This window comes from Kitasatospora sp. NPDC098652 (assembly GCF_044760155.1).
Taxonomy (GTDB): domain Bacteria; phylum Actinomycetota; class Actinomycetes; order Streptomycetales; family Streptomycetaceae; genus Kitasatospora.
Window position 1 is genome coordinate 56,788 of the sequence record NZ_JBIWAQ010000012.1, and the last position, 54,699, is coordinate 111,486.

Here is a 54,699-nt window from a genome sequence, read left to right on the forward strand (position 1 = left end):
CTGCCGGCCGCGGCGCCGGTGAACTGGCTGAAGTAGGCGAGGGCGTTGTCACCGAAGTTGTCGGCGGCGTTCTGGTAGACCTTCCAGCTGACTCCGGCGGCCTCCAGCGCCTCGGCGTAGGTCTGCCAGCGCAGGTTGGACTCGGAGCCGCCGTCGTAGGCGGGGCCCCCGGCGGTGCCGGCCGGGTCGATCGTGCCGCTCCAGTGGTAGGTGCGGTTGGGGCCGGTCGCGCTCAGCACCGAGCAGTGGTAGGCGTCGCAGATGGTCCAGTTGTCGGCCAGCGCGTAGTGGAACGGGATGTCGCCGCGCCGCAGGTGGCCGAGGGTGCGGACGGTGCCCTTGGCGGACACCCAGGAGTCCATCTTGCCGCCGTTCCAGGCCTTGTGCTGGTCGGACCAGGCGTGCGAGAGGTCTCCGTTGCACTGCGCCTGGGTCTCCGGGGAGCCGCTGGCGCCCGAGGGGTTGAAGGCCCACGGGTACTGGCGGGCGAACAGCCCGTTCGGCTGGTTGAAGACGCTGTAGCCGCCGGAGATCTGGATGGCGGCCCGGTCGGCGAAGCCGCGGACGCCCTTGAGGGTGCCGAAGTAGTGGTCGAAGCTGCGGTTCTCCTGCATCAGGATCACCACGTGCTGCACGTCGGTGATGGTGCCGGTGGTGCTGAGCGTGGTGCTGGAGGCGGCCGCGGCGTCCTCGGCTCCGGCGCCGGCGCCGGCCACCGCGAGGCCGGCCGCGGCGGCGCCGGACAGCGTGACGAACTTTCTACGACTCAACTCGGCCATCAGTCCGGTCCGTCCCTTCACTGGCGATGTTGTGTACACAACTCGGGGCCTTCGATCGCGGAGCAGTCTCCACCGCCACCGGAGCGGGCCACCAGATGCGCGCAGCAGGTTTGTCGGACTGTTCGCCCGGGGGTCACCGAGCGACACCGGGCTGAACGTCAGGCTGATCCGACAGGGAGGATTCGAGTCCGGTCAGCGGTCCTTCACCTCGATGCCCAGCGCCTGGGCGAACTGCGGCGCCAGCTCCAGCAGTTGGGGCGAGCTGATGACCGCCCCGCGCAGCCCCTGGTGGCCGTCCGCCAGCCCGAGCCGGGCGGCTCCGCGCAGGTCCACCTTGCTCAGCACGGCCCCGCGCAGCCGCACCTCCTCCAGCGTCGAGCCGGGGAAGGACACCCCGGTCAGCTTCGCGTCGCCGAAGTCCACGTCGCGCAGCAGGCAGTCCTCGAACACCACGTCCCGCAGCACGGCCGCGCGCAGGTTGACCGCCTCCAGCTTGCAGCCGCGGAACACCACCCGGCGCAGCGCCGAGCCGTGCCCGGCGATCCCGGCCAGCACACCGCCGACGAAGGAGCTGTCCTGCCACTCGGTGTCGCTCAGGTCGCAGGCCACCCAGCGGCCGGCCTGCACCCAGACCTCGTTGAACCGGGCCTGGCGCAGCTTGACCCCGCTGAGCGCGACCCCGGTGAAGGCGCACTCCAGGAAGGCCGCCCCGGCGCCCGACTCGTCGGTGCGCTGACCGCCGTCGAAGTGCGCGGTGTCGTACCGCTCGTCGCGGCGCAGCGGGCCGGTGTGCGGGCGCAGCAGCTCGGCGTACGGGAGGTCGGCGAGCTGCTCGGGGACGGAACGGGGCATGGCGGTGGCGCCTCTCGGATCGCGGGCGGACGGGTCTCGCCCGCATGCTCGCACGCCGTACCGACAGTGCGGCCGCACCCGCCCGCGGCGACGCCCCGGCCGGGCCGCTGCGGACGCGGCCGGGCCGGGGCGCTCACGGGTGGCGTCAGCCGCGCGCCCAGAGCGAGTTGACCCGGCTGCGCTCGGTGCCGTTCGGGTACGGGTTGGTGCAGGAGGTGCCGGGGCCGCCGCCCGACATCAGCTCGCTGCACGGGCCGGAGTAGTGGTCCGGCAGACCGAGCACGTGCCCGGTCTCGTGCGCCGTCACCCGGACCGAGTTGTACTGCCGGTTCTGCTGGTAGTCGAGGAAGACGTAGCCGCGCCCGTGCCCGTCGGTGCTGGCGTAGGAGCCGCGGCTGTCGTTGCCCTCGTAGTAGCTGAAGTCGGCGGCCGAGCCGGCCCGCAGCTGGACGTTGCTGACCGAGCTGTTCCAGATCTGCGCGGCGCTGGCGATCTGGTTGCGGAAGGACGGCGCGGAGCTGGCGTCGTAGGTGACCACGACGGTGGCCAGGCCCGGGTTCGCGGCCTGCTTGGCCTTGGCGGAGGCCATCACGGCCTGGAAGAACGCCTGGTTGTCGGCCGCTTCCTGGGCCGAACCGGCGTACGTCGACGCGGTGTAGCCCTGGACGGCCGGGGCGGCCGGGGCGGCGGCGGCCGCGGTGGTGGGCAGCACGGCGAGACCCGCCGCGAGGGCGAGGCCGAGGGTCGCGGACAGCACGGATCGCTTCATGTGGGGGCTCCTGAAGGGGTCCTGGACGTGGGGGTCCGGTCCCGGGTGCCGCAGCCGGGTTGGGGGCCGGCTCGGGGGGCACCTGGCGACCGGGTGTCCCCAGAGCTTCGGGCAGCCCGGCGGCCCGGCGGATGATGTCAACCACCGATAGCCCGGTCCAATACCCCCGGCCCCCACCGGATTCCGGCCGTCTTTTCCTCGTCTTGACCTAGCCATGCCCCTGGCATTCCGTTCCGGGGGCGGCTAGGCTCCGGGGCGGGGAAGTACCCATGCGGCGGGCCGCCCGTTTCCGGCCGGGCGGGCCGCCGCACCCGATTCACTTGCTGGGCAGGTCAGTTGGCCGCCGCCACGCCGTCCGCCCAGAGCGAGTCGACCTGGGCGCTCTCGTTGGCGTCGGGGTGCGCGTTGGTGCAGGACGTACCGGGGCCGTGGCCCGACATCAGCTCACTGCACGGGCCGGAGTAGTCGTCGGGCAGGCCGAGCACGTGTCCCGTCTCGTGGGCGACGATCCGGAGCGAGTAGTACTGCTGGGCCTGCTGGTGGTCGATGAAGATGTAGCCGTGCCCGTGTCCGTCGGTGCTGGCGTACGAGCCGTTCGGGTCGTCGCCCTCGTTGTACGAGAAGTCGCCGGTGCCGCCGCTCGCCTCCTGGAGCCGGACGTTGTGCACCGAGCTGTTCCAGATCTGCGCGGCGTTGGCGATGTCGCCGGCGAAGGAGGGTGCGTTGGAGGCGTCGTAGGTGACGGTGACGGTGGTCAGGCCGGGGTCGGCGGCCCGCTTGGCCTGCACCGAGGCCAGCACGGCCCGGAAGAAGGCCTGGTTGTTCGCGGCCTCCTGGGCCGAACCGGCGTACCTCGACGAGCTGTGGCCGTGGACGGCCGGGGCGGCGGGCGCGGCGGTGGCGGGCGCGGCGACGGCGGTGGCGGGCAGCGCCAGGGCACCGGCGAGGGCCAGGCCCAGGGTCGCGGACAGCAGGGATCGCTTCATGCGGGACTCCGGATTCGCGCGGCGCGCCGGCCCGCCGGGGCCGGTGGGGGCCGGCCGTGCGGCGGCGGCGCGCGGTGGGGGCCGTCCCGGTCGGCGCCGGGGCGGTGCGGTGTCCCCGAGCTTCGACCCGCCCGGGCCTGTCGCGGATGATGTCAACCGGCGATAGTCCGGCCGCATACCGGTGCGCCGCACCGCGGGGATCCGCCGTGCGGTCCGTCGATGTGCGCTTGATTCCCTGTCATGTCCTTGGCGATGTGGCTCGGTGACGTCTATGCTCCCGTCGTGGAGCTCGACGTGAGACACCTCCGGGTGCTGTGCGCGATCGCCGACACCGGCAGCCTCCGCAAGGCCGCGCTCCAGCTCGGCATGACCCAGCCCTCCCTCACCACCCAGCTGCACCGCATCGAACGGGCCATCGGCGGAACCCTGTTCACCCGCGAGCAGACCGGCAGCCGGCCCACCGCACTCGGCCACTCGGTGCTGTCCCGGGCCCGGCCGGTGATCAGCGAGATGGCCGCCCTGGTCGCCGCCGCCCGGCAGGAGGCCCGCGACACCGCGGGGCCCGGCCGGCAGCGCCGGCTGCGGATCGGCAGCGTCGGCAGCCGGGCCGTCGCCGCCTGGCTGCGCCGGGTGCACGAGCGGCTGCCGGACACCGACACCACCATCCACGTCGACATCTCCGCCAGCGCGCTGCTGCGGATGGTCGCCTCCGACCAACTGGACGTGGCCTTCGTGTACGAGAGCGAGGGCTTCCCGCTGCGGGTCCCGCCGGACGCCGAGCACCGGGTGCTGATGGCCCGCGAGCCGCAGTTCGTCGCGCTCGCCGCCGGGCACCCGGCCGCCGCCCGGCCGGTGGTCCACCTCGCCGACCTCGCCGAGGACACCTGGATGGTCGACCCGACCGCCGACCACGAGTACGCCGCGATGCGGCGGGTGTTCAGCGAGGCCGGGCTCAACCCCCGGGTGGTGCAGGTGCGGGACAACACCACCGCCGCCGAATTGGTCGCCTCCGGCGAGGCCGTCCGCCCCTGCCAGCCGACCTCGCTGCCCGGGCCCGGCACGGTGGTCCGCCCGGTGCACGGGGACCCACTGGCCGTCCGGCTGCTGTTCACCTGGCGCCCCCGGGTGCTCAGCCAGCCCGCCCTGGACGCGCTCTACGGCGAACTGCGCGCCGCCTACCTGGATCTGGCCAAGGTCAACCCGGCCTACCTGGACTGGCTGGCCCGGCACGAGCCGGTACTGCTGGAACGCGTCTAGCGCGCCCTCCACCCGGCTCTCCCGGTTCTACCGGCTCTCCCGACTGTGGATCAGCACCCCCACCGCGACCATCAGCGCGCACACCAGGCCCGCCGCCAGCACCCCCGAGCCGCCGAACGCGGTGCAGGCCAGCACCAGCGCGGCCCCGAGCGGCGCCATCGACTGGGCGACCAGCCCGCGCTTGGTGTGCCGGGAGTGCAGGTACCAGACGGTGACCAGGTAGACGGCGGTCGGCACGGTGACCGTCGCGGTGGCGGCCGTCTCGGAGATCTCCGCCTTGTGCGCGGCCGACTCCACCGCCACCTCCAGTCCCGCACCGATCGCCGCCGCCGAGCCGAACACCAGGTAGTGCCCGTAACCCCAGGCGAAGGCCTGCCGGTTGGAGCGCAGGTGGTCGTGGACCGGCCGGGCGAAGTAGATCCACCAGGCCGCGAAGCAGATCAGCAGCCCGCCGACCGCCACCGGCACCAGCCGGCCCAGCCCCTCGTGCTCGTCCACCGCCGACTGCACCGCCACGGTCGCGGCGGCCACCGTCTCGCCGAGCACGATCAGGGTGAACAGTCCGTACCGCTCGGCGATGTGGTGCGGGTGCCAGGAGGTCTGCGCCCGCCGTTCGGCGACCACCGGCACGGCGAGCTCGCACAGCACGCCGATCGGGATGATCACCGGCCGGGCGGCGTCCGGCAGGAACAGCACCACCACCCAGGCGGCCTGGCAGAGCGCGATCCCCGCCGCGTAGCGCAGCGCGACCGTGCGCGCCTCGCCCTGCTCCCCGGCCGCCGCGCGCAGCCACTGGCTGACCATGGCCAGGCGCATCACCACGTAGCCGGTGATCCCCAGCGTCAGGTCCTGGGTCTCGAAGATCCGCGGCACCCCGGCGGCCAGGATCAGCACGCCGGCGATCTGCACCAGGGTGGTGACCCGGTACGGCACGTCGTCGCAGTCGTAGGCGGAGGCGAACCAGGTGAAGTTCATCCAGGCCCACCAGATCGCGAAGAAGGCGATCACGTAGCCGCGCAGGCCCTCGCCGTAGTGCCCGGCGGCGAGGGAGTGGGCGAGTTCGCGACCGGCCTGGCCGACCGCGACCACGAAGCAGAGGTCGAAGAAGAGTTCCAGCGGGGTGGCGACCCGGTGCGGCTCGGCGCGGTCGCGCGGGACCATCCGGCGAACCGGGGGCGGGTCGACGTGCGGGGCTCGGGGTGCCTCGGCGGCGTGGTCACTGGCCATCGGTGCTGCTCCGGGGGTCGGGGCTGGGCGGAGGCGGCCCGGCTGGGCCCGCCGTCCCGCGCATCCTGGCAGTGGCCGGGGTCCGACGCACGCACCGGCGCGGGCGCGTGCGCCGGTGCGGCAACTCCGTTCGAACCCGGGCGCGATGCCCCGGTATACCCCTTTTCTCCTTGCCGTCAGCGAGAGTTGACGCTCCGGTGCGCGAACTGGGTGACAGCACGGCGGGTTTCCGGGCGCGCCCCGCGCGCTGCGCCGCGACCGGCCCGGCGGCCCCGCTAGATTCGTCCCCGGTTGGAAGCGAGCACGGGCCCCTCGCGGGGCCCCACGACACGGGTGGCCTGCGGGCAACGCGGAAGGTCAAGGCCGGTGGCAGGACAGCGGGGGCGGCGAAGCCGACCCACCCGTGTCCGCACCACCGGCCTCGTGATCACCGCGCTGCTCGCCAGCGCCTGCCGTGCGGTCGCCCTCGCCGCCGCGGCGGCCGGGGTCACTTCTCCCAGCCGACCTTGGTGTAGTCCTCCTGGGCGAGGCCGAAGGCCCCGTAGTTGGCGAGTCCCTTGCGGGTCGCCACCACGGCGGGCCGCTGGTAGAGCTCGACGGTGTGGCCGAGCTCCCAGATCTTCGCGTCCGCCTGGTTGTAGAGCTTCGCGGCCTCCACCGGGTCGACCGTCCCGGCCGCCTTCTTCAGCAGGTCGTCGATCTCCTGGCTGCCCAGGCGGGACGGGTTCTGGAAGGAGTTGTCGCCCACCGGCAGGCGGAAGTTGGTCAGGCTCTTGGAGTTCGGGAAGGAGTCGGTGTTGCGCCAGCTCGCCAGGTCGAACTTGCCCGGGGTCACGTACTTGGAGAAGAAGTCGTTGGCGGCCACCTTGTCCAGGTCGACCTTGACCCCGGCCGCCTGCCACATCGCCGCCGCCGCGGTGGCGAGGTCGAGCTGTGCCTGCGCGGTGCCGTCGCTGAGCACCCAGTGCAGTTCCAGCGGCTTCCCGTCCTTCGTCCGCGGTTGACCGCTGCCGGTCTCCTTCCAACCGGCCTCGTCCAGCCCCTTCTTCGCGGCGGCCAGGTCGAACTTGGCCCAGTCGCCGGAGTTGTCCTGGTAGCCGGCCTGGTTGGGCATGATGATGTGGTTGCCGAGCGGCTTGAACTCGACCGGCACCCCGTTGTTGGCGATCTTGATCAGCGCCGAGCGGTCGAGCGCCCTGCCGAGCGCCTGCCGGACCTTCTGGTCCGCCAGGGCGCCGTTGCCGCCGAAGGAGATGTGCACCTCGTCCCACGGGCTGGCGGAGCGGATCACGGTGTCCTTGGCGTTCTTGAGCTGCCCGTACGCGGCGGCGGTGCTGGCCGAGGCTAGGTCGATCTCGTTGTTGAGGTAGGCCTGGATGCTCGCCGACTTGTCCATCACCCGGAAGGTGATCTTGTCCAGCTTGGGCTTGGTCCCCCACCAGGCCGGGTCCGGGACCAGGCTGAGGGTCTGCGCGGTCTTGTCCGCCGTCCCGATCTTGAACGCGCCCGCGGTGACCGGGATCTTCTCCACCCAGCCCTTGTTGAAGTCGTCCGGGGTCGAGATGGCGGCCGCCGGGATGAGCGGGCGGAACAGGTTCTGCCAGTCCGCGTACGGCTGGGCGAAGGTGACCTTCACCTCGGTCGGGTCCGCGCCCTGCTCGACCGCGGAGATCAGCTCGTAGCCGGACGGGTCGGCGATGTTGTACGCCGGGTCCTTGCCGTTGCTGGTCTGCCAGTCCGCCTTGAAGTCCAGGTAGCTGAGCGGCTTGCCGTCCGACCACTTGGCCTTGGGGTTCAGCTTGTAGGTCACCACCTGCGGCGAGGTCGAGGTGACCTTGGCCTCCACCAGGTAGTTCGGGTTCGGCTGGAAGGTGCCGGAGGCGTCGGTGCCGAACAGGGTCGGCTCCACGGCGCGGATGAGGTTCACCGTGTCGGTGTACGCACCACCGTCCACCTGGAGCGGGTTCCACTGGGTGATCCACTGGTCCAGCTGGAAGCGCACCTCGCCGCCGTCCTTGATCTGGTCCAGCGGCTTGGCGTTGATGTCCTGGGAGTCCTGTCTCGGCGGCTCGCTCTTGGCCACGTTGTCGGCCGAGCCGCCCCCGCCCGAGGTGCACGCGGTGACCGCCAGCGCGACGGCGACGGCGAGAACGGCCGTCCGGCCGAGGCGACGGGCCGTGCTGGAAGCGTCCATGAGGGTCCCCCTGGGGTCGATGGCAGGCGTCGGGCGCGCGCCACGGGTCCGGTTCGTGACACGAGTTGGGCCGTACGAGGCATGACCGGGCTTGAGCATGGGCACTCAATCCGGCACCGAGCCAGAGGAACGTAACAGCGGATCAGATCCGCCACCAGGGGGAGGAGCGGACGCCTGATCAAAAAGTCACACCGCGCAATCCCGCCGCAACATCACGGCCGTACCCCGGTGCAACACTGCGACCTGCGCGTTCGCCAACGGCCGTGCTCCCCCTGCCAGCTGAGGCCCTGACCGGGCCCCGACCGAAGGCCACCCGCCGATGCCCACCAGACGCGTCGCCCCCGCCCCCACCCCGGGCGGCCGCTGATGCTCCGCTACCTGTCGAAGCGGCTGAGCTACTACGCGGCGCTGCTGATCGCCGCCGTGTTCCTCGCCTACGCGATATCCGCGAGCGCCCTGCAGCCGCGCACCTACTTCGACGCCAAGGTGCCGCGCCCGTCCGCCGCCTCGGTCGAACGCCAGCTCACCGCGCTCAACCTGAACGACCACACCCCGGTCGTCGAACGCTTCGGCCACTGGGCCGGCGGGCTGCTCCACGGCGACCTCGGCCGGACCATCCACGACACCCCGGTCACCGACGACTTCGGCCGCCGGGTCTGGGTCTCGCTGCGACTGCTGCTGCTCGGCAGCCTGCTCGGCACCGTCCTCGGCGTCGCCGCCGGAGCGTGGAGCGCCGTACGCCAGTACCGGATCTCCGACCGGCTGCTCACCGTGGTGTCCTTCGTGCTGCTCTCCACCCCGGTCTTCCTGGTCGCGCTGTTCCTCAAGAACGGCGCGATCGCCGCCAAGGACGCGGCCGGCCACGAGGTCGTCCCGTTCACCGGCTACGAGACCCCCGGACTGGCCGGCGGGCTCGGCGCCCACCTCGCCGACTGGGCCCTGCACCTGCTGCTGCCCACCGTCTCGCTCGCCCTCGGCGGCCTCGCCACCTACAGCCGCTACCAGCGCGGCACCATGCTCGACGTGCTCGGCTCCGACTACCTGCGCACCGCCGAGGCCAAGGGCCTCACCCGACGCCGGGCCCTGCTCAAGCACGGGCTGCGCACCGCCGTGATCCCGATGTCGACGATGTTCGCCTACAGCTTCCTGGGCATCTTCACCGGCGCGATCTTCACCGAGACCATCTTCGGCTGGCACGGCATGGGCGAGTGGCTGATCCAGTCGATCAACGAACAGGACGTCAACTCCGTGGTGGCGATCAACCTGTTCACCGCCGTCGTCGTGCTCGCCTCCGGCTTCCTGGCCGACACCCTGCACGCCGCCCTCGACCCGCGCGTGCGGTCCTGACCGGAGGGAGACCGAGATGACCGCCCTCTCCGTGGAACCCGTCGAGCCTTCCGGACCCGCCGGCCCCGCCGGCCCCGTCCAGCCGCCCGGGCCCGTCCCCGCCCGGGGGACCGGCCGCGGCCGCCTCGTCCTCGCCCGGCTGCTCGCCGCCCGCAGCGCCGTGGCCGGAGCCGTCGTCGTCCTGCTGCTGTTCGCGCTCGCCTTCGGCGGCCCGTACCTGACGCCCTGGGACTACGCCGCCCCCGACTTCACCGCGCTGCACCAACCCCCCTCCGCCGAGCACTGGTTCGGCACCAACGGGGTCGGCCAGGACGTGTTCGCCCAGACCGTCCGCGGCCTGCAGAAGTCACTGATCATCGGCCTGCTGGTGGCCCTGTTCTCCACCGTGCTGGCCTCGCTGGTCGGCGCCTGCGCCGGCTACTTCGGCGGCTGGACCGACCGGGCCCTGATGTTCCTGGTCGACCTCCTGCTGGTCTTCCCCAGCTTCCTGATCATCACCATCGTCTCGTCCCGGCTGAAGAGCGCCGGCTGGATCGCCTTCGTGCTGCTGCTCGCCCTGTTCAACTGGATGATCACCGCCCGGGTGGTCCGCTCGATGACCCTCTCCCTGCGCGAGCGCGAATTCGTGCGCGCCGCACGGTTCATGGGAGTGCGGCCGCTGCGGATCATCAGCCGGCACATCCTGCCGAACGTCGCCTCCTTCCTCATCATCGACGCCACCATCGCCGTCGGCGGCGCGGTGATGAGCGAGACCGCGCTCTCCTACTTCGGCTTCGGGGTCAAGGCGCCGGACGTCTCGCTCGGCACCCTGCTCGCCGCCGGAACCAGCGAGGCCCCGGTGTTCCCGTGGATGTTCTACTTCGCGGCCGGGCTGCTGGTGCTGTTCGTGCTCGCCGTCAACCTGGTCGGGGACGGGCTGCGCGACGCCCTCGACCCCACCGCCGGGGGCGCACCGCGCCGCACCCGCCGCCTTCGGAGGAAGCAGAAGTGAGCACCGCCGTCGAGACCCCGCTGCTCGCCGTCCGGGACCTGCGGGTGGACTTCGCCGGACCGCACGGACCGGTGCCCGCCGTGCGCGGGGTGGACCTCACCCTGCACCGCGGCGAGACCCTCGGCATCGTCGGCGAGTCCGGCTCCGGGAAGTCCGTCACCGCGCTGTCCGTGCTCGGGCTGCTGCCGGGCACCGCCCGGATCGACGGCTCGGTGCGGCTGGACGGCCGGGAACTGGTCGGCCTGCCCGGCAGGGAACTCGCCGCGATCCGCGGCCGCCGGGTCGCCATGGTGTTCCAGGACCCGCTGTCCGCCTTCACCCCGGTCTACCGGATCGGCGACCAGATCGCCGAGGCCGTCCGGATCCACCAGCCGGTCGACCGGGCCACCGCCCGCCGCCGGGCCGCCGAACTCCTCGACCTGGTCGGCATCCCGGCGCCCGACCGGGCCCTGGACAGCTTCCCCCACGAGTTCTCCGGCGGCATGCGCCAGCGCGCCATGATCGCCATGGCCATCGCCAACCAGCCCGACATCCTGCTCGCCGACGAACCCACCACCGCACTGGACGTCACCATCCAGGCCCAGGTGCTCGACGTGCTGCGCACCGCCCGGGAGGAGACCGGCGCGGCGCTCGTACTGGTCAGCCACGACCTCGGCGTGATCGCGGGGGCGGCCGACAGGGTCGCCGTGATGTACGCGGGCCGGGTGGTCGAGACCGCCGGGGTGGACGAGCTGTTCGCGGCCCCGCGCCACCCGTACACCCTCGGGCTGATCGGCGCGCTGCCCCGGCTGGACGGGCGCGGCGGCCCACTGGTGCCGATCCCCGGCGCCCCGGCGCCGATGGCCGAACTGCCGCCCGGCTGCCCGTTCGCCGCGCGCTGCCCGCTCGCGGAGGAGCGCTGCTCGACGGCGGAGCCCGCGTTGAGCGGGGACGACGGGCACCGGGCGGCCTGCGTGCGCTCGGCGGAGCTGGCCGAACGGCGACCCGCGCCGAGCGAGGTGTACCCGGTGCCGGAGCTGCCCCCGGGGCCCGCCGCCGGGGACCGCGCGGACCGGCCGCAGGTGCTCTCGGTGAGCGGGCTGGGGAAGACCTTCCCGCTGCTCAAGGGCACGGTGTTCAAGCGGAAGGTCGGCGAGGTCTACGCGGTGGACGGCGTCGACCTGGACCTGCGCCAGGGCGAGACGCTCGGCCTGGTCGGGGAGTCCGGATCGGGCAAGTCCACCACGCTGTTCGAACTGCTGAGCCTGAGTGCCCCGGAGACCGGCCGGATCGAACTGCTCGGCCACGACACCGCCCGGCTCACCCGGGCCGAGGCCCAGCGGCTCCGCTCCGAACTGCAGATCGTCTTCCAGGACCCGATGGCCAGCCTCGACCCCCGGATGCCGGTCGGCGACATCGTCGCCGAGCCGCTGCGCGCCCAGCACGCCCCGCGCGAGGAGATCGCCCGCCGGGTGCCCGAGCTGCTCCGCCAGGTCGGGCTCGACCCGGAGCACGCGGTCCGCTACCCGCACCAGTTCTCCGGCGGGCAGCGCCAGCGGATCTCCATCGCCCGGGCCCTCTCCGTCCGGCCCAAGCTGCTGGTGCTGGACGAACCGGTCTCCGCCCTGGACGTCTCGATCCAGGCCGGGGTGCTCAACCTGCTCCAGTCGCTCAGGGCCGAACTCGGGCTGTCCTACCTGTTCGTCTCGCACGACCTCTCGGTGATCCGGCACCTCGCCGACCGGGTCAGCGTGATGTACCTCGGCCGGACGGTCGAGCAGGGCCCGGTCTCCGCCGTCTTCGAACGGCCCCGGCACCCGTACACCCGGGCGCTGCTCTCCGCCGTGCCGCTGCCCGACCCCGCCGCCGAACGCGCCCGCGACCGCATCCTGCTGGCCGGCGACCCGCCCTCCCCCACCGAGCGCCGCGCCGGCTGCCCGTTCCGCACCCGCTGCCCGCTCTACGCCGGACTCGCGGACGCCACGGCCCGGGCGCGCTGCGAGCAGGAGCGGCCGACCCTGGACGGCGACCGGGCGGGGACCGGGCCCGAGGCGGCGGGCGACCACCGGGCCGCCTGCCACCACCCGGGGTGACGGCGAAGGTCTCACTCCCGGTGGCCACGCGATTACGATTCGGCGGAACGGGCTGCCGACGTGTACTGTCTTCCACGTCAGCAGGCGCCGCTAGCTCAGTTGGTTAGAGCAGCTGACTCTTAATCAGCGGGTCCGGGGTTCGAGTCCCTGGCGGCGCACAGACAGCCGGAAGGCCCTTCGCGAGAGCGAAGGGCCTTCCGGCGTTTTCGGCGTTTCCGGCGTTTCCGGCCCTCGGGACACCTTCCGTCCGGGGCCGTCCGGGGCCGTCAGCCGGTGTCGAGGACGGCGGAGGCCACCGCGTCCGGACGGTCGAACATCACCAGGTGCCCGGCCGGCGCCGTGGTCCGGAAGTCCGCCCCGAGCAGCGTCGCGAGCTCCCGCTGGTCGGCCAGCCAGGACTCGGTCCGGCTGGTCCGGCAGCCGTCGTCGGCGGCCAGCACGGTGATCGGCAGGTCCTCGGGCAGCGGCCGGGCCCGGCGCAGCGCGTCCAGCTCGGCGGCCATGTCGAGGTAGCGCCCGTTCTCCCGGAGCAGCGCGCGCAGGGCCCGTCCGGTGCGGTAGCAGTGCCGGACCAGCAGGGGCGGGGCCAGGTCCTCCCGGCGGACGGTGGACAGCCGGGCGGTCACCCGGCGGGCGGTCGGGCCGAGCAGGTACGGCACCGCGAGGGCGGTCGCCGCGCCCGCCACCGCCCGGGCCGCGAGGTCCCGTACCGCCGGTGCCGGGTAGGGGCGGGCCGCCGCTTCGACGCTGCCGTCGACCAGGACCAGCCCGGCGGTCCGCTCGGGGTGCAGCCGGGCGAAGGCCTCCACGTGGAAGCCCGCGAGCGAGTGGCCGACCACCGTGCAGGGCCCGCCCAGCCCCAGGCCGTCCAGCACCGCGCGGATCCGCTCGGCCTCGCCGGCCACCGTCGGGGCGGGCCGCCGCCCGGTGGCGGGCTCGGCGGCGCTGAGCCCGTAACCGGGCCGGTCGAAGCGGACGACCGTGCGGTACGGGGTGAGGAACGGGACGACGAGGTCCCAGTCGAACCAGCTGCTGCCGAGACCGCCGGTGAGCAGGCAGAGCGGGCCGCTGCCCTCGGTGCGCACGTGCAGCGGGACGCCGTCGACGCGCAGGAAGCGGGCATTGGCGGCGGGCGTGCTCACGCCGGCCTCCGGTCGGCGGCCTCCGGTGCCGCCGGGCCGGCCTGCGCGCCCGGAGTGTCCTGGGCGTCCTCCGGAGCGGGCAGCGCCTGCGGGGCGGACGAGCGGGCGACGGCCACGGCCAGGACGGCCAGCCAGAGCGCGACCAGCAGCACCTGCAACCGCTGCCCGGCACCGAGCGCCCAGGTGCCGCGACCGGCCTGGAAGGCGGCGATCGCGCCGAGGCTCCAGCCGGTGGCCAGCAGTTCGGCTCCGAGCAGCCAGGGGCCGAACCGGCGCACCGCCGGCCAGCGGTGGTGGCGACGGGCGAGGACGGTGAGCGCGACCAGTCCGGTGAGCGCGCCCAACATGGCGAGGCTGCTGGTGACGGCGTGGGCGGTGTGGGTGGCGGGAACCAGTCCGGCGGTCTCCCGGGCCGCGCACATCTCGTCGCTGGTGGGGGCGCAGCTGAGCGGCAGCCGGGAGTCGGCGGCGGTGGCCGCGCCGAACAGGGCCAGGGCGGACCAGCCGACCAGGGCCCAGCGGTTCCGGCCGGGGTCCGCAGAGTGCCGACCAGGGCCCGCGAGGTCCTGACCAGGGGCCGAGGCACGTCGACCGGGCGTCACGGCGTTCCGGGCCTGCCCGGTGGCGAGGGCAGTGACGGCGGCGGCGAGCACGCAGAGCCCGGCGGCGAGGTCGGTGGCCCGGAAGAGGCCGCCCAGCGGCTGGTCCTCGGCGGCGAGCTCGCTGAGGTACGCCTGCACCGGGTCGAGCCCGGTGCTGAGCACCACCTCCAGCACCCACGCGGTGTACGCCACCGCGCTGAGCAGCAGCAGCGCGGCGACCGCGGTCCGTGCGCGCCGGTCCGACGGCCGGCGGCGTCGGGAAGGGGGCCGCGGGCAGGTTCGGGGGTGGGGGTGTCCGGGCTGGGGGCTGGGCACGTTTCCACCCTAACCGGGCACGAACTCCGCCCCAACCGGGAGGAAACGGTCACCCGCGGCGCCCGGCGGACCCACCGTGGTGCAGGGCACCCCCGGGGACCGTGTATTGTTTTCCAGGTCAGCAGGCGCCGCTAGCTCAGTTGGTTAGAGCAGCTGACTCTTAATCAGCGGGTCCGGGGTTCGAGTCCCTGGCGGCGCACAGACAGTTGGGGAGCCTCTCGCAGCAGCGAGGGGCTCCCCGATTTTTTGGCCCTCGATGTCCGTTTTATGTGTGATGTCGGTCTCGATTGCCGCTCCGGTGGAGCCATGGGGCCCGCCCGGCTCGTCCAGGGCAGTAAACCGGAATCGGGACAAAGGTCCCTAACCGCCGATGTCCCCGTCTGTGCAGGCTGGCCCGGTCCGCCCGCAGGAAAGGCCGCGCCTTGTTCCGAAACGCCCAGAGCGGCCGGTCGCCGATCGACCTCCGGCCGGTCAAGCGACTCAAGCGCTCCACCACCACCCCGGGCGGCAAGAAGCCGCGCCGCCCCAAGCGCACCGGCTGGCGCCGGCTGATACCCACCTGGCGGATGACGCTGCTCGGCCTCGCCTCGGCGCTGCTGCTCGGCGTCGGCCTGTTCGCGCTGGGGATCGCGCTGGTGAAGGTGCCCGACGCGCACGCCGCAGCGACCGCGCAGAGCAACACCTGGCTCTACTCCGACGGCTCGGTGATCACCCGCACCGGCCAGACCAACCGGCAGAACGTCGGCCTGGACAAGGTCTCCCCCGCCGCCCAGCACGCGGCGCTGGCCGCCGAGGACCGCAACTTCTACAACGAGGGCGCCGTCAACGTGCAGGGCCTGGTCCGGGCCGCCCTCAACACCGCCAAGGGCGAGGGCACCCAGGGCGGCTCCACCATCACCCAGCAGTACGTGAAGAACACGTACCTGGACCAGAAGCAGTCCATCACCCGCAAGGTGAAGGAGCTCTTCATCGCCATCAAGGTGGACGCCACCATGAGCAAGGACGACGTCCTCTCCGGCTACCTGAACACCTCCTACTACGGCCGCGGCGCCTACGGCATCCAGGCCGCCGCCCAGGCGTACTTCGGCGTCGACGCCTCCGCGCTCAACGCGGCCCAGGGCGCCTACCTGGCCACCCTGCTGAACGCCCCGAGCGCCTACGACGTGGCCACCGCGACCCCGGCGGGCAAGCAGAACGCCGTCAACCGCTGGAACTACGTCATGGACGGCATGGTCAAGAAGGGCTGGCTCGGCGCCGACGAGCGGGCGAAGACCACCTTCCCGGACGTCAAGGACCCGCAGCCCAACCCGGGCCTGTCCGGCCAGTCCGGCTACCTGGTGGACGCGGCGACCCAGTACCTGACCTCGAACAACATCATCAGCGAGACCGAGCTGGCCAAGGGCGGCTACACGATCAAGCTGAGCATCGACCCGGCCCGCCAGCAGGCCCTCCAGGACTCCGTCCAGGCGCAGCTGCACGACACCCTGAACCCGGACAAGCGGAAGAAGGACGCGGCCGCCCAGGCCGGCGCCGCCTCCGTCGACCCGAAGACCGGCGCGGTGGTCGCCCTGTACGGCGGCGTCGACTACGTGAAGCACTACGTGGACAACGCGACCCGGCGCGACTACCAGGCCGGTTCGACCTTCAAGGCGATCGCGCTGGCCGCCGCCTTCGAGAACAACGCCAAGACCCAGGACGGCCGGACCGTCACCCCGCGCACGATCTACGACGGCACCAGCGGCCGCAAGGTCCGCGGCGGCAAGGGCACCCCGTACGCGCCGCCGAACGAGGGCGACGTCAGCTACGGCCAGATCTCCCTGCAGCAGGCCATCGACAAGTCGGTGAACTCGGTGTTCGCCCAGCTCGCGCAGGACACCGGGCTGCAGAAGGTCAAGGACACCGGCATCGCGCTGGGCCTGCCCGCCAACACCCCGGGCCTGGACCCGGTGCCCTCCATCCCGCTGGGTGCGGCCACCCCGAGCGTGCTCGACATGGCCGGCGTGTACGCCACCCTGGACAACGGCGGCAAGCAGATCACCCCGTGGCTGGTGCAGTCGGTGGACCGCGCCGGCGAGGCCGTGCAGCTGCCGGCGCACAAGACCACCCAGGCGATCAGCGCGGACACCGCCAACCAGGTCACCTCGATGCTCCAGGGCGTGGTGAGCGACCCGGGCGGCACCGGCTTCCGGGCCCAGGCGCTGGGCCGCCCGGCGGCGGGCAAGACCGGCACCACCGACGACCAGAAGTCCGTCTGGTTCGTCGGCTACACCCCCGAGCTGGTCACCTCGGTGGCGCTGTTCGGCCAGGACCCGGGCACCGGCGCCCAGGTCAGCCTGAGCGGCGTCGGCGGCATCAACGGCGCGGCGGGCGGCCAGTTCCCGGCCCAGATCTGGACCGCCTACATGAAGGCCGCGCTCAAGGGCCAGCCGGTCAGCGACTTCCCGACCCCGGCGGACGGCGGCGACTCCGGCGCCACCGACGTCCCGACGGCCCCGAGCACGCCGAGCGGCACCCCGTCGACCGGCAGCGCCACGCCGAGCACCGGCGCGGGCAGCCAGCAGGGCGACAGCTCGGGCACCGGCTCCACCGGCTCCGGCTCGGGTGGCGACTCCGGTTCCGGCGGTTCGGGCACCGGCCCGACCACCGCCCCGACCGGTCAGCCGACCACCCAGCCGACCTCGCGGCCCACCGTTCGGCCGACCCCCAAGCCGACGCCGACCAGCAAGCCGACCACCGACCCCACCGGTCAGCCGACCACCCAGCCCACCGGCGGGACGGACGTGTCCAACGGGGCGGCGGCAGGGTCCGGGGGCTGATCGCCTCCCCGCACCACCCGCTCCGCCCGCACCACCCGCTCCGTCCGCTCGCCTCGGCCGGACCACCGACCTCGGGTCGGTGGTCCGGCCGACGTTCGTCACCGCGCCTCTACGGACAGTTCAGACCAGGATCAAATGCCGATATGGCGCCTTACCGAGACATCGGTAGGACTGTCACAATGCGCCAGTGCACAGATCAACGGCCTCGCCCACCCTCCCTTCGGGCAGAACCCTCGGCCTCGGCCTCGCGCTGGTCTCCGCCTTCGCCTTCGGCGGCTCCGGCACCGCGGCCAAGCCACTGATCGAAGCCGGCCTCTCCCCCCTGCACGTGGTGTGGCTCCGGGTCACCGGGGCGGCCGTCGCCCTCCTCCCGATCGCCTACCGGCACCGCGACGCCGTCCTGCGCCGCCCCGGCCTGCTGATCGGCTTCGGCCTGCTCGCCGTGGCCGGCGTCCAGGCCTGCTACTTCGCCGCGATCTCCCGCATCCCGGTCGGCGTCGCCCTGCTCATCGAGTACCTCGGGCCGCCGCTGCTGATCGGCTACGTCAGGTTCGTGCAGCGCAAGCCGATCAGCCGGGGCGCGGCCGTCGGCGCCGGCGTCGCGGTGGCCGGGCTGGCCTGCGTGGTGGAGGTCTGGAACGGCCTGAGCTTCGACGCGCTGGGCGTGCTGTTCGCCCTCGGCGCGGCCTGCTGCCAGGTCGGCTACTTCCTGCTCGCCGACGCCGGCCGCCGGGGCGAGCGCCCGGTCGACCCGCTGGCCGTCAGCGCGTACGGGCTGCTGATCGGCGCCGTCCTGCTCACCGTCCTCACCCGGCCCTGGCAGGCCGACTGGGGCCTGCTGGGTGGATCCGTGGTGATGAACGGGCACAGCCTGCCCGCGCTGATCCCGGCCGCCTGGATGGTGTTGGTCGCGACCGTGCTCGCCTACCTGACCGGCGTGATCTCCGTCGGGTACCTCTCGCCGCCGATCGCCGGGGTGGTGGCCAACCTGGAGGCGGTGGTCGCCACCGTGCTGGCCTGGGTCCTGCTCGGCGAGCACCTGGGGCTGCCGCAGGTCGCGGGCGGTCTGCTGGTCCTGGCGGGCGCCTTCGTCGCGCAGACGAGCCGGCCGGCGACGGCGGAGGCGGAGCCGCTGGAGGCGGCGACGGTGGGAGTGCCGACGGTGGGAGTGCCGACGGTGGAGGCGGGGGCCGCCGGTACGGCCGGTGCGACGGCGTCCCGGGTCAGCGGCCGGTCCAGCCGAACCAGTCGAGGTGACTGACCGGCCACACCACGGCCGCCACCGGGCCCACCACGTTGCCCACCGGCACGGCGCCGCCACCCGGCCCCTGCCGGTGCCAGCGCGAGTCCGCCGAGTCACTGCGGTGGTCACCCTCGACCCAGATGTAGCCCGAGGGCACCTTCACCGGGCCGAAGTCCAGCCCCGCGCAGGAGTCGTCGCCCGGGTGGAGGTACGGCTCGTCGACCTTCCTGCCGTCCACGGTCAGCGTGCTGCCCGTGCACTGCACGGTCTGGCCGCCGGTCGCAATGACCCGCTTGACCAGGTAGTTGTCGTCCTTCGGCGGCACCAGCCCGGCGAAGCTCAGCACCGAGCTCACGGCGTTCGTGAACGGGTTGGTGTCGACCGGCTGCGGCGGCAGCCAGTTCCCCGGGTCCTTGAACACCACCGGCTGCCCCGGCTCCGGCGTCCAACCGGTCAGCGGCGCGAGCTTGTTCACGCCGACCCGGTCGCCGACCCGCAGGGTGTTCTCCATCGAACCGGACGGGATGGTGAAGACCTGGAACAGGCAGGTCTTGATCAGCAGCGCGACCACCAGGCCGACCGCCACCATCGCCGGGATCTCGATCCACCACGGCCGGGGACGGCGCCCCGCCCGGCGGGCCTTGCGACCGCGCGAACCCCCGGCCCGGCGGCGGGCCTCGGCGCGCCCACCGGACGCGGGTGGGACGGGCTGCGCCTGCGGCCCGTCCGGAGCGGGCGGCCCGTCCTGGGCGTCCCAGGCGGCTGGTACCGCGGATCCGCTGGGAGCTCCGCTCGGCGTTTCGGGCAGGTTCACCGCCATCGTCGCTGCTCCACCTCTCCGGCTGGGGAAACCTGCACGCTACGCCAACCGGGGAGCCGTACGAAATCCGGGACTTAGCCGCCTCCGACATCGCGGCGGCAGCTCGGAGCACGGCCGGAGCCGCCGCAGCGCCGTCCCGGAGGTCAGGCGCGGGCGATGGCCTCGTGGTGGCGGATGACCTCGGCGATGATGAAGTTCAGGAACTTCTCCGCGAAGACCGGGTCGAGCTTGGCCCCGGCGGCCAGCTCCCGCAGCCGCTTGATCTGGTCCCGCTCCCGGGCCGGGTCGGCCGGCGGCAGCTTGTGCTCGGCCTTGAGGCGGCCGACCCGCTGGGTCGCCTTGAAGCGCTCGGCCAGCATGTGGACCACCGCGGCATCGATGTTGTCGATGCTCTCGCGCAGGCTGGTCAGCTCGGCCCGCACCGCGTCGTCGATCCCCGCGGGCACGCCGGCGTCGGGGGTCGTGGGCTGGTCCGTCATCGGGGCGGCTCCCGGTGTCTTGGGTGGTCACCCGACCGTACGGCGGCCGGGCTCGGACCCCGGCAAATCTAACAGGGCTCCCGCGCCGGACCGGCACCGTCCGGGGAACCGTCCAGCATCCGGACGGCAGGAGGGGGCACCGGCGGGAACACGGGAGGACCGCGGCCCTGCCGCCCGGCGCCCGGCTCCGCGGCGGGACTGCCCGTAGTCTGGTGCGTGCATGACCGGAAGTGACGACTCAGCAGTCCCTCAGCACTGGAGGAACCGATCGTGGCAACCACCCGCACCGCCCGCACGGCCTGGGAGGGCGACCTCCTGCACGGCAAGGGGCAGGTGACCTTCGCCTCCTCCGGGATCGGCGAGTACCCCGTCTCCTGGCCGGCCCGCGCCGAGGAGCCCAACGGCAAGACCAGCCCCGAGGAACTCATCGCGGCCGCCCACTCCGCCTGCTTCTCGATGGCCCTCTCCAACGGCCTCACCAAGGCCGGCAACCCGCCCACCACGCTGGACACCCAGGCCGACGTCACCTTCCAGCCCGGCACCGGCATCACCGGGATCCACCTGACCGTCACCGGTGCGGTCCCCGGACTGGACGAGGCCGGCTTCGTGAAGGCCGCCGAGGACGCCAAGGCCAACTGCCCGGTCAGCCAGGCCCTGACCGGCACCACCATCACCCTCACCGCCAAGCTGGCCTGACCGCACCCCCGGCCCGTCCGGGGCGCACTCCGGCCCCGCCCCCGGCGCGCAACCGGCGTCCGGGGGCGCGCCAGCGGCGCACGCGCTCCCGGCACACCTCAGGTGATGTGTACCGGGGGCGTCCGAACGTTCCACCACGCTTGATGGCAAACGGGGCGAATCACCCTGCCGGCGGTCACCGCGCGTTGCCGTCGCGGCCTATGATCGGCCGCAGCGCCCTGTTCTCCACCCGGGTCCCCGCGCGGCAGCGCCCCACGGCGGACGCACCGCAGCGGACCGGCCCCGAGGCCCCGACAGAGTGCGGAGCCGGCCGCCGGGATCCCGACCGGCCAGGCAGACCATCGTCAAGCGTCAGCAGCGGACGGGAGCATGCCGTGCCGGGCCAGAACGAGGGGGGCGACGCACACCACCCAGGCGTGCGACACGAGGAATCGTCACATCACCGCGCGTCCCACCACCGCCTCCTCGCCCCGCCGGTCCTCGATCCGGTCGGGCTCGCCGCCGGCACCTCCGGCGTCCCCGTTCCCCCGGCCGTGGCCACCACCGCGACCACGACCACGACCACGGGCCGCGTCACCCTGGAGGACCCGGAGGGTCCGGAGGTGCGGCTCTGCCCCACCTGCTCGGCCCCCCTGGCCGACGGTGCGCACCCGGGCGACCCGGACGGCACCGACCACACGGGCGGCGGGACCGACCGACTTCTGGCGGCCCTGCAGGCCAGCGAGTCCCGCTTCCGGGCGGCCTTCTGCGACGCCGTCATCGGCATGGCCCTGATCGACTCCGAGGACCGGATCATCGAGGTCAACCCCGCCTTCGCCGCCCTGATCGGCCGCGGCGTCGGCGAGTTGGCCCGCATCCACCTGCACGAGATCATCGACCCGGAGGGCCTGCCGCACCGGCTCTTCGACGGGCTCGTCCACGGCGAGCGGGAACGGTTCCGCGTGGAGAAGCAGCTCCGGCACCGCGAGGGCCACACGGTCTGGGGCAAGGTGACGGTCTCGCTGATCCGGGACCCCGCCGGGCAGCCGCTCTACACCCTCGCACTGGTCGAGGACCTCACCGAGCAGCGCCGGCTCGGAGACCGCCTGGAGTACCAGGCCCTGCACGATCCACTGACCCGGCTGCCCAACCGGACCTCCTTCTTCGAGCGGCTCGACGCCGCCTGCCTGCCGGTCGCCGAGGCCGCCGCAGTGAAAGCGCGCCGGGTGGGCGTCTGCTACCTGGACCTCGACGGCTTCGCGGCGATCAACGAGACCCTCGGCCACCACATCGGCGACCAGCTGCTGATCGCCGTCGCCGCCCGGCTCCGACGCGGACTCGCCCGCACCGCCGACGATGCCGACGATGCCAACAACGCCGCCGCCGACGGGCAGGAGGCCCACCTGGTGGCCCGGATGGGCGGCGACGAGTTCGCCGTCCTGGTCCCTGACAGCGACGGCAGCGAGCAGCTGACCGCCCTGGCCGGGCGGATCCTTGAGCTGCTGGAACGTCCCTTCGACGTCGCCGGGCACCGGCTGGTGGTCACCGCCAGCGTCGGCGTCGTCGAACGGTCGGTGCACGAGACCACCCCGACCGACCTGGTCAAGGACGCCGACGCCACCCTCTACTGGTCCAAGGCCGACGGCCGCGCCCGCTGGACCCTCTACGACCCGGACCGCGGAGCCCACCAGCTGACCCGCCAGCTCCTCGCCACCGCGCTGCGGCCGGCCCTGGAGCGCGGTGAGTTCACCATCGAGTACCAGCCGCTGGTCGGCCTGGCCGACGGCACGGTGCGCGGCGCCGAGGCGCTCGTCCGCTGGCGCCACCCCCGCTACGGGACCCTCTCCCCCGACCGCTTCATCCCGCTCGCCGAGGAGTCCGGCGCCATCGTGCCGCTCGGCAAGTGGGTGCTGGAGGAGTCCTGCCGCCAGGCCCGACAGTGGCTCACCGAGTTCCCGGACACCGAGACCTTCGTGAGCGTCAACCTGGCGGCCCGCCAGATCTGGGACTCCGACGTGGTCGCCGACGTCGCCCGCGCCCTCGAGAGCACCGGCCTGCCCGCCCGGCTGCTGCAACTGGAGATCACCGAGAGCGCCCTGCTCGGCCCCGGCGGCCGCCCGTTGCAGGCCCTGCAGGCGCTCGCCGACATGGGCGTGCGGATCGCGATCGACGACTTCGGCACCGGCTACTCCAACCTGGCCTACCTGTCCCGGCTGCCGGTGCACGTCCTCAAGCTCGACGGAACGTTCATCGAGGGCTTCCGGGACCCGGCCCCGGCCGCGGCGCTGAGCGCCACGGCGACCACGACGGCCACGACGGCCACGACGGCCACAGCAGCCACGACGGCCACGGCAGCCACCGCGGCCGACCGGTCGGCCGTCCCCGAGCTCCGCTCCCGACGCAGCGACGCGGACGAGCAGATCGTCGGCGCGATGGTGCAGCTGGCCCACACCCTCGGACTGACCGTCACCGCGGAGGGCATCGAGAGCGCCGCCCAGGCCGAGCGGCTCCGGCTCACCGGCTGCGACACCGCCCAGGGCTGGTACTTCGCCCGGCCGGGCGAGGCCGCACTCGTCGCGGCCATACTCCGCGAGGGCCGCCCCGCCCCGAACGGCCGTCAGACGGACGCCGTCAGGCCGTAGGCCTCGGCGATCAGCCCGTAGGAGCGGAGCCGGGCCTCGTGGCCGTGGATGTGCGAGGTGACCATCAGCTCGTCCACGCCGGTCCGCTTGCGCAGGGCCTCCAGGCCGTCCGCGACCTGGCCCGGGTCGCCGAGCACCACGTTGTCCAGCCAGTTGTCGACGAAGTCCGCCTCGACCGGGCTGTACGGGTACTCCTCCGCCTCCTCCGGGGTGGGGATCGGGCCGGGGTTGCCGCGCCGCAGCCGGAGCATGCCGAGCGCCGCGGAACGGGCGAGCCGACGGGCGGCGGTCTCGTCCTCGGCGGCGACCGCGCTCACGCCGATCAGCGCGTACGGCTCGTCGAGCACGGCGGACGGGCGGAAGGACGTCCGGTACAGGTCCAGGGCCGGAACGGTGTTGGCGCTGCTGAAGTGGTGGGCGAAGGCGAAGGGGAGGCCGAGGCGGCCCGCCAGCTGGGCGCTGAAACCGGAGGAGCCGAGCAGCCAGACCGGCGGGCGGCCCTCACCCTTGGGCACGGCGGTCAGCCGCTCGTACGGGTGGCCGGCGGGGAAGTCCCCGTCGAGGAAGTGGGTCAGCTCGGAGAGCTGGAGCGGGAAGTCGTCCGCGCCCTCGGCGACGCCGCGGCGCAGTGCCCGGGCGGTGGCCTGGTCGGTGCCGGGGGCGCGGCCGAGTCCGAGGTCGATCCGGCCGGGGTGCAGGGCCTCCAGCAGGCCGAACTGTTCGGCGATGGCCAGCGGGGCGTGGTTGGGGAGCATGACACCGCCCGAACCGAGGCGCAGCGTGGTGGTGTTGGCGCCGAGGTGGGCGATCAGGACGGCCGGGGTGGAGCTGGCCACTCCGGGCATGCCGTGGTGCTCGGCGACCCAGAAGCGGTGGTAGCCCCACTGCTCGGCGCGGCGGGCCAGTTCGGTGGTGGCGGCCAGGGCCTCGCTGGGCGTGTAGCCGACGCCGACGGTGGCCAGGTCGAGGATCGAGAGCGGAGCGGGGGCCGTACCGCGGGCGGTGCCCCGGATCGCCTCGTCGGCCGCGGGCCCGGTTCCGTGCTCCTGCTGGTCCTCGGTGGTCATGCCGTCCGCCTCCTCGCTGTCGTGGTCCGGCTCTCCTCCGAGCCGTCCGTCGGCGGCGGCCGCGGGTCTCGGACGGCCCGGCGGTCGCCGCCGACCGGGGTCAACCACGGTCAGGGGCTCGCTGTTCCCGTACCGACCGTCGGATGTCGGTGCGGTCCGGGGGCGGTTCGCGTGCGGCTCGCGTGCGGCTCGGATGAGATTCGGATGAGATTCGAGCGCGCTCGGGGGCGGGTTCGGCCCCGTCCTCGACGGCCGCCCGACCGACCGTTCGGATGACTCAGCGCCAGCGGGTCGACACGGATGGCGACTTTCCGCCAGGGTCGGAAGTCGCCACCCGGCGCGCTCGCGATCGGCCACCGGCATCGGGCAGGCTGATGATCAGGAGCTGGACCACCGAGCGGGTCCGTGTTCCGTCAGCAAGGTCGTCGGGCTGGACCAGCGCCGATCGATCGCTGCGAGCCCTCGGTGCGGCACCCCGCCCCGGGGGCTCGTTCCGTTTCCGGCCCTCGCCGTTCCCCGCGACCGGACCCGCAGGCCGTGGTCCCCACTGTGACCTCCGGCTCACCGGGGTGCTTCATGGCATGAAAAGTCGAAGCGCTAGCGTTGACCCCAGAGCCACCTGCTCCACCAGGGCGGCGTGGTGGAGGGAGTACGGCCTTGAACTTCGTGGCGGCGATCGGATCCTCGTGGATCTGCGCCCTTGCGCTCTTCGCCGTACTCGGCGACGCGCTGCTCCCCTTCATCCCGAGCGGCACGCTGGTCATCCTGGCCGTGCTCAAGACGGCCCAGATCAACGGCGCCCCGGTGCTGCTCGGCCTCGGCGTGGCGGTGGCCTCCTTCCTGGGGGACGTCCTCCTGCTCCACCTGGCCCGGCGCGGGGCCCCGCTGCTGCAACGCCGGCTCGCCCAACGTCCGAAACTGGCGGCCAGCGTGGCCAGGGTCCAACAGTCGCTGATCGAGCGCCCGCACGCCGGGGCGGCCGCGATGGTGGTGATCGCGCGGTTCGTGCCGGCCGGGCGGACCGTCCTGGATCTGGCCATCGGCCACTCCCCCGCCCATCCGCACCGCTTCCTGCACTGGTCGGCGCTGGCGGCACTGGTCTGGGCCGCGTACATCGTGACGCTGGGCTGGCTGAACAGCCACTGGTTCAACACCGCCTGGCTGAGCCTGGCGGTCTCCTGCGCGGCGGCCACCGCCGTCAGCACCGCGATCGCGCGAATAGTGCGCCGCCACCGGCGGCTGGCCGTGGTCTGAGCGGTCCCCGGAACGACCGGTGGCGTCCGACGAACGTCCGGCACCGAGTGCCGACGAACTCTGACCGGGCCCGGCGGGGCGGCGGTACCGTACTCCCCTGACGGCACGCGATGCGAAGCGTCACAGGACCGCAACAGACGACGAATCCCTGCAGCCCGGCCGGGTGCCCCCGGCGTGTTCACTGTCGTCGGAGCCCGGCGACCTTGGAAGCCGCTGCGGCGACATGGCATGCTAACGGCGGAAAATTCATCAATTGCCCGATTTGACCGGTGCGGCCCGGACCGCCCTCACCCCCGGTCGATCGGCAGCCAGGGGAGACCATGACCAGCATCTCGCGCAGGACGGTGCTCAGTGCAACCGCTGCGACCGCGGCCCTCGGCGCGGTCTCGGCCTGTTCCAGCGGCGGATCCGGTTCGGGGCAGAACTCCACCTCACCTTCCTCCGGCGGCAACGCCAACGCCGGCCAGAGCGGCACCACCGACCCGACCCAGGCGGTGGTGCCCAAGGGCGCCCCGATCGGCGACGGATCCACCGCGGACACCGGTCCGCAGCCGAACCAGCCCAAGCCCGAGAAGCTCAAGCCGGGCGAGCGCCCGCCGCAGTTCGTGGTCTTCTCCTGGGACGGCGCGGGCGGCACCGACGACGGCCAGTTCCCCCGCTTCCTCAAGCTGGCGGAGCAGTACAAGGCCACCATGACCTTCTTCCTCTCCGGCATCTACGCCCTGCCCAAGGGCAAGTCCCAGCTGTACCACCCGCCGAAGCACGCGGTCGGCGCCTCCGACATCCCCTACCTGTCGGACGGCGCGGTCAAGAGCACCCTCAAGCTGGTCAGCCAGGCCTGGCTCGCCGGGCACGAGATAGGCACCCACTTCAACGGGCACTTCTGCTCCAGCCGTCCGGACAAGAACGGGGTCAACATGTGGACCCCGGACGACTGGCAGAGCGAGATAGACCAGGCGGTCTCCTTCGTCACCCAGTGGCGGACCAACACCGGCTTCACCGACGTCGACCCGCTGCCCTTCGACTACAAGAAGGAGCTCATAGGCGGCCGCACCCCGTGCCTGGAAGGTCAGAAGGCACTGCTGCCGACCATCGCGAAGCTGGGCTGGAAGTACGACGCGAGCTCCTCCGGCGGGCTCCAGATATGGCCGCAGAAGGTGCAGGACGGCAAGATCTGGGACTTCCCGCTCCAGTCCATACCCTTCCCCGGGCACACCTTCCAGGTCCTGTCGATGGACTACAACATCCTGGCCAACCAGTCCAACGGCAGCACCAAGGGCGACCCGGGCAAGTACAACGACTGGCGCACCCAGGCGACCAACTCCTACCTGGCCGGGTTCGACCGCGCCTACAACAGCAACCGCGCGCCGTTCTTCGTCGGCAACCACTTCGAGCAGTGGAACGGCGGCATCTACATGGACGCCGTCGAGGAGGCCCTCAAGGCGATCGCGGGCAAGCCCGAGGTCCGGCTGGTCTCCTTCAAGCAGCTGGTCGAGTGGCTGGAGGTGCAGGACCAGTCGACCCTGCGCAAGCTGCGCACCCTCAACGTCGGCCAGGCGCCGTCCGGCGGCTGGGAGAGCTTCCTCGGCGCGGCGGGCTGACGGGCCGCCCTCCGCACCCGGCCGGATCGCACCTGGGGCGACAACTCCCCTCGGCGGTCCGGCCGTTCGCATACCCGCCGCGGCATCGTCCACTCGCCGCCGGGCCGAATTCCGCTGCATTAGCACCATCACGAGCCACCGTGGCCGGGAACCGTACCATCTTCACGCCTGAGCCGCGATCGTCGTGTGGAACTGTTGCGATCAGCGTTACGCTCCAGGAGAGTTGAGCAAGCCACGGATCCCCTCGCGCCCGCTGGGGAAGCTGGACAGCGCACCGGGATCCCGCATTCGAAGCCGTCGTGCCGGCCCACAACCGATCCGGTCGCACACACTCCACGTACCGCGTTCCCGGTACGGGATTCCCGGTATCGCGTTCTGCCCGGGCGGCTCCGGGGGCGAGGCGAGCACCGCCGAGCACAGCAAGCCGCAGAACTCCGGGGGGAGCACGTCATGACCGACCCGTCCGCGCGACGGAAACACGCCGGAACGACCCGCGAGGGCCGATCGGGCCGAAATCGCCGGGGCGCCGGGCAGCTCGACGAGGCCGCGCTGCGGACCGAGCCAGTACCCGAAGCCCCGTACGACTACGGCCATTTCAGCCGTCTGGCGGGCCCGGCCGTCGATCCGGGCGAGGACCGGGAGCTCGGGGCCGGCGTGTACCGACCGGAGCCGGACGGCGCGCGGGCACCCGCAGGTGCGCGGCCGCCCGCAGGTACGCTGCCGGGCACCCAGCCGAGCGCCCCGTACCGGGTCCAGTACCGGAGCCTGCTGCGCCACGATCCGCACCGGTTACGGGCCGCCCTGCTGCTGGTGGCGGCCCCCCTGGTGGAGGCGATCCTGCTGGTCTGGCTGCTGCTGCCGGAGCACTGGCCGGAGCGCCAGGACGAGACCAACGTCCTGGTGCTGCTCGGGGACAAGGTGATGATCGGCATCATCGCGGTGGTCGAGCTGTTCCGGCTGGTCAACGTGGTCTCCAACACCCACGCCACCCTGGTGGCCCGGGACCCGATACCGGTGACGCCGGAGTCCGGCACCCGGGTCGCGTTCCTCACCACCTGTGTGCCGGGCAAGGAGCCGCCGGAGATGGTGCGGGCCACGCTGCTGGCGGCGCGCGGCGTCCGGCACGAAGGACCGTACGACGTCTGGTTGTTGGACGAGGGAAACGATCCTGCAATGCGCGCCCTCTGCGCCGAACTGGGCGTCCGCCACTTCACCCGTTCCGGCCGGCCGCACTGGAACCGGCCGAAGGGGCGGTTCCGCGCCCGGTCGAAGCACGGCAACTACAACGCCTGGCTCCAGGCCCACGGCGACGACTACGACTTCTGGGTGTCCGTCGACACCGACCACGTGCCGCTGCCCGACTTCTGCGAGCGCATGCTCGGCTACTTCCGCGATCCGGACGTGGCATTCGTGGTCGGACCTCAGGTGTACGGGAACTACCGCAGCTCGGGTTCGGCCGTCACCAAATTCTCCGAGAGCCAGCAGTACCTCTTCCACGCACTCATCCAGCGCGCCGGAAACCGTTACGGCGCACCGATGTTCGTCGGCACCAACAACGCCGTCCGAATCCGCGCGCTCCGGTCGATCGGCGGGTTGTACGACTCCGTCACGGAGGACATGGCGACCGGTCTGGAGTTCCACCGCAACCGGAACCCGGAGACCGGCGAGAAGTGGAAGTCCGTGTACACCCCGGACGTCCTCGCCGTCGGCGAAGGCCCGTCCTCCTGGACCGACTTCTTCACCCAGCAACTGCGGTGGAGCCGTGGCACCTACGAGACCCTGCTCACCCAGTACTGGCGGGTGCTCTGGCGGCTGTCGCCCGGCCGACTGCTCAACTACACGCTGATGGTGGGCTTCTACCCGATGGCGGCGCTCACCTGGCTGCTCGGCGGGGTGTCCAGCGTGCTCTACCTGGGCTTCGGCGCCTCGGGTGTGCACGTCTCCTCGGAGCTCTGGATGATGCTCTACAGCGACGCCGCCGCGCTCCAACTCCTGCTCTACACCTGGAACCGCAAGCACAACGTGAGCCCGCACGAGCCGGCCGGCTCCTCCGGGGTCGCGGGCATGGTGATGTCGGCGCTCTGCGGCCCGGTGTACGCGGCCTCGCTGCTCCAGACGCTGGTGCGCCGCCGCAGCGGCTTCGTGGTGACGCCCAAGGGCCGGGAGGCCAGCGCCGACCGGCTCGGCACCTTCCGCTACCACCTGTTCTGGGCGGTGGTGTTCGGCGGCGCCGTCGCCGTGTCCTTCCGCACCGGCTACGACCACGTGGCGATGCGCACCTGGGCCTGCATCGCCCTGGGTCTGACCGTGCTGCCGCTGCTGATCTCGGCCGGTGACGCCGTCCGCCGCCTGCGCACCCGGCCCACCGCCACCCTGACCGTGACCGGCGACCCGGGCGCGGCGCCCAAGGTGCTGCTGGAGAAGCGCCGCCCGGCCCTCACCCTCCGCCCGGCCGCGCCCGACACCCCGACGGTCACGCTCCGCCTCGTCCGGCCCGCCGGCCCGGCGTCCGACGACCCGGCGCCCGACCACGCCGAGAGCGGCACGCCCACCCGCTGAGCCGCCCCGCCCCGTACCAGTCCCGCCCGCCTCCCGAGGGGACCACCACCGTGAAGATCCACAAGACCGGCCGCACCAAGCGCTTCGCCCTCGGCAGCACCGTCGCGCTGACCGTCGCCGGGATGAACGCCCCGGCCGTCCTCGGCTTCGCCAGCGACCAGTACCACCAGTACGTGATCAACCGCCCCGAGTACAAGGCCCGGTACGGCCACTGGCAGACCCTGTCGCTGCCCGCCGAGTTCCGGGTCAACGCCGTCCACGCCACCCTGCTGCGCACCGGAAAGGTGCTGATCGTGGCCGGGTCCGGCAACGACGAGAAGCAGTTCAACGCGGGCACCTTCAAGAGCCTGCTCTGGGACCCGGCGAGGAACACCTACAAGCTGATACCCACCCCCGCCGACATGTTCTGCGGCGGCCACGCCTCCCTCCCGGACGGCCGGGTGCTGGTGGCCGGCGGCACCCAGCGGTACGAGAAGCTGGACGGCGCGGTGAAGAAGGCGGCCGGCGTGATGCGGGTGCGCAACGAGAGCCCGGAGCACGACCGCACCTTCCCCAAGGGCACGGTTTTCGTCGCCCCGAACGGCCGGGAGTACGCCAGCACCGTCCAGGTGACCGTCCCCGCCGCGACCAAGACCGGCGCCGGGAAGCAGACCGTGGTCACGGCCGGCGAGCAGCACGTGTTCGTCGAGGCGGTCGGCGAGGGCCGGGACTACGTGAGCAACTCCCCCGCCCAGTACCGGATCAAGGGGCTGGCCGGCGTCGACGCCCACAACCTGTACGGGCAGAGCGAGAAGCTGACCCTGGACAAGCAGGACTACCAGGGCATCCGCTCCGCCTTCGAGTTCAACCCGGACACCGAGCTCTACGAGCAGGTCACCGACATGGCGCACGCCCGGTGGTACCCGACCCTGACCGGGCTGGGCGACGGCCGGGTGGTCACCGTCTCCGGCCTGGACGACACCGGGCTGATCCTCAACGGCAACGACAACGAGATCTACGACCCGAAGGCCAGGACCTGGTCCAAGGGCCCCGACCGCTACTTCCCGACCTACCCGTCGATCTTCCTGACGGCGAGCGGCAAGCTCTTCTACTCCGGTTCCAACGCGGGCTACGGCCCCGCCGACAAGGGCCGCGAGCCGGGCCTCTGGGACCTGTCGAACAACGGCTTCCGGCCCGTCCCCGGACTCCGCGACCCGAAGCTGACCGAGACCTCCGCCTCGGTGCTGCTGCCACCCGCGCAGGCCCAGAAGGTCATGGTGCTGGGCGGCGGCGGGGTCGGCGAGTCCCCGCTGTCCACGGCCCGCACCGACATCGTCGACCTGACCGCGCGCGAGCCCGCCTTCGTCCCGGGCCCCGACCTGCCGGCCGGCGGGACCCGCTACCTCAACAGCGTGGTGCTCCCGGACGACACCGTGTTCACCACCGGCGGCTCCAGCGGCTACCGCGGCCGGGGCGACAGCGACCTGCTCAAGGCCCAGGTGTACCACCCGGATTCCAACACCTTCAGCACCGCCGCCGAGCCCGCCGTCGGCCGCGACTACCACTCCGAGGCGCTGCTGCTGCCGGACGGCCGGGTCGCCGTGCTGGGCTCCAACCCGCTGTTCGCCGACAAGGCCGAGACCCAGCCCGGCGGCTTCGAGCAGCGCATCGAGATCTACACCCCGCCGTACCTGTACCACGGCGACCGGCCCGAGGTGACGGCCTCGCCCGCGGTGGCGAAGCTCGGCGGCACCGTCCGGATCGGCACCGCCCGGCCGGACGCGGTGACCACCGCCAAACTGATCCGGCCGAGTTCGGTGACCCACGTGACCGACGTCGAGCAGCGCTCGGTCGCCCTGGACATCACCGGGCGCACCGCCGACGGGCTCTCGCTCACCCTCCCGGGCAACCCGAACCTGCTGCCGCCCGGCTGGTACATGCTGTTCCTGACGGACGCGGCCGGCACGCCGTCGGTCGCCCGGTGGGTCCAGGTCACGGGCTGAGCGGACGGCCCGCGCCGGGCCGGACCGGACCGCGCCGGGCCGGGCCGGGCGGGCGCCTGTGCTCAGGGCACCGCCAGCGCTCAGCGCGCCGCCTGCGCCAGCCCGAGCGCGTACGGCAGCCAGAACTCGCCCGCCCGGGGCTCGCCGCGGCCGCACTCGCCGTCCGACTCCCCCGGGTTCTTGATCCACAGGTAGGCGTCGACCCCGGGCCGCCCCGTCTCGGTGGTCGGCGCCTCGCCAAGTGCCCGGCCGGGCGGGTTGCACCAGGATTCGGCACCCGCCGAGCCGTTGCCGCTGCGGCTGGTGTCGATGACGAAGTGCTTGCCGCCCAGGGCGGCGGAGAGCCGGTTGCCGTAGTCCACGTTCCGGTCGGTCGGGTAGAAGTTGGCGACGTTCACGGCGAAGCCGTCCGCCGCCGCGATGCCGGACTTGCGCAGCGCCGCGGCCATCTCGTCCGGGTCCTGCGCCCAGCCCGGGTTGCCCGCGTCCAGGTAGACCCGGACGTTCGGACGCTTCTTCAACTCCTGGACGGCGAAGGCCAGCAGGCCGTACCGCTCGGCGGCCAGGTCCCCCTTGATCCCGCAGGTGTCCAGGGTGTGGGCGACGGCGTCCGGCTCCAGCACCACCCAGGCCTTGCGGTCGCCGAGGGCCCCGGCGACGCCGGTGATCCAGGAGCGGTAGGCGGCGGCGTCGGCGGCGCCGCCGGCCGAGTACTGGCCGCAGTCCCGGTGCGGGATGTCGTACGCGACGAAGACGGCCGTCCGGCCGGCCTCGGTGGCCCGGCGGCTCACCTGGTCGGCGATCTCCCGGGCGCCCTGTTCGCCGAGCCACTGGGAGGAGGGCTGGGCGGCGATCCGCAGCAGGGTGTCGGCCTCGGCGGCACGGCCCTGGCCGCGCAGCACGGCGAGCTGCTGGGCGGCGTTGGTGCGGTCGGAGACGTAGAAGGCCTGCCCGGGAAGCTGGTTGAGGCCCGTGGCGCCGCCCGCCGGAGCCACGGCGGAGGTTCCGGCCCCGCCGGGAACCCCGGAGCCGCCGGGGGATCCGCTCACCCCGCCGCCCTCAGCGCCCCCGCCACCGCACCCGGCGACCGCCGGCAACGCCAGCAGTGCCAGACCCGCCGTCAGCCCGGCCCACCGGCTGGTTCCTGCCCGCCCCACCCCGCGCACGTACCGCCCCTCCGCACCGACTCCCGCCCCCGTGGGACCGGTCCGGCGACCGGTCGGCACCAGCTAAGCACACCCGGCCCCGGCCGACGGCCGCCACCGGTGAACGCCAAGTGGCCGTGGGCGGACGGGAATCCGAACCCCGTCCAGCCACGGCCACGTGCGGCACGACCGCGCGTCAGCCCTGCTTGACGTCCGGCACCCGCCAGTCGATCGGCTCGCCGCCGAAGGCGTCCAGCGCCGCGTTGATCTGCGAGAACGGGCGGCTGCCGAAGAACAGCTTGGCGGAGAGCGGCGACGGGTGCGCGCCCTGGACCACCACGTGCTTCTCGGTGTCGATCAGCGGCAGCTTCTTCTTGGCGTAGTTGCCCCACAGCACGAAGACCACCGGCTCCTCGCGATCGCTCACCGCCTTGATCACCGCGTCGGTGAACTTCTCCCAGCCCTTCGCCTTGTGCGAGTTGGCCTCGTGGGCGCGGACCGTGAGCACCGCGTTCAGCAGCAGCACGCCCTGCTCGGCCCAGTGCATCAGGTAGCCGTTGTCGGGGGCCGGGATGCCGAGGTCGGCGTCCAGCTCCTTGAAGATGTTGCGCAGCGAGGGCGGCGTCTTCGTCCCGGGCAGCACCGAGAAGCTCATGCCGTGGGCCTGGCCGTTGTCGTGGTAAGGGTCCTGGCCGAGGACCAGCACCCGGACCTTCTCGTACGGAGTGGCCTGCAGCGCGGCGAACTCCTGGCCGCTCGGCGGGAACACCTCGTGCTCCGCGCGCTGGGCCGCCACGAAGGCCGCCAGCTCCGCGAAGTACGGCTTCTCCGTCTCGGCGCCGAGCACCGCGCGCCAGGACTCGGGCAGCTCCAGCCCGCCGCCCTGGCCGGCCTCGACCACGCCCGCCTCGACCGTGTCCGTCACGACATCTACCTCCCACACCGCGGCTGCTGCGCCGCCCGCCCTCTTACACCCCGAACGCTACACAGCCCCACCGACAACTCACTCCACGGGCGCCGGGGCCGCAGCCGTCGCAGTCGCCGACGCCGGAGCCGAATCCGCCGGAGCCGCGGCCGGAGCCGGAGCCGGGGCCGCAGCACCGGACCTGGCCGCCCGCACCACCCGCACGTGCTCCACCCCGTTGAGCGCCACCAGCAGCACGGCCAGCACCACCAGCACCACCAGGGCCGGCAGCCGCACCATCGCGGGCAGCAGCCCCAGCGCCACCGCCGCCGCGACGATCCGGGTGGTCGAGACCAGCCGGAACATCATCCAGCGGGTGTACCCGAAGGTCAGCAGGTACAGCCCGCAGCCGCCGTAGAGCAGCCCCACCGGTCCGGCGCCGAGCGCCTGCCACGGGTCCGCGACCGTCTCCGCGAAGCCGACCGCGACCCCGATCACCCCGGCCGCCAGCGCCAGGTGCCCGTACTGGAAGACCCGCCGGATCACGTCCCGCCGGGAGTCGGCGACCACCACGGCGTGCCGCATCGCGTCCGCCGCGAACACGAAGTACTGCCACCACAGCCCGGCCGAGATGGTGAACGCCGCTGCCACGGCGACCAGTTCGGCCGCGTCCAGCCGGGCCGCGGCGGCCGAGCCGCCGATCCCGACGACCGACTCGCCGAGCGCCACCAGCAGGAACAGCGCGAACCGCTCCGGCATGTGCGACGGGTGGTAGGCCACCTTGGCGAGCCGCCGCCGGAACACCAGCGGCGCGGCCAGGTCGCAGAGCGCGGCCGCCGCCCACAGCACCAGCCGCGGCCCGTCCGGCAGCAGTCCGCCGACCACCAGCAGCGGTCCGCTGACCAGCACGCCCGCCCCGTACGGGCCGCGCCACACCCCCCGGGCGCGCACCAGCAGGAGCAGCAGCACCACCCGGGCCAGCCAGTACCCGGCGCCGAGCAGCACGCCCCGGCCGCCGTACGCGCCGGGGACGGCGAGCGCCATGAACAGGCCGGCCAGTCCGACCAGCAGGATGCCCAGGCGGTCGCGCGGGTTGTCCACGTCACGGATGTTGGCCTGCACGGTGGTGCCGACCCAGCACCAGTACACCGGCACGAACACCACCAGGGCCCGGACCAGGCCGGTCAGGTCGTGCTGGTGGTGCAGCAGTCCGGAGACCTGGGTGATCGCGAAGACGAAGACCAGGTCGAAGTACAGCTCCGCCCAGGTGACCCGCTTCTCCGGCTCCTCCCCCGCCGCCGCCTCCCCGGCCGCTTCCCCCGCCGCGCCTTCGCCCGTCGCCGCTTCCCCCGCCGTGCTCATCCGCCCGGTCCTCCCCACGCGTACGGAACGAGCCCCGCCCCGGCGCTCGGCCGGGACGGGGCTCGCGACTGCACCGCAGAGGTTAGACCAGCTCGACCAGGTCCGCGATCGACTTGACCACCCGGGTCGGCCGGTACGGGAAGCGCTCCACGTCGGTGGCGGAGGTCAGGCCGGTGAGCACCAGGATGGTCTCCATGCCGGCCTCCATGCCCGCGACGATGTCGGTGTCCATCCGGTCGCCGATCATCACGGCGGTCTCCGAGTGGGCGCCGGCGGTGTTGAGCGCCTCGCGCATCATCAGCGGGTTGGGCTTGCCGACGAAGTACGGGTCCACGCCGGTGGCCTTGGTGATCAGGGCCGCGACCGAACCGGTGGCCGGCAGCACGCCCTCGGTGGAGGGGCCGGTCTCGTCCGGGTTGGTGCAGATGAACCGGGCACCCGCGTTGATCAGGCGGATCGCCTTGGTGAGCGCCTCGAAGGAGTAGGTCCGGGTCTCGCCGAGCACGACGTAGTCCGGGTTGTTGTCGGTCAGCACGTACCCGGCCTGGTACAGCGCCGTGGTGAGGCCGGCCTCGCCGATCACGTACGCGGTGCCGTTCGGGCGCTGGCTCTTGAGGAACTTGGCGGTGGCCAGGGCCGAGGTCCAGATGCACTCCTCCGGCACCTCCAGGCCCATCCCGGCCAGCCGGGCGCTGAGGTCGCGCGGGGTGTAGATGGAGTTGTTGGTGAGGACGAGGAAGGGCTTGCCGGACTCCCGCAGCCGGCGGAGGAACTCCTCCGCCCCGGGGATCGGCGTGCCCTCGTGGATGAGGACACCGTCCATGTCGGTCAGCCAGGACTCGATGGGCTTGCGGTCTGCCACGTAGGTGTCTCCCTCGGTCTTGCAACGGTTCTGAACGATCTCGCACATCGCTCCGGACCGGACACCCTCGGCCGGCCGGGCGCCACTGGCTGCCCCAACGCCGACCAGCGTAGCCGCGCCCACCGGCAACGGCCCAGCACACCTCCCGGCACCCGGCACCCGGCGCTCGGCACCCGGCACCCGGCACGTGCGGACCGCCCCTACCGCCGGCCCCCCGACGGCAGCCCACTCGAAGCCGCACGAACCCCCGAAGGATCAGGCCGCCGTCCCATCGCCTCGATCCTCCTCCGGATCCGATCCGTTGAGGCCGCCCTCGTCGTCCCAGAAGCCGCAGTCGTGCTCGGCCCCGAGGTCGACCGGCCGGACGGCGTCGGGGCGCAGGGACATCACGTCGTCGCCGCGGAACCGGGCCCACGGGCGGCCTGTGGTCGCAAAGGCGGTCCAGGCGTGGATCATCCGGTCGGAGAGCCGCTGCTGGGCCGGTGTCAGCTGGGCCGGCCAGCCGGCGACGTCGAACAGGTACGGCAGCTCGGAGCCGTGGTACGCGCCGGGCGGCAGGCCGGGGGCGAAGCCGGGCTGCCCCGGGGCGTCGCGGTCGGCGAACTCGTAGGCGTACACCTCGGTGTGCCGGGCGAGCAGGCGGTCGCCGGTGAGCGTCGGGCAGGACCAGATGCGGTCCGTGGCGAGTGCCGCCCAGGCGAGCGCGGGGGAAGGGTAGGCGTCGGCCGGGTACTCGTCGGCGACCTGGCCGGCCTGGTCACCGAAGGTGTCGGCGAGCAGGTGGTCGTACCGCTCCGCGGTGATCGGTTCGACGTAGCGGTTCTGCGCGGCGACCCAGCCCCGGTGCTCGTCGCGGTTGCCACCGGTGAGCACCGGCACCCGCTGGAACCGGCCCTCCCGCAGGGCGGCCGCCGGTTCGAGCGGGAGCAGCGAGGTGCCGTACGCGGGCCGGGTGAAGGTGGTGCCGTGCCGGTACAGGGCGGCCGTCGGCTGCTGCCGGAGGCAGTCCAGCGTGTGGCAGCCGACCGTGGCGGCGAGGGTCTGGCCGGCCGCCTCGACCGACGTGCGGTCGGCCCAGGGCGAACCGGCGGCCATGCCGGGGAAGAACAGGTTCCGCGGGTAGTCGATCAGGCAGGATCCGCTCTGGATCACGGCCTTGTCGAACAGTCCGGCGGCTGCGGGCGAGGTCAGCTGGGAGCACACGCTCATGCCGCCCGCGGACTGTCCGGCCAGCGTCACGTTGCGCGGGTCGCCGCCGAACGCGGCGATGTTCCGGCGCACCCAGCGCAGCGCGGCCTGCTGGTCGGCGAGCCCGAAGTCGCCCGAGTCCGCCAGGCCCGGGTAGCCGAAGGTGCCGAAGACGCCCAACCGGTAGTTGACCGTGACCACGACCGCGTCGCCGCTCACCGCCATCCGGTGCGGGTCGTAGTCGCTGCCGGCGCCCGAGGTGAAGCCGCCTCCGTGCAGCCAGACGATCACCGGGCGGTGGTCGGCCCGGGCCGGCGCGGTCACGTTGAGGTAGAGGCAGTCCTCACTGCCGTCGGGCTGGTCGGGCCGGCCCTGCGGGCAGCGGTTGCCGGGTGCGGTGGCCGACCGGATCCCGGACCACGGCGCGACGGGCTGCGGATCGCGCCAGCGCAGCGCGCCGACCGGCGGTGCGGCGTACGGGATGCCCTGGTAGGTGCGGTAGCCGTCGTGCGTGCTGCCGAGCACCGTGCCGGCGTCGGTGGCAGCCACCGCGCCGGTGTCGGCGGTGTCGGCGGCGGCGGCCGGTGCGGTCGGCAGGGCGGCGAGTGCCGCCAGCAGCGCAGCGGCCAGCAGCCTCGGGACGCGTGTCATCACAAGCTCCCCCCGTCGGGATTGTTGATACGTGTGTATCACACAGCGGGGAAGGTGCGGAACAGTTCGTCGAGATGGTGGGTCAGGATCGCCAGCGCGGCCTCGCCGTCCCGCTGGCCGCCGAGCACGCTGGAGCCGAGCCCGTTGGCCATGGCCAGCAGCCCGGCGGCGGTCAGCTCCGGGTCACGCCCGGCCGGGACCTCGCCGAGCTGCTGGGCGGCCCGGATCTGCTTGGCCAGGAAGGATTCGAGCATGTCGGGGTACGTGGTGCCGTGCTGCTCGGCCAGCCGCGGCTCGCTCAGGACCAGCGTGTAGTACGCGGCGTAGGTGCGGGTGATCCGGCGGCTCTCGGCGTCCGTGGGCAGGATGCAGGACAGGATCGCGGTGACGATGCCGCGCGGGGTGGGCGGGCTGCCGGCCGCCGCGATCCACTTCTGCATCCGCACCTGGAGCTGCGCGCCCAGCCGGGCGAGCGCGTCCATCAGCAGCTCGTCCTTGGTGTGGAAGTAGTACTGCACCAGGCGCAGCGACACCCCTGCCTCGGCGGCCACGACCCGCATGCTGGCCGCCTGCAGGCCCTGGGTGTCGGCGATCCGCAACAGCGCCTCGGCGATCTGAGTACGCCGCTGCTCGTGGTCGACGCGGGTGGACACTTCTCGACTACCTCCGAAATCTGATACAACCGTATCACCGTGAACCAGAGGGGGCGCCCGGTGACCAGGACGAGGAACGCGCTGATCTGGGGTGGCATCGCCGCCCAGCTGTTGTTCACCGTCTCATGGCTCGTCGGCGGGCTGGTCGAGGGCCGGGGCTACCGGGTGTCCGCGGACACCATCAGCGACCTGGGCGCGCTCACGGCGAGCCACCCCGGCTGGAAGCTGGCGGCGCAGGGCATCGCCGGACTGCTGACCATCGCGTTCGCGCTCTTCGCGCTGCGCCCGGCACTCGCCGTCCCCGGCGGCCCCCGCCCGGTCGCGGCCTGGCTGGTGGCCGCCTCCCCGGTGGGGCTCGACAACGTCGCGGACGTCCTCTTCCGACTGGACTGCCGGGCCGCCGACCCCTGGTGCGCGCACCGCCTCACCGGCGACTCCTGGCACGCGAGCGCGCACGTCGGGCTGGCCCTGGCCGGCTTCGTACTGCTGGTGATCACCCCGGCCGTGCTGGCCGCGCAGTTCCGGGCCCACCCGGCTTGGCGGGGCAGCGCGAACGCGGCGCTGGCCTACAGCCCGGTGATGTTCCTCGGCGTGCTGGTCTACGTCGGCCTGCACGGGCGCGACGGCGCCGGCTACGCCGAGCGCGCGCTCGCCCTGGCCGCCTCGACCGGAGTCGTCCTGCTGGCACTGCGGGCGAGCAGGCTCACGGGCCAGGAGCTGGACAGGCTGGACAGGGGCGCCCCCCGGACGGGAAAGCCCCCGTACACGACGGCCCTGGCGGACGCGACGGCCCCGAGCGGGGAACGAGAGGCGCCGGGAAACCGGGAGCAAAGGGGCGCCTCGTGATTGAGTGGGCCGCATGAACCCGCTGACCGCCCCCCGCCCCCTCCGCGTCGGCCTGATCGGCTACGGCCTGGCCGGCTCCGCCTTCCACGCCCCGCTCATCGCCACCACGCCCGGGCTGCGGCTGGACGCCGTGGTCACCGCCAACCCGGAGCGCCGCGAGCAGCTGCGGCGCGAGCACCCGGAGGCCCGCGCCGTCGACACCCCCGAGCAGCTGCTCGCCGACCCGGACGCGCTGGACCTGGTGGTCGTCGCCTCGCCCAACCGCACCCACGCCCCACTGGCCCGCGCCGCCCTGCGGGCCGGCCTGGCCACCGTGGTGGACAAGCCGCTGGCCGGCACCGCCGCCGAGGCGCTGGAGCTGTGCCGGCTGGCCGAGGAGCGGGGCGTCCTGCTGTCGGTGTTCCAGAACCGGCGCTGGGACGGCGACTTCCTCACCGCGAGCCGGCTGGTGCGCGGCGGCGCGCTCGGCCGGGTGCACCGCTTCGAGTCCCGGTTCGAGCGGTTCCGCCCCAAGCCCAAGGCGGGCTGGCGCGAGCTCGCCGACCCGGCCGAGGTCGGCGGCACCCTGTACGACCTGGGCAGTCACCTGGTCGACCAGGCGCTCACCCTGTTCGGGCCGGTCGAGACGGTGTACGCGGAGATCGACGTGCGGCGGGACGGCGCGGTGGTGGACGACGACGCCTTCGTCGCCCTGACCCATGCCTCCGGCACCCGCTCGCACCTGTGGACCAGCGCCATCACCCCGCTGACCGGTCCCCGGCTGCGGGTGCTCGGTGACACCGCCGGGTACGTCAAGCACGGCATGGACCCGCAGGAGGCCGAACTTCGGTCGGGCCGCCGCCCGGACGGCACCCACCCGTGGGGCACCGACCTGCCCGAGCACTACGGCACCCTGGGCAGCGACGGGTCCACGATCCCGCTGCCCACCGACCCGGGCGACTACCCCGCCTTCTACGCCGGCATCGCCGCCGCCCTGGCCACCCCCGGCACCCCGCCCCCGGTCGACCCCCGCGACGCGGTGGCCACCCTCACCGTCCTGGAGGCCGCCCGCACCTCGGCGGCGACCGGCCGGACGGTCCGGCTGAGCTGACGGCCCGGCCGGCCCCGCTTGACCTTTCGCCGGGGTCGTCGCGGCCGCGGTGGCGGCGATGAAGGCCGCGACCGTGCCGGCGGACGAGGTGGAGCGCAGCGGGGCCGACGCCGCCCTCACACCCCGATGACCTCCACGGCCGAGCCCAGCCCCCGGAAGTCCGCCACGTTGCGGGTGTACAGCGGCAGCCCGTGGGCGGAGGCGACGGCGGCGATCATCAGGTCGATCCGGCGCGGGCGCGGCTGCCGTCCGGCGGCGATGGTCAGGGTGACGAGGGTGCCGTAGCGGGCGGCGGCGGCCGCGTCGAAGGGCAGCGGGTCGAAGTCGGCCATCGCCGCGCCGAGCACCTCCAGCCGGGCCGCCCGGCTGATCGGGTCGCGGGCCATCGAGACGCCCTGCTGGAGTTCGGCGAACGTGATCGCGGTCAGCTCCGGCACGGCGGGCAGGTCGCCGGGGTTGAGCAGCGCCAGGTCGATGTACACACAGGTGTCCAGCACCCCGGCGGGCCGCCGCCGGGACGCCCTCCGGCGCTCAGCCACGCGGCCGCTCGAACGGGTCGTCGCCCTCGTCCCCGACGAGCTCCTCGGGCCCGAAGTACTCCTCGGCCTCCTTGCGCATCTCCTGGTAGTCCACCCGCGGCAACTTCACGTGCCGCGCCACCAGCTCCTCCGCCGTGAGCCGCCGCCGCCCGGACACCGGCCGCAGCTCCGCGACCTCGACCCCGTTCCTGGTGATGTGGAAGGTCTCCCCCGCCTCCACCGCGTCCATCACCGCGGCGGAGTTGTTCCGGAACTCCCGCTGGGTAATCGTCCTCATGCCCTCCAAGGTAGCCCCGCGTAGCACCAACGGCTACACCCCTCGCGTTCCTGGATTCACGCCCCGCCGCCCCGGCCGATCGACTACGTTCGAACGCCGGAGTGGCGACGGTCCTCCCGGAACGTCCGGCTCGATGACGCCGAGGGTGGTCCCGGCGGTGGCGCCGGATCCCGAGGGGGACGCCAGGGTGCGCGGGGCGGGGCTGTGAGGCAGGAACAGTGAGGGGACGGCGATGGCGGACCCTGCTGCTGGGGGTCGTGCTGCCACTGGTGCTCACCGCGGGCGCGGTGGGAGGCCTGTACTGGTTGCGGGAGTGGGATCGACATCCGGCGGCGGACAGTGGGCGGCCCGGGTCGTGGGTGACGGTGGGCTCCGCGGAGGTCGCGGCGTTCGCGCGGGTGCGGGTGCCCGGGTCGGCGGGCGAGCTGCGGTGGGCGTACCGGAAGGGGCTCCAGGACGACGTGGCGTTCCTCTTCCGGCTGCCGCCGGGCGAGGAGCAGGGGTTCCTGAACGGACTGGGGATCCCGCTGACGCCGGACGCCGGCACGGACCTCGGGAGCGGTGTGCTGGAGGGGTTCCGTCAGGCGGGGGCGCCGGACCCGAGGGCGGCAGGGGCGTTGCGCCACGGTTCCGTCGTCGCCGACGCGCTGCCCGGCCGCGACAAGCGCCTCGCCGAGTCGGCGTGGCTGGCGGAGGAGGCGGACGGGGGGACGCGGGTGTGGGTGCACGCGGTGGACGCTCCGTGAGAAATTCCCCTTTACACCGGGAACCCGGGGGGCCGTAGGATCGTCGTGCTGAACGTCCGGAGCCGGGAAGACATCGAGAGGGGGCCCTGCCGTGGGTGTTGTCGCGATGTTGCTGGGCCTGCTCCGGGTGTTGACCGGGCAGTTGGTGACCGAGGGCGGCGGGCTTGCGTCCGTCGCCGCCGTGGCGGCGATGGTCCTGGTGGCCGGGGCGGTCGCGGGGGCCCTCGCCGGGGCGCGGTTGCTGGGGGCACGGGCCCCGGCCGCGGTGCGCAGCGGGGTGCTGCGGCGCCGCGCGTTCCATACGGCGTTCCTTCCGCAGCGTGATCCGGACGCCCGGGGCAGGCGACGCCCCAGGGCGCCGGGAGCGGCCCCGGCGGCCGCGTAGTCCCGCAGTTCTCCCGTACGGTGCCCGCGCTTTCGCGGCTGCCCGTACCTCCTTCGCGGCCGTCCTCCGCCGATCACTCATGTCCTGAGACCCCGGAGGGCTCGCTTCACCATGTCCGTTCTGTCTGTTCTCGACCCGGCCGTCACCGTCGCCCACGCCGTGGTCGCCACGCTCGCCCACGCCCTGCCGGCCGCGCTGGCGATCGTCCTGTTCGTGCTCGCCGTGCGGCTCTGCCTGCACCCGCTGGCGCGGGCGGCGGCGCGTGGGGAGAAGGCCCGCTCGAAGCTGGCGCCGAAGATCGCCGCGTTGAACGCGAAGCACAAGAAGAACCCGGAGAAGGCGCGCGAGGCGCTCGCGGAGCTGTACCGGAAGGAGCAGGTCTCGCCGTTCGCGGGCTGCCTGCCGATGCTGGTGCAGATCCCGTTCTTCTCGGTGATGTACCGGCTCTTCACCACCCCGAACGACCTGCTGGACCACACCCTGTTCGGGGTGCCGCTGGGCCTGCACGTCGGGAACGCGCACGGCGCCGGGCAGTTCGCGGTGTTCGGCCTGCTGTACGCCGGGCTGGCGGCGGTCGGGTACGTCAACTACCGCCGGGCCCGGCGCGCGGCGGCCGCGCAGACCACCCCGCAGCCGGGGGCGGGGCTGCTGCCGTACCTGTCCTTCGTGTCGGTGGTGTTCGCGATGCTGGTGCCGGTGGCCGCCGCGCTCTACCTGCTCACCACCAGCGTGTGGTCGGCCTCCGAGCGGGCCTGGCTGTACCGGGGCACCGGCCAGGTCCCGGCGACGGCGCTCGCGGTCTGACCGGGAGGACATCCGCAGGGCCGGCCGGGCCGGCTGTACGGTCCCGCGGCTCGGCCCCGCGGCTCGGCCCCGCGGCTCAGAAGTGGCGCAGCAGCTCCGGGAAGGCCGCGAGCTGCAGCGTCGCCCCGTCCGGGCCGAGGTCCTCGTGCTCCAGCACCCAGGTGTGCTCGTGCGGGATGAAGACGGTGCGCAGACCGGCCCGGCGGGCGGGGGCGATGTCGGACTTGGGCGAGTTGCCGATCATCCAGGTGCGGTCCGGGTCGAGGCCGAGTTCGGCGGTGAGCTGCCGGTAGGTGTCGACGGACTTCTCGGCCACGATGTGGATCCCGCCGAAGTGGTGATCGATGGTGGAGGCCGTCACCTTGGCCTGCTGCTCCTCCTGGTCGCCCTTGGTGAGCAGGAGCAGCCGGTGGCGGCCGGCCAGGGCGGCGAGGGTGTCGGCGACGCCCGCGATCAGTTCGACCTCGCCGCGCCGGGTGAGCGGGGTGAGCAGCTCGTCGATCCGGGCGAGCTCGGCCGCAGTGGGGGTGCGGTCGTCGTTCAGCTGCCGCAGGCAGTCGGCGAGGCTCTGCCGGAAGACGGTGGCGCCGTAGCCGAGGGCGGCCGCGTTGGCGGCCTCGATCCGGTCGAGCAGGGCGCGGGCGCCGTCGCGGCCTTCCGGGGCGGCGGCCCAGTCCAGGAAGCCGTCGATGACCCGCTCGAAGAGGACGTTGTTCTCCCAGAGGGTGTCGTCGGCGTCGAAGATGAGGATCTGGTCGGTGTGCATGAGGGGTCCTTGGGTCGGGGTGGTCCGGTTCAGCCGAGCAGGCGGGCGGCGCGGTCGAGGGTCTCGCGGAAGTTCTCCTCGGTGGTCCGCTGCCGGGCCTCCTCGATGCTCAGCCACTCCAGCGGGGAGGCCGGGTTCTCCGGGCGGGCGTCGTCCGGGCTGTCGGTGGCGAGCAGGAAGCGCAGGTCGGCGTGCTCGTGGGCGGGCTCGACGGGCGAGGCCGGGACGGGCACCACGGCGAGGTGGACGAGGGCGGCGTCGGGCCAGGGAGTGAGGTCGGTCAGGCCGGTCTCCTCCAGGCCCTCGCGCAGGGCGATGTCCAGCGGGAAGGTCTCCCCCGGGTCGCCGTGGCCGCCGACCTGCAGCCAGGCCTGCTGGCGGACGTGCCAGCGCAGCAGCACCCGGCGGGTGGGCGGGTGAACGATCAGCGCGGAGGCGGTGAAGTGCAGTGGGGTGCCGCGGTCCCAAACGGAGGCGGCGCCTGTGGCGTCTGCGGCCTCTGCGGCCTCTGCGGCCTCTGCGGCTTCGACCAGGGCGGTCGCCCTGGCGTGGTCGGCGGTCTCGACCGGGCCCTGCGGCCGGTGGCCGGCCAGGAGCCGGGCCAGGTCGGGGCGGTGCGGGGCGGGGCTCTGCGGGGCGGTGTCCGTGGTCACCATGGTGCTGGACTCTCCTCGTTCCGCCCCGGGGCGCCTCCGCCCCGCCCCGCGCCGGAGCGTCGCGCCCCGGACCGCCGCACGCCGGGCGGCGTCGCGCGGCACGGCGTCAACGGGCTTGCGGGGATGGGCGATCGGGCCCTGGGGCTCCGGTTCCGGTGAACCCGGGAAGCCTAGCCCGGGGGCGCTCGGGCGGCCCACCGGTTTTCCCGGGCGCCGGGGGCCGTACCGGCTGGTCAGGCGCCCCCTCCGGAGGCCGTAGCCTGTGGTGATCGTTTCGGGACAGGTGGAGGGATGTCGTCATGGTGGCTGCTCCGGCGCTCGCCGAGCTGCGCGAGGTGTGCCAGCCGCAGGCCAAGCTGCAGAGCCGCAACGGTGAGCACTGGGCGGGCCGGCTCTACATGCGGGCGGTCTCGCTGCGGACCACCCGTCAGCTGGTCCGCACCTCGGTCTCGCCGAACACCCTGACCTGGGTGATGGTGGTGTGCGGGGTCGGCGGCGGCGCGGCCCTGCTGATCCCGGGCCTGACCGGCGCGGTGCTCGCGGCGGTGCTGTTCCAGCTGTTCCTGCTGTTCGACTGCGTGGACGGCGAAGTGGCGCGCTGGAAGCGCCAGTTCAGCATGGCCGGGGTGTACGTGGACCGGCTGGGCGCCTACCTCGCGGACGCCGCACTGATGATCGGCGCGGGCGTACGGGCGGCGCGCGGCGGCTCGGAGCTGTGGGTGTCGGCGGGCCTGGCAGCCGCGCTGGGCGTGGTCCTGCTCAAGGCCTCGACGGACCTGGTGGACGTGGCCCGGGCGCGCAGCGGGCAGGCGCCGGCGGACGAGGAGTCCACCCAGCCGCGTTCCCAGGGCATCGCGACGGCCCGCCGGCTCGCCTCGATCTTCAAGATCCACCGGGTGACCAACGGCATCGAGGCCTCGCTGGTGCTGCTGGCGGCCGCCGCCGTGGACGCCGGACTGCACAACCTGGACGCCACCCGGTGGACGCTCGCCGGGATCACGGTGATCACCTGGGGGATGGTGGTGGCGCACCTGGCGTCGATCCTGTCGTCGTCGCGGCTGCGCTGAGGCCACCTTCCCGGCGGCTGCGGCGGGGCTGGGACGAGGCTGCGGTAGGGCTGAGACGCCCCTCCCCCGGCCGGGGGAGGGGTCCGGCGCAAGCCCGCCGCCGGGCGGACGCGGCGTCACCGGCCCGCACCGGAGGGTGGAGCCATGACGACGCCGCAGCCGACCACGGCCATCACCCGCTCCCCCGCCGCTGAGGCCGTGCCCGCCCCGCCGCGCTGGGCCGTCCGGGCCGCCCACCTGGCCGCAGTGACCGCACTGCCCGCCGGGCTGTGGCGGCTCGGCCTGGTCCTGGGCCTGCACGGCGGCTACACCGACGCGGGCTATCACGCCGTGGGCTTCACCGGCTGGGACGCCGTCTGGCCGCTCACCCTGAGCGTGCTCACCGAGGCGCTGGCCCTGCTCACCCTGGGCCTGGTCCGGCCGTGGGGCACGGTGCCGCCGCGCTGGATCCCGTTCGTCGGCGGGCGGCCGGTGAACCCACGTCAGGTCGTCCTGGCGGCCTCGCTGGGCGCGGCCGGGCTGACGGTGCTCTGGACGCCGTTCCTCTTCTGGTGGACGGTGTCGCACCCGAACATGACCCCACTGGGGCACCTGCTGGTCGGCTTCCTCTACCTGCCCGCGGTCGCCTGGGGCCCACTGCTGGCGGCGGTCACGGTCTCGTACCACCGCCGGCACCGCGCGGCCGCGCCGCGTAATCCCTGATACTCCAGCGAGAGTCCTCGTTGCGCAGGAAGTCGGCCGGGCCGACTTCCTGCGCAACGGGCGGAGATCAGCGGCGGGCGCCGACTACGGCTGCAGGGTGACCGAGTACGGCGGAACGGCTTGTCGGCAGGGGCAGGTCGAAGGCTTTCTGGTGCCGTTGTTCGGCCCTGATGAGCTGGACGCGTTGCGCGAGCTGTTCGAGGAGCACTTCCGTGGTGCCGGCACCTGGAACTACGGGTGGCCGGATGCCGAGCGGGACAGGCTCCAGGGGATCATCGGCGCCCTCCGCTACTGGGCATGCGATGGGACTGTCGAGGAGCCGCACGCTCTGCGCCTGGACGAGAGCCGGATCCGTGAGGCCGACGAGGCGTGGGTACCGGTGATCACGCCGGACGGCCCGGCAACGCTGGTGTGGTTCAACTCCGACTGAACTCCGGGATGGTCGCCCTGATGCTGCGGCGCCGCAGGAGGTGGCGGATCCCGACCTAGCCGTGCCAGGCCGGTTCGGCGGCGGGCTCCGCTCCGTGCTCGTTGCGCGCGAGCGCGGCCAGGACGGTGTCGAGCAGGCCGGGGAAGCGCCGTTCGAGGTCGACGGTCCGCAGCGCGGAGAACCGGCGGTTGCCCTCCTCGCGCTGGTTGATCACGCCGGATTCGCGCAGCACCTTGAAGTGGTGGCTGAGCGTGGAGGGCGCGACGTCCACCGGGAAGGTGCCGCAGGCCCGTTCGGGCTCGGCGCGCAGAATCCGGACGATGGTCATCCGGGTGGGGTCGGAGAGCGCGTGCAGGACGTCGTAGAGGTCAATCTCCTCGACCGCGGGGTGGGCGAGCGCCGGTCGGCGGCGGGTGCTGCGGGGCATCTTCCTACCTCCTCTGATCTGCGATGTTCGACAAACGACGAAACTGGGTGGTACCACTGTGTCCACGGCAATTTCGCCGTTCGTCGAACATCGTAGTCGAGGGGGACCGACATGCGCGCACTGGTGATGACCGCACCCGGTGGAGCCGAGAACTCCGAGATCCAGCAGATCGAGGCACCGCGACCCGGCCCCGGCCAGGTCGCGATCGACGTGGCCTGGGCCGGACTGAACTTCGTGGACGTGATGACCCGCCGCGGGGACGGCGGCTACACCGCCGAGTGGCCGCACCTGCCGGGCAAGGAGGTCGCCGGTACGGTCCGCGCGCTCGGTGAGGGCGTCACCGGACTCGCCGTCGGCGACCGGGTCGCGGCCGCGCCCGTCGGCGGCGGACTCGCCGAGGTGGTGCTCGCCGACGCCGTCCTCACCGTCCCCGTCCCGGACGGGCTGGCGCTCAGCGCGGCCGCCGCCGCCCCGCTCGGCCTCGCCACCGCCGTCCTGTTGCTCACCGACGCGGGCCGGCTCACCGCCGGGGACAACGTCCTGGTCCACTCGGCCGGCGGCGGCATCGGCAGCGCCGTCGCCCAGCTCGTCCCGCTGCTCGGCGGCGGGGGCGTCCTGATCGGCACCGTCGGCCGCCCGGCGAAGGCCGCGGCCGCCGTCGAACTCGGCTACCACCACGCCTTCGCCCGCGACGAGAAGCTCGCCGACGCCGTCCGCGCCGCCACCGACGGCCGGGGCGTCGACCTCGTGCTCGACCCGCTCGGCACCGCCGCCCTGGACCTCGACCTCGCCGTCACCGCGCCCGGCGGCCGGATCGTCCTGTTCGGCAACGCGGGCGGCGGCGAACTCGACGCGCTGCCCCCGCTCGGCCGGCTGATGGGCGGCAACCTCTCCGTCACCGGGTTCAGCCACCGCGGCTACGCCGTCACCGCACCCGAGCGTCTCGCCCGGGCCATCCGGACCACCCTCGACCTCCAGGCGCACCGCGGACTCACCGTGCCGCTCACCGAGCTCCCGGGCCTGGAGGCCGTACCGGCCGCCCACGACGCGATGCAGGAGGGGCGGGCCACCGGCAAGTACGTGGTGCGGGTGGGCGGTTGACACTTCGCGACGGCCAGCCCCGTCAGACCGTGAGGACCGCTCCCGGGTCGGCGTGCCCGACCGGGCCGGCGAACCGGGACGCGGCGCGGGCCACCGCCTCCGCCGGGGTCAGCGCCCGGCCCACGTGGGTGACCACCAGCCGACCGGCCCGGGCCGCCGCGGCGGTGGCGCCGGCCTGCTCGGCGGTGTGGTGCGCGGGATCGTCGCCCTCAGCCTCGCACAGCAACAGGTCGCAGTCGGCGGCCAGTTCGGTGAGTGCGGCGCAGGGCGCGGTGTCGCCGGAGTAGACCAGCGAGCGGCCGCCGGCCTCCGCCCGGAGCGCGAAGGCCGGCATGCCGTGTTCCACCGCCCGGCTGGTCAGCGTCAGTGGCAGCGCGCCGGAGCCCACCGCGACCCGGTGCCCGTCGGACAACTCGGTGACGGCGAAGGCGGATTCGACCGGGCTGCGGCGCGCCGAGTTGGTCAGGAAGTCCGCCAGCCGGTCGGCGATGCCGGGCGGGCCGTAGAGCGGGATCGGCGCGGTGAGCCGCACGTCCGCGTACAACGCGCCGTAGTAGGCGGTGAGCAGGTCGGCGCAGTGGTCGGCATGCAGGTGCGAGATCCAGATCGCGTCCAGCCCGTCCAGCCGGACGTACCGCTGCAACGGACCGAGGGTCCCGGTGCCCGCGTCCACCCACACCCGGGCTCCCCCGGCAGTCACCAGGTAGCCGGAACACGGGTTGTCCGCGCTCGGATAGGGGGTGGCGCTCCCCAGGACGGTGAGTCGCAGGGCGCCGTCCGGGCCGGGGCCGGGGCCGGGAGCTGATGAGGATTCGACCATCGGCCGAGCCTAAAGCTTGTTGCGGAAGGTTTAGCCCCGCCCGGAAGGTCGGCCGGTCCGACGGTGCGATGATCGGTCCGCATGTGCGTCCAGGTCGAGGAGTGGTGTCGGAGATGTTCGCCGGGGGAACCGCGCGGCTGCTGGTCAGGAACGACGGTGATACGCCGCTGGAACTGACCGTGGAGCCGTGGGCCGACGCCTACCAGCTCGGGCCGGGGCAGACCCGGGTCGTCATCACCCACTCCCCCGCAGCGGACGGTTCGTGGCCCGGGACCGTGCGCGGTGATCAGCCCTTCCAGGTCGACCACCGCCGGGATTCGGTCACGGTGTGGGCCTTCGGCCACTGCTTCCACCTCGGCGACACGGCGGACCAGGAGCTCGACGCGGCCGACTGGCAGTGCCCCGCCCGGGCCGCGCGAGGGGAATAGGCCGGTCCGGCTGCGCAGTTGGGCCCGGCATGACCAAGGTTCTGGTGATCGGCGCGAACGGCAGTGTGGGCAGGCACGTGGTGGCCTCGCTGGTCGAAGGCGGGCACGAGGTACGGGCGTTGGTGCGGGACGCGGCCGCGTCCTCGCTGCCGGCCGGGGTGGCGGCCTTCGAAGGGGATCTCGCGGCGCCGGAGAGCCTGACGGCCGCGCTGGACGGCGGGGTGGACGGCGTCTACCTGATGTGGCCCGGGATCCCGGTGCAGCCACGGGTGGTCGAGCTGATCGCCGAGCACGCCGAGCGCGTCGTCTACCTCTCGACGGACGTGCCGGACCTCGCGGACGACGAACCGGCCGTGGTCTTCCACCAGGAGATCGAGCGGCTGATTCGCCGCTCCGGCACGGCCTGGGCCTTCGTCCGGGCGATCGACTTCGCGGGCAACGTGCTCGGCTGGGCCGACCAGGTCCGCACGGGCATGGTCCGCTGGCCGTACGGGCGGGCGCGCCGCTCGCTGGTCCACGAGCGCGACATCGCGGACGTGGCCGTCCGGGCGCTCACCGAGGACGGGCACGACGGCGGCAAGTACGTGGTCACCGGGCCCGAGTCGCTCGCCCACGCCGAGCTGGTGCGGATCATCGGCGAGGAGCTGGGCACCGAGGTCCGCTGGGAAGAACTGGCGCCGGAGACGGCCCGCGAGCAGCTGACGGCGGCCTGGGGCAACGCGGCCTTCGTGGAGTCCCGGCTGCGGGCCTGGGAGTCGTTCACCCGCGAGCCGGAACGGGTGACGGACACGGTCGAGCAGGTGCTCGGCCGCCCGGCCCGCAGCTTCCGCTCCTGGGTCCGGGACCACGCGGAGGACTTCCGCTGACGGGCGGCGGGCGGCAGGCGGCGAGCGCCGGGCGCCAGACGGCAGGCGGCAGGCGGCGGGGCTCAGCCCCGCTCGACCGCGAACTCGATCTCCCGGTGCGTCTCGTCGCCCGGCACCGGCACGGATACGCCGGAGCGCCGGAAGCCGGCCCGCAGGTACATCGCCTCGGCACGGGCGTTGGCCTCGTGGACGAACAGCCGGACCCGCTGGACCTTGGGCTCGGTGAGCGCCCAGGAGCGCTCCTGGGCGGCCCGGATCAGCTCGTGCGCCAGGCCGGTGCCGCGTGCCTCGGGGCGGACGTAGACCCCGACGACGTGGGTCTGCGGCACGGTGACGACGTCGCCGCCGAGAGCGCCGTTCCCGCCGGGCTGCTCGAGCAGCACGGTCATGGTGCCGAGCCAGCGGCCGTCCGCGGCCTCCGCGACGAGCTGGTGCACCGCGTCGCCCTCGGCGGCTCCGGCGGTGCGCTCCTGCCAGAACTCGTCCGGCTTGGCAGCGGCGCTCTCGTAGGTGTCCAGGAGGGCGATGCCCGCGACCGGGTCCTGCAACGCGGCGAGCCGGATCTCCTTGACCCGCTCCCACTCCTCGACCCGTACCCGTCTGATCACTGTGCTCATCACATGATCGTCAGCGCTACGGGAGCCCCCGCGCAACCCACTTCCTCCTTCGCGCAACCCACTTCCTGCGGCGGCAGCGCCCTGAGCCGGGTGGCGGCCGGTCAGCCGGCCTTGTGCTCGGCGAGGGTGCGGGCGACGAGCGCGTTGGCGTGGCCGTGGCCGAGGCCGTGCTCGCTCTTGAGCCAGGCGACGAGTTCCATGTGCTTGGTGAGCGGCGAGCTGCGGATCAGGCCCTGCCACTCCTCGACCGGGCGGCCGTACTTCTTCTCGATCGCCGGAAAGTAGCTGGCGGGGCCCTTGACGGGAGTGGTCATCGCGCGGGTGTCCTGTTCTCTACTCGGCCGGTGTGCGGCTGTTCTGAGGTGACGTGAGGAAGTCGACGTTACGGAGCCGACGTTAGCGCTCGGCACTGACAACGGCCCCGACCCGCAGGATCGCCGCCGCGAGGGCGAGGAGGCCGAGGCCGGCACCGAGGGTGAAGGCGAGGACGGTGGCGCCGGAGCCCGCGAAGCCGGCCAGCACGCCGACCGGGACGATGCGGTAGGCGACGGCCCAGCCGCGCTCCCCGCGCGCGGCGAAGTGCCGGGCCAAGGCGAGGAAGGCGAGGCAGAGCGCCAGGTAGCCGAGGGTGCCGCTGAGCAGGTGGACGGTGCCGTGGCCGCTCAGTTCACCGCGGCCGTCCGGCGTTCCGGCCGGGAAGCCCGCGCCGGGGTCGGCCTTGAAGACGCCGGCCAGGAGGAAAGAGGCGCCGAAGGCGGCGACCAGCCTGGGGGCCCAGGTGCCGCCGGGGGTACCGCCGATGGTGCGGCGGAGGCCGACCGCGCCGGCGGCCAGCAGCACTCCGGTGAGCAGGAAGCTCGCGACCTGGATCCAGCCGAGGTCGCCGAGGCCGAGCTGGCTGATGGCGTTGCGGGAGAAGTCGAAGCCCTGACGGGTGAGGCCCTGGGCCACTCCGAGGCCGAGGAACAGCGGGCCGGCCAGGGCGCCGCCGGCCAGCAGGACGCGCCGACCGGTGAACGTGGTGGCAGACGTGGAAGCGGTGGAAGCGGCGGAAGCGGTGTCGATCGCCTGCTGAGCCATGGAAATCCCCCCAAGGACGTGAGGCCGCCAGAACTGGACTGTCCAGTACTGCGGAACTGGACGGTACGGTACTGGAGGAGGAACTGGACTGTCCAGTACTGTTTCGCCCAGGACGAGGAACCGAGAAGCAGGAGAAGGGAGACGGGAATGGAAGCGAACGAGCCCGGCAACCGGTCGGCCCGCAAACACCAGGCGATCATGGAAGCCGCGACCACGGTCTTCATGGCGAAGGGCTACGCGGGCACCAGCATGGACGACATCGCCAAGCTCGCGGCCGTGTCCAAGCAGACGGTGTACAAGCACTTCGCCGACAAGGAGAAGCTGTTCGCCGAGATCGTGCTCGCCACGACCGACCGGATCGAGGCGATGATCGACCTCGTGTCCGACATCCCGGCCGACCCGGCCGCACTGGAGGAGAACCTGGGCGCCCTCGCCCGGCAGTTCCTCACCACCCTGACCCGGCCGCAGGTGCTCCAGCTGCGCCGGCTGATCATCGCCAACGCCGACAACTTCCCGGAACTGGGCGCCACTTGGTACGAGCAGGGCTTCGAGCGGGTGCTCGCCACCCTCGCCGAGACCTTCCGGCGACTGGCCGACCAGGGCGCGCTCAAGGTGGACGACGCACTGCTCGCGGCCAACCACTTCTCGGGGCTGCTGCTCTGGATCCCGGTGAACAAGGCGATGTTCCACGGGAGCCCGCAGCACACGGACGCCGAGCTGGAGCGCTACGCCGAAGCCGGCGTACGGGCCTTCCTCGCCGCCTACCGCTGATCTCCCGGGGTTGGCGGCGCACGCAAGGAGGCTCCGACCAACTGTGACGCAGTTCACCGGGAAAGGGCGACAGGGTGTTGTCGCGGACAACGGCGACTGTCGACGCATGACGATCACAGACGAGGACTGCCTCGCCGAGACCCTGGCATTCAACGAACAGTTCGAGGCTGCTGCTGCAAGCCGCCCACCTCGCGGGCGAGCGCCGGATGCAACCGTGCTGGCGCTCCTGCGGCGCAACCGGCTCGGGGGCGACACGCCACCGGTGAGCCTGCCGCAGGGCCAGGACCGCGTCGTCGCGGGCGGGGTGAAGTTCCGGGTGTTCGTGCCGGACCACGTCGAGGGCGTGTACCTGCACATCCATGGCGGTGGCTGGGCGTTCGGCTCTGCTGGCGGGCAGGACGAGCGGCTGTGGCGGCTTGCCGTGCAGGCGCGGCTGGCCGTGGTGAGCGTGGAGTACCGCCTGGCTCCGGAGCACCCATTCCCCGCCGGCCCCGACGACTGCGAAGCGGCCGCGCGGTGGCTGGTGGACCACGCCACGACCGAGTTCGGCAGCAGGCGGCTGCTGATCGGTGGCGAGTCGGCCGGCGCCCACCTGAGCGTCCTGACCCTGCTGCGCCTTCGCGACCGGCACGGCATCACCGGCGCGTTCCGGGCGGCCCACCTGCTCTTCGGCCCGTACGACCTGTCGATGACACCGAGCCAGCGGTCGTTCGGCTCCAGGCAGTTGCTGAGCAACACCGACGCACTGCACGGCAGTTACGAGCTCTTCACGCCGGGCATGGGGGCGGAGCAGCGCCGCGACCCGGAGGTCTCGCCGCTCTTCGCCGACCTGGCCGGCCTGCCGCCCGCCCGGATCGTCGTCGGTACCGAGGATCCGCTGCTGGACGACTCGCTCTTCCTGGCCGAGCGGTGGCAGGCGGCCGGGACGCCCGTGCAACTCGGCGTCGTCGCCGGCGCGATGCACGGCTTCACCCTGTTCCCGCTGACCATCACCGAGCGGGAACTGCAGCGGGAGCAGGACTTCCTGGCCACCGCGTGACAGTAGCGTCAGCCTCATGAACCGCACTCCTCGGCTCTACGCACTGGTGGAAGAGTTGCGCGCGGCGGCGCCGCGGCCGTTGACGGTCGCGGCGCTGGCCGCGCGGTTCGAGATCAGCACGCGCACGGTGCAGCGTGACCTTCAGGCACTGATGGAGGCCGGTGTCCCGGTGCGCACCACACCTGGGCGAGGCGGCGGCTGGTCGATCGACCCGGCGATGACTCTCCCCCCGATCCGTTTCACCGCCGACGAAGCCTCGGCGTTGGTTGCCGCGCTCGCCATGGCCGATGCCTCGGCCCCCTACGCCAGTGCGGCCCGCACGGCATCCCAGAAGATCGCGGCCTCGATGACCGGTCCCGCCTCGGTGGCGGCCCATGAACTCGCCGCGCGGATTGTCACGCTGCCGGCTCGGACCGCGCAGCCGGTCCGAGCCGCAGTGGAACAGGCCCTCACCAACGGCTTGGTGCTGCAACTGTCCTACCTCGACGCGGCAGGGCGGGAGAGCGACCGCGTGGTGGAGCCGGCCGGACTGCTCACCGCCGACGGCAGGTGGTACCTCATCGCCTGGTGCCGCAAACGGCAGGCCGGTCGAGGCTTCCGGCTGGACCGAATCACAGCGGCGGCTCCGACCGGTGAGCAGGCGCTGCCTCATGACCTGGCCGGCCTGCTGCTCGGCTCGGCCGCCGCCGGTGCGGTGCGGCCCACCGCGCTGGCTTCACTCACACCCCCACCATGAGGATCCGAAGGCACCAGGGCGGCACGGGCGGGGTGTGCACAGGAAGTCGACCGGGCCGACTTCCTGCGTA

Annotated in this window: 52 protein-coding genes and 2 tRNA genes (1 of these 54 only partly in view); 28 read left to right on the top strand and 26 right to left on the bottom strand. The window is 73.2% G+C overall.

Annotated elements, in window-relative coordinates; genetic code table 11:
• The 4 genes from ACIQWA_RS24655 to snpA (ACIQWA_RS24670) all read right to left on the bottom strand — a co-directional run.
• Positions 1–779: the 5' portion of a phosphocholine-specific phospholipase C gene (locus ACIQWA_RS24655; RefSeq protein ID WP_402485813.1), read on the bottom strand. 1,282 nt of this gene lie to the left of the window's left edge; only the first 779 of its 2,061 coding nucleotides appear in the window; its start codon is at positions 777–779; the stop codon falls past the left edge of the window.
• 192 nt (positions 780–971) lie between these two features.
• Positions 972–1,631 (bottom strand): pentapeptide repeat-containing protein, encoded by a 660-nt coding sequence (locus ACIQWA_RS24660; protein ID WP_402485816.1) that lies wholly within the window; start codon positions 1,629–1,631, stop codon positions 972–974.
• 145 nt (positions 1,632–1,776) lie between these two features.
• The gene (gene snpA / locus ACIQWA_RS24665; protein WP_402485819.1) at positions 1,777–2,400 is read right to left on the bottom strand and encodes a snapalysin; all 624 of its coding nucleotides are present in this window, start codon (positions 2,398–2,400) and stop codon (positions 1,777–1,779) included.
• A gap of 332 nt (positions 2,401–2,732) precedes the next feature.
• Positions 2,733–3,386, bottom strand: a complete 654-nt coding sequence (snpA, locus tag ACIQWA_RS24670; RefSeq protein ID WP_402485822.1) for a snapalysin — start codon at positions 3,384–3,386, stop codon at positions 2,733–2,735.
• A gap of 252 nt (positions 3,387–3,638) precedes the next feature.
• Here snpA (ACIQWA_RS24670) and ACIQWA_RS24675 point away from each other — a divergent pair, with 252 nt between their 5' ends.
• Positions 3,639–4,643 (top strand): LysR family transcriptional regulator, encoded by a 1,005-nt coding sequence (locus ACIQWA_RS24675; RefSeq protein WP_402486233.1) that lies wholly within the window; start codon positions 3,639–3,641, stop codon positions 4,641–4,643.
• 27 nt (positions 4,644–4,670) lie between these two features.
• Here the strand turns inward: ACIQWA_RS24675 and ACIQWA_RS24680 are convergent, their stop codons facing one another.
• Positions 4,671–5,870, bottom strand: coding sequence for a low temperature requirement protein A (locus tag ACIQWA_RS24680; RefSeq protein WP_402485825.1), 1,200 nt, complete (start codon positions 5,868–5,870; stop codon positions 4,671–4,673).
• Between the two features lie 487 nt (positions 5,871–6,357).
• Complete coding sequence (locus ACIQWA_RS24685) at positions 6,358–8,064, bottom strand: ABC transporter family substrate-binding protein (RefSeq protein ID WP_360240780.1); 1,707 nt, start codon at positions 8,062–8,064, stop codon at positions 6,358–6,360.
• Between the two features lie 366 nt (positions 8,065–8,430).
• On the opposite strand from ACIQWA_RS24685, the gene ACIQWA_RS24690 reads away from it, so the two are divergent.
• From ACIQWA_RS24690 to ACIQWA_RS24705, 4 genes are all read left to right on the top strand, one after another.
• Positions 8,431–9,411, top strand: a complete 981-nt coding sequence (locus ACIQWA_RS24690; RefSeq protein ID WP_360240777.1) for an ABC transporter permease — start codon at positions 8,431–8,433, stop codon at positions 9,409–9,411.
• Positions 9,412–9,427: 16 nt separating this feature from the next.
• Complete coding sequence (locus tag ACIQWA_RS24695) at positions 9,428–10,402, top strand: ABC transporter permease (protein WP_402485829.1); 975 nt, start codon at positions 9,428–9,430, stop codon at positions 10,400–10,402.
• Positions 10,399–12,474, top strand: coding sequence for a dipeptide ABC transporter ATP-binding protein (locus tag ACIQWA_RS24700; RefSeq protein ID WP_402485832.1), 2,076 nt, complete (start codon positions 10,399–10,401; stop codon positions 12,472–12,474). The genes ACIQWA_RS24695 and ACIQWA_RS24700 overlap by 4 nt, the downstream gene beginning before the upstream one ends.
• 84 nt (positions 12,475–12,558) lie before the next feature.
• Positions 12,559–12,632, top strand: a tRNA-Lys gene (locus ACIQWA_RS24705).
• Positions 12,633–12,740: 108 nt separating this feature from the next.
• Here the strand turns inward: ACIQWA_RS24705 and ACIQWA_RS24710 are convergent.
• On the bottom strand, positions 12,741–13,616 hold the full coding sequence (locus ACIQWA_RS24710; RefSeq protein ID WP_402485835.1) for an alpha/beta fold hydrolase: 876 nt from the start codon (positions 13,614–13,616) through the stop codon (positions 12,741–12,743).
• Complete coding sequence (locus ACIQWA_RS24715; protein ID WP_402485838.1) at positions 13,613–14,533, bottom strand: DUF998 domain-containing protein; 921 nt, start codon at positions 14,531–14,533, stop codon at positions 13,613–13,615. Before ACIQWA_RS24715 ends, ACIQWA_RS24710 begins: the two co-directional genes overlap by 4 nt.
• A 125-nt stretch (positions 14,534–14,658) precedes the next feature.
• On the opposite strand from ACIQWA_RS24715, the gene ACIQWA_RS24720 reads away from it, so the two are divergent.
• The 3 genes from ACIQWA_RS24720 to ACIQWA_RS24730 all read left to right on the top strand — a co-directional run bounded on the left by ACIQWA_RS24720 (position 14,659) and on the right by ACIQWA_RS24730 (position 18,610).
• A tRNA-Lys gene (locus ACIQWA_RS24720) sits at positions 14,659–14,732 on the top strand.
• A 223-nt stretch (positions 14,733–14,955) separates the two neighbouring features.
• Complete coding sequence (locus ACIQWA_RS24725) at positions 14,956–17,349, top strand: transglycosylase domain-containing protein (RefSeq protein WP_402485840.1); 2,394 nt, start codon at positions 14,956–14,958, stop codon at positions 17,347–17,349.
• Between the two features lie 187 nt (positions 17,350–17,536).
• The gene (locus ACIQWA_RS24730) at positions 17,537–18,610 is read left to right on the top strand and encodes an EamA family transporter (protein ID WP_402485843.1); all 1,074 of its coding nucleotides are present in this window, start codon (positions 17,537–17,539) and stop codon (positions 18,608–18,610) included.
• Here ACIQWA_RS24730 and lepB read toward each other — a convergent pair.
• Both lepB and ACIQWA_RS24740 read right to left on the bottom strand, forming a co-directional pair.
• Positions 18,573–19,412, bottom strand: a complete 840-nt coding sequence (gene lepB / locus ACIQWA_RS24735; RefSeq protein ID WP_402485846.1) for a signal peptidase I — start codon at positions 19,410–19,412, stop codon at positions 18,573–18,575. The genes ACIQWA_RS24730 and lepB overlap by 38 nt on opposite strands.
• A 143-nt stretch (positions 19,413–19,555) precedes the next feature.
• Positions 19,556–19,891: a chorismate mutase gene (locus ACIQWA_RS24740; RefSeq protein ID WP_360240753.1), complete on the bottom strand. Its 336-nt coding sequence runs from the start codon at positions 19,889–19,891 to the stop codon at positions 19,556–19,558.
• Positions 19,892–20,161: 270 nt separating this feature from the next.
• On the opposite strand from ACIQWA_RS24740, the gene ACIQWA_RS24745 reads away from it, so the two are divergent.
• Both ACIQWA_RS24745 and ACIQWA_RS24750 read left to right on the top strand, forming a co-directional pair.
• On the top strand, positions 20,162–20,587 hold the full coding sequence (locus ACIQWA_RS24745) for an OsmC family protein (protein ID WP_350504848.1): 426 nt from the start codon (positions 20,162–20,164) through the stop codon (positions 20,585–20,587).
• Between the two features lie 416 nt (positions 20,588–21,003).
• The gene (locus ACIQWA_RS24750) at positions 21,004–23,208 is read left to right on the top strand and encodes a putative bifunctional diguanylate cyclase/phosphodiesterase (RefSeq protein ID WP_402485849.1); all 2,205 of its coding nucleotides are present in this window, start codon (positions 21,004–21,006) and stop codon (positions 23,206–23,208) included.
• Here ACIQWA_RS24750 and ACIQWA_RS24755 read toward each other — a convergent pair.
• Positions 23,184–24,275, bottom strand: coding sequence for an LLM class flavin-dependent oxidoreductase (locus ACIQWA_RS24755; RefSeq protein ID WP_402485851.1), 1,092 nt, complete (start codon positions 24,273–24,275; stop codon positions 23,184–23,186). The genes ACIQWA_RS24750 and ACIQWA_RS24755 overlap by 25 nt on opposite strands.
• 666 nt (positions 24,276–24,941) lie before the next feature.
• Here ACIQWA_RS24755 and ACIQWA_RS24760 point away from each other — a divergent pair.
• From ACIQWA_RS24760 to ACIQWA_RS24775, 4 genes are all read left to right on the top strand, one after another.
• Complete coding sequence (locus ACIQWA_RS24760) at positions 24,942–25,529, top strand: DedA family protein (protein WP_402486236.1); 588 nt, start codon at positions 24,942–24,944, stop codon at positions 25,527–25,529.
• Positions 25,530–25,849: 320 nt separating this feature from the next.
• Complete coding sequence (locus ACIQWA_RS24765) at positions 25,850–27,130, top strand: hypothetical protein (protein ID WP_360240743.1); 1,281 nt, start codon at positions 25,850–25,852, stop codon at positions 27,128–27,130.
• Positions 27,131–27,580: 450 nt separating this feature from the next.
• Complete coding sequence (locus tag ACIQWA_RS24770) at positions 27,581–29,689, top strand: glycosyltransferase family 2 protein (protein ID WP_402485854.1); 2,109 nt, start codon at positions 27,581–27,583, stop codon at positions 29,687–29,689.
• Positions 29,690–29,739: 50 nt separating this feature from the next.
• Positions 29,740–31,671, top strand: coding sequence for a galactose oxidase-like domain-containing protein (locus ACIQWA_RS24775; RefSeq protein ID WP_402485856.1), 1,932 nt, complete (start codon positions 29,740–29,742; stop codon positions 31,669–31,671).
• 80 nt (positions 31,672–31,751) lie between these two features.
• On the opposite strand, the gene ACIQWA_RS24780 is transcribed toward ACIQWA_RS24775, so the two are convergent.
• The 6 genes from ACIQWA_RS24780 to ACIQWA_RS24805 all read right to left on the bottom strand — a co-directional run bounded on the left by ACIQWA_RS24780 (position 31,752) and on the right by ACIQWA_RS24805 (position 38,436).
• Positions 31,752–32,666 carry a glycoside hydrolase family 6 protein gene (locus ACIQWA_RS24780; RefSeq protein WP_402485859.1) on the bottom strand — a complete coding sequence of 305 codons (915 nt, stop codon included), beginning with the start codon at positions 32,664–32,666 and terminating at the stop codon, positions 31,752–31,754.
• Between the two features lie 346 nt (positions 32,667–33,012).
• Entirely contained in the window at positions 33,013–33,741 is a 729-nt protein-coding gene (locus ACIQWA_RS24785) for a uracil-DNA glycosylase (RefSeq protein WP_402485862.1), read from the bottom strand.
• 78 nt (positions 33,742–33,819) lie between these two features.
• The gene (locus tag ACIQWA_RS24790; protein WP_402485865.1) at positions 33,820–35,082 is read right to left on the bottom strand and encodes a low temperature requirement protein A; all 1,263 of its coding nucleotides are present in this window, start codon (positions 35,080–35,082) and stop codon (positions 33,820–33,822) included.
• 82 nt (positions 35,083–35,164) lie between these two features.
• Positions 35,165–35,944 carry an HAD-IIA family hydrolase gene (locus tag ACIQWA_RS24795; RefSeq protein ID WP_360240728.1) on the bottom strand — a complete coding sequence of 260 codons (780 nt, stop codon included), beginning with the start codon at positions 35,942–35,944 and terminating at the stop codon, positions 35,165–35,167.
• A gap of 255 nt (positions 35,945–36,199) precedes the next feature.
• Positions 36,200–37,783, bottom strand: coding sequence for a carboxylesterase/lipase family protein (locus ACIQWA_RS24800; RefSeq protein WP_402485868.1), 1,584 nt, complete (start codon positions 37,781–37,783; stop codon positions 36,200–36,202).
• 38 nt (positions 37,784–37,821) lie between these two features.
• Positions 37,822–38,436, bottom strand: coding sequence for a TetR/AcrR family transcriptional regulator (locus ACIQWA_RS24805; RefSeq protein ID WP_402485871.1), 615 nt, complete (start codon positions 38,434–38,436; stop codon positions 37,822–37,824).
• Between the two features lie 60 nt (positions 38,437–38,496).
• On the opposite strand from ACIQWA_RS24805, the gene ACIQWA_RS24810 reads away from it, so the two are divergent.
• Both ACIQWA_RS24810 and ACIQWA_RS24815 read left to right on the top strand, forming a co-directional pair.
• Positions 38,497–39,282, top strand: coding sequence for a DUF998 domain-containing protein (locus ACIQWA_RS24810; protein WP_402485874.1), 786 nt, complete (start codon positions 38,497–38,499; stop codon positions 39,280–39,282).
• 13 nt (positions 39,283–39,295) lie between these two features.
• Positions 39,296–40,372: a Gfo/Idh/MocA family oxidoreductase gene (locus tag ACIQWA_RS24815; protein ID WP_402485877.1), complete on the top strand. Its 1,077-nt coding sequence runs from the start codon at positions 39,296–39,298 to the stop codon at positions 40,370–40,372.
• Positions 40,373–40,488: 116 nt separating this feature from the next.
• Here the strand turns inward: ACIQWA_RS24815 and ACIQWA_RS24820 are convergent, their stop codons facing one another.
• Together ACIQWA_RS24820 and ACIQWA_RS24825 are read right to left on the bottom strand one after the other, a co-directional pair.
• Positions 40,489–40,911: a type II toxin-antitoxin system VapC family toxin gene (locus ACIQWA_RS24820; protein WP_360240710.1), complete on the bottom strand. Its 423-nt coding sequence runs from the start codon at positions 40,909–40,911 to the stop codon at positions 40,489–40,491.
• Positions 40,904–41,188 (bottom strand): type II toxin-antitoxin system Phd/YefM family antitoxin, encoded by a 285-nt coding sequence (locus tag ACIQWA_RS24825; RefSeq protein ID WP_402485880.1) that lies wholly within the window; start codon positions 41,186–41,188, stop codon positions 40,904–40,906. The genes ACIQWA_RS24820 and ACIQWA_RS24825 overlap by 8 nt, the downstream gene beginning before the upstream one ends.
• Positions 41,189–41,406: 218 nt before the next feature.
• Between ACIQWA_RS24825 and ACIQWA_RS24830 the strand changes: the two genes are divergently transcribed.
• From ACIQWA_RS24830 to ACIQWA_RS24840, 3 genes are all read left to right on the top strand, one after another.
• The gene (locus tag ACIQWA_RS24830; RefSeq protein ID WP_402485883.1) at positions 41,407–41,934 is read left to right on the top strand and encodes a hypothetical protein; all 528 of its coding nucleotides are present in this window, start codon (positions 41,407–41,409) and stop codon (positions 41,932–41,934) included.
• Positions 41,935–42,025: 91 nt separating this feature from the next.
• Entirely contained in the window at positions 42,026–42,319 is a 294-nt protein-coding gene (locus tag ACIQWA_RS24835) for a DUF6412 domain-containing protein (RefSeq protein ID WP_402485886.1), read from the top strand.
• A gap of 111 nt (positions 42,320–42,430) precedes the next feature.
• Positions 42,431–43,123 (top strand): YidC/Oxa1 family membrane protein insertase, encoded by a 693-nt coding sequence (locus tag ACIQWA_RS24840; protein ID WP_402485888.1) that lies wholly within the window; start codon positions 42,431–42,433, stop codon positions 43,121–43,123.
• A gap of 76 nt (positions 43,124–43,199) precedes the next feature.
• Here the strand turns inward: ACIQWA_RS24840 and ACIQWA_RS24845 are convergent, their stop codons facing one another.
• Together ACIQWA_RS24845 and ACIQWA_RS24850 are read right to left on the bottom strand one after the other, a co-directional pair.
• Complete coding sequence (locus tag ACIQWA_RS24845; RefSeq protein ID WP_402485891.1) at positions 43,200–43,889, bottom strand: HAD family hydrolase; 690 nt, start codon at positions 43,887–43,889, stop codon at positions 43,200–43,202.
• Between the two features lie 29 nt (positions 43,890–43,918).
• Entirely contained in the window at positions 43,919–44,545 is a 627-nt protein-coding gene (locus ACIQWA_RS24850; RefSeq protein WP_402485893.1) for an NUDIX hydrolase, read from the bottom strand.
• Between the two features lie 299 nt (positions 44,546–44,844).
• Between ACIQWA_RS24850 and ACIQWA_RS24855 the strand changes: the two genes are divergently transcribed.
• From ACIQWA_RS24855 to ACIQWA_RS24865, 3 genes are all read left to right on the top strand, one after another.
• Positions 44,845–45,612, top strand: a complete 768-nt coding sequence (locus ACIQWA_RS24855) for a CDP-alcohol phosphatidyltransferase family protein (protein ID WP_402485895.1) — start codon at positions 44,845–44,847, stop codon at positions 45,610–45,612.
• Positions 45,613–45,756: 144 nt separating this feature from the next.
• Positions 45,757–46,314, top strand: a complete 558-nt coding sequence (locus ACIQWA_RS24860) for a hypothetical protein (protein WP_402485898.1) — start codon at positions 45,757–45,759, stop codon at positions 46,312–46,314.
• Between the two features lie 97 nt (positions 46,315–46,411).
• Positions 46,412–46,744, top strand: coding sequence for a DUF6210 family protein (locus tag ACIQWA_RS24865; RefSeq protein WP_402485901.1), 333 nt, complete (start codon positions 46,412–46,414; stop codon positions 46,742–46,744).
• 55 nt (positions 46,745–46,799) lie between these two features.
• On the opposite strand, the gene ACIQWA_RS24870 is transcribed toward ACIQWA_RS24865, so the two are convergent.
• Positions 46,800–47,171: an ArsR/SmtB family transcription factor gene (locus tag ACIQWA_RS24870; protein ID WP_402485904.1), complete on the bottom strand. Its 372-nt coding sequence runs from the start codon at positions 47,169–47,171 to the stop codon at positions 46,800–46,802.
• 111 nt (positions 47,172–47,282) lie between these two features.
• Here ACIQWA_RS24870 and ACIQWA_RS24875 point away from each other — a divergent pair, with 111 nt between their 5' ends.
• On the top strand, positions 47,283–48,272 hold the full coding sequence (locus ACIQWA_RS24875) for a zinc-binding alcohol dehydrogenase family protein (RefSeq protein WP_402485907.1): 990 nt from the start codon (positions 47,283–47,285) through the stop codon (positions 48,270–48,272).
• 22 nt (positions 48,273–48,294) lie between these two features.
• On the opposite strand, the gene ACIQWA_RS24880 is transcribed toward ACIQWA_RS24875, so the two are convergent.
• Positions 48,295–49,092 (bottom strand): MBL fold metallo-hydrolase, encoded by a 798-nt coding sequence (locus tag ACIQWA_RS24880; RefSeq protein ID WP_402485910.1) that lies wholly within the window; start codon positions 49,090–49,092, stop codon positions 48,295–48,297.
• A gap of 113 nt (positions 49,093–49,205) precedes the next feature.
• Here ACIQWA_RS24880 and ACIQWA_RS24885 point away from each other — a divergent pair, with 113 nt between their 5' ends.
• Together ACIQWA_RS24885 and ACIQWA_RS24890 are read left to right on the top strand one after the other, a co-directional pair.
• Entirely contained in the window at positions 49,206–49,520 is a 315-nt protein-coding gene (locus tag ACIQWA_RS24885) for a hypothetical protein (RefSeq protein WP_360240851.1), read from the top strand.
• A gap of 29 nt (positions 49,521–49,549) precedes the next feature.
• The gene (locus tag ACIQWA_RS24890; protein WP_402485914.1) at positions 49,550–50,386 is read left to right on the top strand and encodes an NmrA family NAD(P)-binding protein; all 837 of its coding nucleotides are present in this window, start codon (positions 49,550–49,552) and stop codon (positions 50,384–50,386) included.
• A gap of 62 nt (positions 50,387–50,448) precedes the next feature.
• On the opposite strand, the gene ACIQWA_RS24895 is transcribed toward ACIQWA_RS24890, so the two are convergent.
• The 3 genes from ACIQWA_RS24895 to ACIQWA_RS24905 all read right to left on the bottom strand — a co-directional run bounded on the left by ACIQWA_RS24895 (position 50,449) and on the right by ACIQWA_RS24905 (position 52,083).
• On the bottom strand, positions 50,449–51,003 hold the full coding sequence (locus ACIQWA_RS24895) for a GNAT family N-acetyltransferase (RefSeq protein ID WP_402485917.1): 555 nt from the start codon (positions 51,001–51,003) through the stop codon (positions 50,449–50,451).
• 101 nt (positions 51,004–51,104) lie between these two features.
• Positions 51,105–51,317: a DUF4287 domain-containing protein gene (locus tag ACIQWA_RS24900; RefSeq protein WP_402485920.1), complete on the bottom strand. Its 213-nt coding sequence runs from the start codon at positions 51,315–51,317 to the stop codon at positions 51,105–51,107.
• Between the two features lie 82 nt (positions 51,318–51,399).
• Positions 51,400–52,083, bottom strand: coding sequence for a DUF998 domain-containing protein (locus tag ACIQWA_RS24905; RefSeq protein WP_402485923.1), 684 nt, complete (start codon positions 52,081–52,083; stop codon positions 51,400–51,402).
• A 147-nt stretch (positions 52,084–52,230) separates the two neighbouring features.
• Between ACIQWA_RS24905 and ACIQWA_RS24910 the strand changes: the two genes are divergently transcribed.
• From ACIQWA_RS24910 to ACIQWA_RS24920, 3 genes are all read left to right on the top strand, one after another.
• On the top strand, positions 52,231–52,854 hold the full coding sequence (locus ACIQWA_RS24910; protein WP_402485926.1) for a TetR/AcrR family transcriptional regulator: 624 nt from the start codon (positions 52,231–52,233) through the stop codon (positions 52,852–52,854).
• 106 nt (positions 52,855–52,960) lie between these two features.
• Positions 52,961–53,893, top strand: coding sequence for an alpha/beta hydrolase (locus tag ACIQWA_RS24915; protein WP_402485929.1), 933 nt, complete (start codon positions 52,961–52,963; stop codon positions 53,891–53,893).
• A 16-nt stretch (positions 53,894–53,909) separates the two neighbouring features.
• Positions 53,910–54,629, top strand: coding sequence for a helix-turn-helix transcriptional regulator (locus ACIQWA_RS24920; RefSeq protein WP_402485932.1), 720 nt, complete (start codon positions 53,910–53,912; stop codon positions 54,627–54,629).
• Positions 54,630–54,699: the final 70 nt, after the last annotated feature.

Excerpts from the sequence above, each read along its gene's own strand:
- ACIQWA_RS24680 (WP_402485825.1), bottom strand. The coding sequence starts at position 5,870 with ATGGCCAGTGACCACGCCGCCGAGGCACCCCGAGCCCCGCACGTCGAC.
- ACIQWA_RS24825 (WP_402485880.1), bottom strand. The coding sequence starts at position 41,188 with ATGAGGACGATTACCCAGCGGGAGTTCCGGAACAACTCCGCCGCGGTG.
- ACIQWA_RS24765 (WP_360240743.1), top strand. The coding sequence starts at position 25,850 with ATGACCAGCATCTCGCGCAGGACGGTGCTCAGTGCAACCGCTGCGACC.
- ACIQWA_RS24855 (WP_402485895.1), top strand. The coding sequence starts at position 44,845 with ATGGTGGCTGCTCCGGCGCTCGCCGAGCTGCGCGAGGTGTGCCAGCCG.
- ACIQWA_RS24885 (WP_360240851.1), top strand. The coding sequence starts at position 49,206 with ATGTTCGCCGGGGGAACCGCGCGGCTGCTGGTCAGGAACGACGGTGAT.
- ACIQWA_RS24860 (WP_402485898.1), top strand. The coding sequence starts at position 45,757 with ATGACGACGCCGCAGCCGACCACGGCCATCACCCGCTCCCCCGCCGCT.
- ACIQWA_RS24920 (WP_402485932.1), top strand. The coding sequence starts at position 53,910 with ATGAACCGCACTCCTCGGCTCTACGCACTGGTGGAAGAGTTGCGCGCG.
- ACIQWA_RS24895 (WP_402485917.1), bottom strand. The coding sequence starts at position 51,003 with ATGAGCACAGTGATCAGACGGGTACGGGTCGAGGAGTGGGAGCGGGTC.
- ACIQWA_RS24660 (WP_402485816.1), bottom strand. The coding sequence starts at position 1,631 with ATGCCCCGTTCCGTCCCCGAGCAGCTCGCCGACCTCCCGTACGCCGAG.
- ACIQWA_RS24740 (WP_360240753.1), bottom strand. The coding sequence starts at position 19,891 with ATGACGGACCAGCCCACGACCCCCGACGCCGGCGTGCCCGCGGGGATC.
- lepB (WP_402485846.1), bottom strand. The coding sequence starts at position 19,412 with ATGGCGGTGAACCTGCCCGAAACGCCGAGCGGAGCTCCCAGCGGATCC.
- ACIQWA_RS24905 (WP_402485923.1), bottom strand. The coding sequence starts at position 52,083 with ATGGCTCAGCAGGCGATCGACACCGCTTCCGCCGCTTCCACCGCTTCC.
- ACIQWA_RS24890 (WP_402485914.1), top strand. The coding sequence starts at position 49,550 with ATGACCAAGGTTCTGGTGATCGGCGCGAACGGCAGTGTGGGCAGGCAC.
- ACIQWA_RS24910 (WP_402485926.1), top strand. The coding sequence starts at position 52,231 with ATGGAAGCGAACGAGCCCGGCAACCGGTCGGCCCGCAAACACCAGGCG.
- ACIQWA_RS24900 (WP_402485920.1), bottom strand. The coding sequence starts at position 51,317 with ATGACCACTCCCGTCAAGGGCCCCGCCAGCTACTTTCCGGCGATCGAG.
- ACIQWA_RS24850 (WP_402485893.1), bottom strand. The coding sequence starts at position 44,545 with ATGGTGACCACGGACACCGCCCCGCAGAGCCCCGCCCCGCACCGCCCC.
- ACIQWA_RS24915 (WP_402485929.1), top strand. The coding sequence starts at position 52,961 with ATGACGATCACAGACGAGGACTGCCTCGCCGAGACCCTGGCATTCAAC.
- ACIQWA_RS24695 (WP_402485829.1), top strand. The coding sequence starts at position 9,428 with ATGACCGCCCTCTCCGTGGAACCCGTCGAGCCTTCCGGACCCGCCGGC.
- ACIQWA_RS24845 (WP_402485891.1), bottom strand. The coding sequence starts at position 43,889 with ATGCACACCGACCAGATCCTCATCTTCGACGCCGACGACACCCTCTGG.
- ACIQWA_RS24690 (WP_360240777.1), top strand. The coding sequence starts at position 8,431 with ATGCTCCGCTACCTGTCGAAGCGGCTGAGCTACTACGCGGCGCTGCTG.
- ACIQWA_RS24770 (WP_402485854.1), top strand. The coding sequence starts at position 27,581 with ATGACCGACCCGTCCGCGCGACGGAAACACGCCGGAACGACCCGCGAG.
- ACIQWA_RS24790 (WP_402485865.1), bottom strand. The coding sequence starts at position 35,082 with ATGAGCACGGCGGGGGAAGCGGCGACGGGCGAAGGCGCGGCGGGGGAA.
- ACIQWA_RS24840 (WP_402485888.1), top strand. The coding sequence starts at position 42,431 with ATGTCCGTTCTGTCTGTTCTCGACCCGGCCGTCACCGTCGCCCACGCC.
- ACIQWA_RS24675 (WP_402486233.1), top strand. The coding sequence starts at position 3,639 with ATGTGGCTCGGTGACGTCTATGCTCCCGTCGTGGAGCTCGACGTGAGA.
- snpA (WP_402485822.1), bottom strand. The coding sequence starts at position 3,386 with ATGAAGCGATCCCTGCTGTCCGCGACCCTGGGCCTGGCCCTCGCCGGT.
- ACIQWA_RS24880 (WP_402485910.1), bottom strand. The coding sequence starts at position 49,092 with ATGGTCGAATCCTCATCAGCTCCCGGCCCCGGCCCCGGCCCGGACGGC.
- ACIQWA_RS24800 (WP_402485868.1), bottom strand. The coding sequence starts at position 37,783 with ATGACACGCGTCCCGAGGCTGCTGGCCGCTGCGCTGCTGGCGGCACTC.
- ACIQWA_RS24875 (WP_402485907.1), top strand. The coding sequence starts at position 47,283 with ATGCGCGCACTGGTGATGACCGCACCCGGTGGAGCCGAGAACTCCGAG.
- ACIQWA_RS24685 (WP_360240780.1), bottom strand. The coding sequence starts at position 8,064 with ATGGACGCTTCCAGCACGGCCCGTCGCCTCGGCCGGACGGCCGTTCTC.
- ACIQWA_RS24815 (WP_402485877.1), top strand. The coding sequence starts at position 39,296 with ATGAACCCGCTGACCGCCCCCCGCCCCCTCCGCGTCGGCCTGATCGGC.
- ACIQWA_RS24870 (WP_402485904.1), bottom strand. The coding sequence starts at position 47,171 with ATGCCCCGCAGCACCCGCCGCCGACCGGCGCTCGCCCACCCCGCGGTC.
- snpA (WP_402485819.1), bottom strand. The coding sequence starts at position 2,400 with ATGAAGCGATCCGTGCTGTCCGCGACCCTCGGCCTCGCCCTCGCGGCG.
- ACIQWA_RS24755 (WP_402485851.1), bottom strand. The coding sequence starts at position 24,275 with ATGACCACCGAGGACCAGCAGGAGCACGGAACCGGGCCCGCGGCCGAC.